Here is a 57,671-nt window from a genome sequence, read left to right on the forward strand (position 1 = left end):
AGCACCATCAGTCAGGGGGGACAGTGCATGCAGCCCGGCCAGAAACGCTGCCAGATCATGCGTGCCTGCCAGCAGCAGAATTGGCACCAACACGGGCAGCAGCAAACCATCACCCAGCAAGGCAATACAGGCCTGACTGGCAGAAAAATGCCCCTGCAAAGCCTGCGGCAAGGACAGCAGCACACTTGCCCCAACCAGCAGCCCACACACCAGCAACAGCCCCGGTGCCGGAAAACCCGCAATGGTCAGCGTAAATACCGGCACCAGCGCACAACACAGCACGCCCAGCACAAAGGCAGAAAAACCAAACAGCGCGTTCAGCCCTTCCCCCTCGCTCCGCAGGCCGGGACGGCGGAACTGGTGCTGAATATCCAGCCAGCGGCCCATGACAGGCAGGCCCGACTGCCCCTCCAGCACGGCGGACACCCAGGCTGTAACGCCTGTAAACAGCGGCGCCACCAGCACCATAAGCGCTGCCTGCACCAGCAGCATGAACGCACAGCCAGCCAACCAGCCCCATGCAGGTCCGTCTATTACTTCCTGTGTCATGTGCCTGCAAAAAGCCCCACGAGCAGCCCCACCCCCAGCAGCAACAGGACCAGCATCATGCCCTGTGTTTCACACCAGACAGCGACACGGAACGCCCCACGCCGCGCATAACGCCGCAAAACCGCACTCCGCCGACTGCGCCACAGCGGCAGCGCCCCACGCCGCCCTGCCACAGCAGGACGGGCCAGCCCCCACAAACGCGCCCAGGCCACAGTCACGGGCAGGAACGCTCCACTTGATTGATCAGGTGCTGGTCCATCCATCAACGGCATACCCTGCCGCCATACAGGGACCTGACGCACAGCCTGCCCAAAAGGCAAAAAGCCAAACAGCCGCACCAGCAGCCCAACCGCACAGAACGCACCCGCAACGGCGAACAAAACCAGCAACGGTGTCAGGCTGCTTTCCCCATCCGGTGCGCTGATGACAAAAATGCTCCCCCAGCCCAGGGGCGAGGCCGCAGGCCCGGCCACCACGGCATTGGCCACAAACAGCCACAGGCCCGGCAGGAGAGAGAAAATACCCGCAGCCCCCGCGCAACACCATACTGGCAGCCAAAACCTACGCTCGCCCCCGCCTGACACACCAGCACAGGCGCGGGGCAGAACAGCACGGATCAACCCCAGCGTTGCACACACCATGACAGCACACTGCACACCCACCAGTAGCAAAACCACCAAAGCGACCGCAGGACGTGCACCGGTGATGGAATCCTCCGCCGCCACAAGCTGGCTCCACAGCACGGCAAACCCGCCAGATGGCGGCAACAGGGACAACTGAAAAACCCCCAACCCGGCCAGGATACGCCCCCGGACAACAGGCAGCGCCCCATCGCCTACTCCCAGCACAGCCAGCAGGCCCAACAGGCACGGCCCCATACCCAGCCTGAAGGCCACTCCAAAGGTGTCGGCCCCATCCAGCGCAGAGACCAGTGCGAGCACAAGGTTGAGAACCAGCCCGCCGTACCAGGCAGCCGCCACCCCGGCCAGCATGGCTTCCACCCGGTCTGCACGAAATGCCTGCACGCACCCCCGCAAAGCTACATAGGCCCCACACCCCAGCAATGCGGCCTGTGCCAGCAATGGCAGGTCCCCCCGCTCGGCCAGAATCCGCCCAAGCAGGAATACCCCCGTGCATGCGGGCACAACCGCGACTGCCCCCCGCTGGACTGACACCGCCCAGCCTGTTTGCACGATGGTCAGGCACAAAAGGGGAACCGACAGGGCGCTGTCAGCCGGAATACAGGCGGGCAGCACTGCAAACGGCAGGCAGAAGGCCCGCCAGCCCCGGCCCGCCAGCAAAGCCAGCGCCGTGCCTGCCAGCAGACCAAAGACCAAGGGGGAAATCGCCAGAAACCCAAAGCCTGACAGCACACAGGCCAGTACCGCCCTGTCAGAACGCGCACAGCCCCCTGCAAAGGCCAGCACCAGCACCATGGGCCACGCGGGGCCATCAACCCCGAAAATGGGCAGCCACGCCAGTTCCCCCTCCAGCCGGAACACAGCACCCACCAAGGCTAGCAGGGCCAGAATACCCCACAACCCGCCCTGAATATCAGTACGCCAATACGCAACGCTGGCTGGCAGTTTGCCCGCCAATACGGACAACAGGCCCAGCGCGCACAGTACAAGCAACAGCGCACAGAGTAGAAGAGACGTAAAAATGGAACCCGGCCCTGTCCTGAGAGTGAATCCGACTTACTGGAATCCGGCGGATAACACCATGCGCGCCGGTTTGTGACAATCTGTTCAGCGTTGGCGCAGCCGTGATGCCCCACCCCGGTTGACCAACCGTGCAGCCCCTGCGACCGGCACGGCCAACCGGGAGAGCCAACGCCGCCGCGCAGTCAGCCCAACCGGCCGGACAGAATACATATCGCGCACAGCCTCTACCAACAGCAGGCTACCACCCCCTGGGCACAGCACCTTGCCGGCAATATCCGCCCGCCTGCCAGCCTGAACGGAACGACAGGACGGCCCCACAGGTAGAAAAAGAGCCTCATCCCACCGTTCCGCCCGCAGCATGGCTGCGGCCAGCAGGCTCCGCAGCCCACGACGTGTAAAGGCGCGGTCTGCTGCAAAAGGGCTCCCCCGCAACCGCCACGGACCAGCCAAACGGTTGGGCACCAGCAACATCAACCTGCCGTCATCTTGCAAAACACGGGCGGCTTCGCGCAGTTGGGGCACAAAATTCTCTGCCCCCCGCAGGGCATGGACCAGCACCACACGGTCAAAAACCGCATCCTGAAACGGCAGGTCACACGGGTTGGACTGGCATGTCACCACGCCAGACAGGGCCTGCCCTGCCCCGGCCAGCAGGAGGGATTTGGGGCAGACTGCCACTTTGTTGGTCTGAGGATCACCCAGCATGGCAAGATAGGGAGCTGCCATGCCAACACCCAGCACAGCCTGCCCCCGCAGATCAGGCCAGAGCCAGCGCATACGCTCGGCCACCAGGGTGGTGCAGACCTGCCCTTTGGGCGTTGTATAAAAATTTTCGCACGCTGGCGTAAAATCCTGCATGATCCCTGCCTATCACAAGGGCTGTCTCCGACGCCATGACCCTGCCCCCTCAAAGCCAGCCGAAGGCCCGACTATGCCCCTGAGTATCCACGCCCTTCCTGTTCTGTCCGACAACTACGCCTGGGTGCTGCGCGACAGTGCCACAGGCACCGTAGCCGTAGTCGACCCCGGCGAGGCAGAACCTGTGCATGCCTACCTGCAAGCACAGGGCAACAGGCTGGACCTGATCCTGCTGACCCACCACCACAATGACCATATTGGCGGGGCGGAAGCCCTGCGCCAGCAATACGGTGCCCGCATTGTAGGCGCGCTGGCCGACCAGCACCGTCTGCCCCCGCTGGATATTGCCGTGCAGGAGGGAGACCACGTGCAGGTCGGGGAAAGCCAGGGGCGGGTTCTGGCTGTACCGGGCCATACGCTGGGGCATATCAGCTACTATTTTTCTGACCCACCGGCCCTGTTTTGTGGAGACACCCTGTTCAGCCTCGGGTGTGGCCGCCTGTTTGAAGGCACCCCCAGCCAGCTTTTTGACAGTTTGCACAAGCTGGCTGCCCTCCCCAGCCAGACATTGGTCTGCTGTGGGCATGAATATACACTCTCCAACGCTGCTTTTGCCCTGCACGCCACACCCGACAATACCGCCCTGCACGAACGGGTGGCCGAAGTCCGCCAGTTGCGCGCCAAGGGGCTGCCCACCGTGCCGTCAACACTGGGGCAGGAACTGGCGACAAACCCGTTCCTGCGTGCGCCTGATGCCCAGAGCCTGGGCCTGCTCCGCGCAGAAAAAGATACTTTCTGACCCGCTACAACGCATCTGCCCCCACACTGTGGGGGCCATCGCGGACCAGACTGGCTTTGAACGACTCAAACCCAACCGGCCGGTCAAAAACCAGCTAGTGAAAGCCCCCAGCGGGCACTGCCATCATGGCATGCAGCACAGGCAGAAGGGTGGTAACGGGCAGCGTGCCAACCTGCATTTTGCTGTCCCGCACCATAATGGGCAGAATAAGCGCGCCCTGGCTCATGCCCTCACGGCTGGCTAGGCGGTCGAATGTGGTTTCCATGGCTTCCACCTGGGCTGCACTCAACACCCCATGCTGGCGCAACTGCTCCACAAAGGGTTTCCATTGCCGCAGGGTCAGCCAGAAATCCCCTGTCGCGGCCCCCTCTCCCCCAGTATTGAGGTGGCCAGACACACCCACTTCCAGCCCATTCCAGTCAGCCGAAAAGCGCTGCACCAGCACATCCGGCCAGCCCGCCAGACCCGTTGCCCCCCAGGAGACTGTGTGCAGGACACTAAACGGCCCCGGCACCGAAAATGCTGCCCTTACGCGCTCAAAACCCTGCCCCAGAGCAGGCACACCCATCTGCCGGGCATAAACCAGCAGACCACCCGCACTGGCCTGCTGAGACGCCCGCGTGTTCCACAAAAACTGGCCCTGGGCATCCACCATGCTAATGCCCAGCGGCTTGAGGGAAACAAAAGGCGACTGAAAGCGCACAAGCCCTGTCTCGGCCGTGCAACAGGCCAATCGGAAGTCGATCGGAGCCCCCTCCACCCGCAGCACTTCATGCTTATCAGCGGCCTGACCGGAGGAGGCTGTCAGACCATGCAGCCGGATGGACACAGCCCTGGGTGACCACACCCGCACCCCCAGTTCCACACGGCTGGAGGCATAGGTCAGGCTGCTCCACCCTGCCCAGTCGCCGCCTCTGGCCCCATTGCAATGGAGGCTGACGTGATCGAGCACCACTGTCAGATTAAGCAGCCCATGCGGCACGTCATGCCCGACATTGACCATCTGGCACGCACCAAAATTGCCGCTGCTAACACCCTCCAACTGCCGTGCAGCCGCCCAGCGCAGCAGGCCAAGACCTCCTGCCCCCAGAGCAACCGCAACAATGCCGATACGACCGAGTGTCTTCACGGCTTCTCCCGTTTTTTCGGCAGCTCAGACGCAGCCGTGTGACTGTTTGCAGCATCCCCTGTCCAGCGGCAGGGCTCCCGCCTGGATATTTCAGCCCCAAGGCTGATACTCCCCAGCAAGAACGACAGAAAAAGCTTAAAATACAACGAACATGCACAGTTTTCAGGCAGCAATACGGTAGCCCCTGCGCCGTATGCATCGCCATCATATTACAGAAAGTTCAGAATACGGCTGTTGCATTCATAGGACCCTCAGCCATGCTGAAAAAACAGGTCCGGACAAAGGTGCAGCCTTATTGTCCGCTCTGGCTGACCCAGCCCTGCTCTAACTGCCGCCAGCTTTGCTCGATCCCGGCCAACAATTGCCCGCGCCTGGCTGGCTCTATGGCCGCCCCTATGGCCACATGCAGCACACCAGGGCGTTTGACAAAAGCATTACGCCCCCAGAACAGGCCGGAATTGGTCGCAACCGGAATAACAGGCAGCCCGGTATGGTTGGACATGGCTGCGATCCCGGGTTTGAGGTCAACATGCTCGCCCGGCAAGGTGCGCGTGCCTTCGGGGAAAATAATAATCTGCCTGCTGTCCTGCACGGCTTTGTCGGTGCCTTGCAGCAGCAGGCGCAGGGCCTTGGCCCCGGCAGCCCGCTCAACCGGCATCATGCCTGTCAGCACCAGCATTGGCCCCAGAAGGGGGATACGCTTGAGTTCCCCTTTCATCACGTAACAGGGCCGGGCCAGCAGCAGCATCCAGACCAGCGTGTCAAAGGCGGATTGATGCTGAGAGGCAATCAGGGCCGGGCCAGAGGCTGGCAGGTTTTCCAGCCCGCTGACCTGCAAGCGCACCCCGCAGATACGCCCGAACAGCCACAACACAAGCCGCGACCACAGCCGTGCGTAGGGCAGCGCCCATTGGTGCAGGAACCAGCGCACGGGAAAAGCCCCAACCCCCATCAGCAGGGTCAGCGCAAACGCCAGCACATTGAACACAATGGAACGCACAACAACCATGACCACCATACCCGCAACCATCAGAGCCAGAGCCAGAGCCAGAGCCAGAGCCAGAGCCAGAGCCAGAGCCAGAGCCAGCAATGCCGGGCTGCACACCAGAAAAAAAGCCCCATGGCAAGGTCAGGCCGCCCAATTGCCTGCCATGCCGCTTTCATCTGGCCTCTCTGCCCGCCAGCCTGTATAGAAACCAACAGTCCGGACAGGAAGACAGGATAACATGACCGACTATAAGGTGAAGGATCTCTCGCTCGCCGAGTGGGGCCGTAAGGAAATTTCCATCGCAGAAGGCGAAATGCCCGGCCTGATGGCCCTGCGTGAGGAATATGGCGCAAGCCAGCCCCTGAAAGGCGCACGCATTGCGGGCTGCCTGCACATGACCATCCAGACCGCAGTGCTGATCGAAACACTGGTGGCCCTTGGCGCCACGGTGCGCTGGTCTTCGTGCAACATCTTCTCCACACAGGATCACGCCGCTGCTGCCATCGCCGCTGCCGGTATTCCCGTGTTTGCCTGGAAAGGCCTGGCGGAAGACGAATTCTGGTGGTGCATCGAGCAGACCATTCAGGGCCCCGATGGCTGGACCCCGAACATGATCCTCGATGACGGCGGTGATCTGACCGTGCTGATGCACGACAAATACCCCGAACTGCTGGCCAACGTCCGCGGCCTGTCCGAGGAAACCACAACAGGCGTGCACCGTCTGTGGGAAATGCAGAAGAAAGGCACACTGAAGGTTCCCGCCATCAACGTGAACGACAGTGTGACCAAGTCGAAGTTCGACAACCTGTATGGCTGCCGCGAAAGCCTGGTGGACGCTATCCGCCGTGGCACCGACGTGATGATGGCCGGCAAGGTTGCCGTTGTCGCCGGGTATGGTGATGTCGGCAAAGGCTCCGCCGCATCGCTGCGTAATGCAGGCTGCCGCGTGCTGGTGACCGAAATCGACCCGATCTGCGCCCTGCAGGCCGCCATGGAAGGCTACGAAGTCGTCACCATGGCTGACGCTGCACCGCGTGGCGATATTTTTGTGACCGCAACGGGCAATGTCGGTGTCATCACCGTTGAGCACATGCGCGCCATGAAAAACCGCGCCATTGTGTGCAACATCGGCCACTTCGATTCTGAAATCCAGATCGATGGGCTGCGCAACTTCACCTGGGACAACGTGAAACCGCAGGTGGACGAAGTTGTCTTCCCCGACGGCAAGCGTCTGATCGTGCTGTCCGAAGGCCGCCTGGTGAACCTTGGCAATGCCACGGGCCACCCGTCCTTTGTGATGTCAGCCTCCTTCACCAACCAGACACTGGCCCAGATCGAACTGTGGACAGCGCCTGAAGGCAAGTACGACGTGAAGGTGTACACCCTGCCCAAGAAGCTGGACGAAAAAGTAGCCGCCCTGCATCTGGCCAAGGTTGGCGCACAGCTGAGCAAGTTGAGCGAAGAGCAGGCCAAATACATTGACGTGCCCGTCAACGGCCCGTTCAAGCACGAAGAATACCGCTACTAAGCACCTCCCCCTCAGGGGATGCTGAACAGGGCCGAGGCGGGATGGTACCATCCTGCCTCGGCCTTTGTGTTTTCAGGCACTTTTTCCGGCCTGCCGCGCCTGCTCCAGTGCCGCAAGAGCCCGCGCCCGCGCCATGGCATGTGGTACAAGAGCGGGCGGATACCCCCCCGGCCCACCGCAGCCATCCTTGAGAATATCCGCCATGACCGCTTGCGAGACCCGGGCAAGCTCTGGCACCCAATGGCGCACGTAGTCGCCCTGGGCATCAAACTTTTCCTGCTGCAAACGCGGGTTCATGATCCGGAAGAACGGTGCGCTCTCCACCCCGCATCCGGCCACCCACTGCCAGTTCATGGCATTGCTGGCGGGGTCATAATCCGTCAGCGTATGGGCAAACCAGCGCTCGCCTTCTCGCCAGTCAATCAGCAGGTGCTTGACCAAAAACGACCCGACAACCATCCGCACCCTGTTATGCATGATGCCCGTCTGCCAAAGCTGACGCATTCCTGCATCCACCAGCGGGTAGCCTGTGCGGCCCAGTTTCCAGGCCTCCAGTCCGGCGGGATCATCCCGCCAGGCCATGTGCTCAAATTCGGGCCGCAGGCAGCGTGTGGCCAGATCAGGGTGATCCCATAGCAGCGACCAGGCAAACTCGCGCCAGCCCAGTTCCGCCAGAAATTTCACACTGGCCTGCGAGGAATCAGCGTCCGTCACAGCCTGCCAGATCTGCCGTGGCGTAATCTGCCCGGTGCGGAGAAAGCACGACAGGGCAGACGTGCCATCGTGCGCGGGGTAGTCACGCTCCTGCACATACTCTGGCAGAGCCTGTTGCAAAAACGTGGCCAGAGCAGCGTGAGCTGCGGCCTCACCCTTCTGGTGTTGGCTGTCCAGCATGGCACACCACGGCGGGCCATCAGCCCCCAGTTGCGGGGCCACCACCCCGGACCAACCGGGCCAGCTTTCTGCCTCCACAGTGGCAAACGCTACATCCTGCACAGCAGGCAAAGGCGGCAAAGGCTCCACCCGGCAGGCCGCACGCCAATATGCGCCACATACCTGAAACGCCTGCCTGGCTTGGGTCCGGATTGTCCATGGCTCATGCAGCACGTTACCGGCAAAACTGCTGACTGCTGTGCCATCCTGCCGTAGCCTGGCTTTCAGCGCTGTATCCGTAGCCCTGCCCGCAGGGTCGTAGCGGCGGTTCCAGAACACGGATGTTGCCCCGGAGCGGCGCACAATCTCTGGCAAAAGATGTTCCGCGTCGCCCTCAAACACATGCAGCCTGCCGCCCTGCCGGGCCAGTTCATCCATGAACACCGACAGACTTTTTTCCCGCCACCAGTCAGCGGCAGAAAACTCCTGCGGCACCGGCTGCCTTATATAAAGGCACAGCATGGGCGCACCGCTCTGCTGGGCGGCTGTCAGGGCGGCATTGTCCGCCAGACGGAAATCGTCACGAAACCAGACAATCGCTGGAGAAACACTCATAAGACCCCCTGCACACAATCCACCGGGCACCTTCTATAGGCAGGATGCCACTTTCCTGCCAGAACAGGAGGGTACAAACCTTGGGTGACGTATTTTCAGACATGAAAGGCCGACTGCCATGAGCATTCTTGGTTCCATTTTTTCCGCCATTTTCCATCACGCCAAGGCCGCAACACCGGCTGCCCAGACGCCAGACGCCCAGACCAACCCGGCAGCCCCCGTACCTGCGGCAACACCCGTAGCCACACCGGCCACGATTGATATTGATTCTGTCCTGACCGATATGGCTGCCCACAACAGCCAGACGCTGAACTGGAAGCAGTCCATTGTGGATCTTCTCAAGCTGCTGGGGCTGGACAGTTCCCTCGATGCCCGCAAGAAGCTGGCAGCAGAACTGGGCTACACCGGCAGCACAGACGACAGCGCTGCGATGAACGTGTGGCTGATCGGCCAGGTCCGCCAGAAGCTGGCCGAAAACGGTGGCAAGGTGCCTGCCGGGCTGTAAGCAGCCATTTACCCTCTGCCAGACTGTACTCCCATGCCTGGCAGAGGGTGCTTACCCGTTGGTCGCGGGCTGATGCCGGGGTGACTGGTCCTTGAGTGCGGCTGTCTTGCCCGCCTCCTGCACCTGCCCTGCGGTATCCACCACCACCACGGCCAAGCCGGAGATAGGCGATGGTGTCCGGTCAGCCCGCAGCAAGGCTTTGAAGCGCCGGTCCACAGCCGCCTTGCGCTCGTATTCCACATCCAGCAGACCATGCCGGTCGATAAAAATATTCAGCGCTGCGGGAATACGGATACACCCGGCAGATGCCATGTGGCCCAGGCGCTGTTCCAGAAAAACAGGGTCCGTGGCGTGCATTTCAAGCCGGATGGGGCCTTTCTCCCGGCTGGGGAGCCAACCTTTTTCGGCTATCTGCCACCCAAAATCCCACACCCGCATGCCTTTGGTACCATTGCCCATGATACCGTTTTCATTCTTGGTGCCCAGGGCGCGGTAGCCCAGCCGGTCGGCTGTATTGGTAAACACCCCTGTCGGCGTAATGTAATAATGCTTATGCCCGGTGCGGCCCGTTGAAATATTGGTGCTGCCTATTACCTGCCACTCCTGCGTATTGGGCAGGGCCAGAATCAGGCAGAGCCGTTGGACGGTCGGATTACGGTCCACCACGACAATCACCTGCGGTCGGTCAATGGTATAACCGGCCTGTTCAATCTGCTGGCGGGCCAGATCCACCCATTCCGCTTTATAGGCGGCGGATACAGTACGGGCCTGTGGCACTTCATGCCGGAAAGCACGGGTCAGTTCCTGCGCGGCCTCACGCGCAGCGTCCTCATCCAGCACGGGGGGCGCTGGCATATCCGATTCGGCTGCCTGGGTTGCGGCTGGGTCGGCAACCGTATGCGCTGCTGGCGGCACGTCAGCCGTAGCCAGCGCATGCTGGGCAGTAGCGGCAGGTAAGTGCGCAGGCGGAGCAACAACTGGCAGTTCCGTTGCCTGCACAGGCACCGGGGCAGTCACTGCGGCCACCATCTGCGGCGCGGGCACTGCTGCCGCAGGCTGGCGCACCCTGTCCAGCCCCGCCTGTCGGGCTACGGGGGCATGGAATGCGACGTCAGGCCGCCCTGCGGTGGCTGAGGCAATCTGCCTTTTACCCTGTGTATTGCCATGGCTTGCTGGCCATTCCTCCCCCACATCACCATCGGGGAAATAGGAACGGGTTGCGGCATCGGCCTGTTTCTCACGCCCATCATGGGCATGCAGGCCGGAAATATCAGACTGGTCGGTCCCGGACGGTTCGGCAGCGGCTGTCACGGCTGACGGGACCAGAAGACCGACAGCCATAGTCCATGCCGTCAGATGTCTTGCTGCAAACATGCCATACCCTCTCCCGTGCTCATGACATGGGAAAGAGTATGGCATTTCTTTAAAAAAGAAGGAAACGATCAGATATTAATCGCGCGGTTGTCAGCGCCCAGCGCGGCTTCCTTCACGGCTTCGCTCAGTGTCGGGTGGGCATGGCAGACGCGGCCAATATCCTCAGCAGAAGCGCCGAACTCGATTGCCATCGTTGCCTCGGCAATCAGTTCGCCAGCGGCCGGGCCAAGAATATGCACACCCAGCACTCGGTCTGTCTGCTTGTCGGCCAGCACCTTGACGAAACCATCGGTCATGCCCAGCGCACGGGCGCGGCCATTGGCCAGGAACGGGAACTTGCCCACCTTGTAGGCCGTGCCCTTTTCCTTCAGCTGGTCTTCCGTAAAGCCAACAGATGCTACTTCCGGCCAGGTGTAGATAACACCGGGGATTGCATCGTAATTGACATGCCCAGCCTGACCCGCCAGCAGTTCGGCCAGGGCAACGCCTTCCTCTTCCGCCTTATGGGCCAGCATCGGGCCAGCAATCACATCGCCAATGGCGTAAACACCGGGCACGCTGGTTGCGTAATGAGCATCGACCTCAATACGGCCACGCTTGTCCAGCGCAATACCAGCTTCTTCCAGCCCCATGTTTTTGCTGGCAGCCGTGCGGCCCACCGCAACCAGAACCACATCGGCTTCCAGCGTTTCGGCCTTGCCACCTGCTGCGGGTTCGATTGTCAGCACAACGCCCGAGGCTGTTTTTTCAGCCTTGGTCACCTTATGACCCAGCTTCATGGCAAAACCCTGCTTGACCAGCAGACGCTGGAACTGGGTTGCCACTTCCGTATCCGTACCCGGCACCAGACGGTCGAGGAATTCCACAACCGTGACGCTGGCACCCAGACGCTGCCACACGCTACCCAGTTCCAGCCCGATCACACCACCGCCGATAACGACAAGGCGCTTGGGCACGGAGGACAGTTCCAGGGCACCCGTGGAGGTGACAATCACCTTTTCGTCCACTTCGATCCCCGGCAGGTTGGCACTATCGCTGCCGCTGGCAATAATAATGTGCTTGGCTGTCACCGGCTTGCCATCAACGCTCAGGCGGCCTGTGCCTTCGACCTTGCCGTGGCCTTTCAGCCAGGTAATGCCGTTCTTTTTGAACAGGAACTCAACGCCCTTCACATTCGCGCCGACAATCTCGGCCTTGCGGGCCTGCATGCGGGCGAGATCGAGCTTGACGCTGTCGATGACCACGCCATGGGCTGCAAAATCATGCCCTGCCGCGTGATAGTTCTCGGACGACTGCAACAGCGCCTTGGAGGGAATGCACCCGACATTCAGACAGGTGCCGCCAAGGGTTGCGCGTTTTTCAACACAGGCAACCTTAAAGCCAAGCTGGGCGGCACGAATGGCGCAGACATAACCGCCGGGACCAGCGCCAATAACCACAACATCGTAGTCAACATCAGCCGCAGGCTGTGCTGCCGGGGCCGCCTTGGGAGCGGCCTCCTTCGCGGGGGCTGCTGCGGCAGCCGGGGCAGCACCTGCTGCACCTTCGGCCAGAATGGCCAGCACCGCGCCGACACCAACCTCGTCCCCTTCCTTCACGGCATGGCTTTCCAGCCTGCCGCTGGCCGGGGCGGGCACTTCAACACTGACCTTGTCGGTTTCAAGCGCGACAAGGGCTTCGTCTTTCTTAACCGCATCGCCGGGCTGCTTGAGCCACTTCCCCACCGTGGCCGTTGTCACGCTTTCACCAAGGGCAGGTACTTTGATTTCAGTCGGCATGAATTTTCTCTCGTTCACGTTGGGGATCACAAACAGTGGGCTGACCAGCGGTTAGGCCAGTCAGCCCCACCGGACCTCAGACGTCAATCAGCAGGCGACGCGGGTCTTCAACGTTCTGCTTCACACGCACAAGGAAGCTGACAGCCTCTTTCCCGTCCACAATGCGGTGGTCATAGGACAGGGCGACATACATCATCGGGCGGATGACAACCTGACCATTGACCGCAATCGGGCGTTCCTGAATGGAGTGCATGCCCAGAATACCAGACTGCGGGGCGTTCAGGATCGGTGTGGACAGCAGCGACCCGTAAATGCCGCCATTGGTGATGGAGAACGTGCCGCCGGACAGGTTTTCCAGCTTCAGCGTGCCTTCACGCGCTGCCTTGCCAAACCCGGCAATGGTTTTTTCGATCTGGGCATAACCCAGAGTATCGGCATCGCGGATAACCGGCACGACCAGACCGTTGGGGCCACCCACGGCAATGCCAAGGTTTACGAAGTCACGGTAGATGACATCTTCCCCGTCGATTTCCGCATTGATGGCGGGAAATTCCTTCAGGGCGGCGATCACCGCGCGGGAGAAAATGGACATGAAGCCCAGCTTCACACCATGCTTTTTAACAAACCCGTCCTGAAATTCGGCTCGCAGGGCCATCGCGCCCGACATGTCGATTTCATTAAAGGTTGTCAGCATTGCAGCCGTGTTCTGTGCCTCTTTCAGGCGGCGGGCCACGGTGCGGCGCAGGCGGGTCATCTTCACGCGTTCTTCACGCGGGTCGTCATTGCGTGCTGCCTTGGGGGCGGCCGCCGGGGCTGCTGCCTGCGGCTGGGACAGAAAGCCCAGCACGTCACCCTTGGTAATACGCCCGCCAAGGCCACTACCCTGACCAACCTGCCCGGCATCCAGACCGTTTTCTGCCATCAGCTTGCGTGCAGCAGGCAGCGCAGCCGCGGCATCCACCGCCGGAGCCGCAGCCGGGGCGGCCTTGGGGGCTGGAGCCTGTGCAGGGGCAGCCTGCGTTTTGGCTTCAGGCGCTGCCGCCTTGGCCGCAGCCGGTGCAGCCCCGGCCTTGCCCGCTTCCAGCGTGGTCAGCAGGGCACCAACTTCAACCTCGTCCCCTTCCTTGACAGCCTGCGGGCCAAGCACGCCGGCCTTGGGTGCAGGAACTTCCACACTCACTTTATCAGTTTCAAGTTCGACAATCGGTTCGTCTTCCTTAACCGCGTCGCCAGGCTGCTTCAGCCACTTGCCGATGGTTGCAGTTGTCACACTTTCACCCAGTGTCGGCACCTTGATCTCGACTGACATCATCTTCCCCATTTCTTTTCAGTCACCCGGAGCACCATGCCCTGACCCATGCTGCTCCGGGTTTTCTCGCCCACGTACCGTAGGCTGCTTTCTAAAATATCGACAGTGTTCAGCTTGCGCTTTTCAGACCAAGGGCTGCCTGCACCAGACCCGCCTGCTCGGCCGCATGGATGCGGGCCAGACCAGTGGCGGGGCTTGCCGCCGCAGCGCGCCCGACATAGCGCGGGCGACCGGCCTTGTGCCCGGCCTTGAGCAGAGCATTCTCGATCCGGCGGTCCACAAAGTGCCACGCCCCGCCATTTTCCGTTTCCTCCTGGCACCAGATAATCTCGGCAGCAGGATAGCGCGCCAGCTCGGTGGCGAGAGCCTCTTCCGGGAAAGGATAGAGTTGCTCCAGACGCACGATGGCAACGTCCTTGAGGTCTTTTTCCCGCCGTTCGGCCAGCAGGTCGTAATAGACTTTGCCCGAGCACAGCACGACACGGCGGATTTTGGCATCCGCATCCAGCGCGTCAACTTCCGGCAGAACCGGGCTGAAACGCGTGCCGGGTCCGAACTCGGCCAGTGTGGACACTGCCAGCTTGTGCCGCAGCAGGGACTTGGGCTCCATCAGCACCAGCGGCTTGCGATAGTCCAGCTTGAGCTGACGGCGCAGGGCATGGAAGTAGTTGGCCGGTGTGGTGATGTTGCAGACAAACATGTTGTTTTCTGCGCAGAGCTGCAAATAGCGCTCAAGCCGGGCGGAGGAATGTTCCGGCCCCTGCCCTTCGTACCCATGGGGCAGCAGCATGACCAGACCGGACATACGCAGCCACTTGGTTTCACCCGAGGCAATGAACTGGTCGATAATGACCTGTGCGCAGTTTGCGAAGTCACCAAACTGGGCTTCCCACAGCACCAGCGTCTGCGGATTGCGGACCGAGTAACCGTATTCAAACCCCAGCACGCCGTATTCAGAAAGCAGGGAGTTCCAGACTTCAAGTTTTGCCTGTTCACCCTGGATCTGGTTCAGCGGTGTGCACTGGGTCTGGTTGACCTGATCGGTCCAGACCGCATGCCGCTGGCTAAAGGTGCCACGCTGGCAGTCTTCCCCCGACAAGCGCACCCGGTGGCCATCAAGCAGCAGTGCACCAAAGCCCAGTGCCTCACCCGTTGCCCAGTCAAAGCCTTCGCCTGTTTCAAACATGGCGGCCTTTGCCTTGAGCTGGCGGGCAATTTTGCTGTTGAGGTTAAAGCCTTCGGGAACAGTGGTGATGGCGTCACCAATTTTACGCAGTGCATCCAGCGCCACACCGGTTTCCGGCACGGCCTGCACATTGGTCCCGCCGGATGCCCGCAGGCCTTTCCAGTCACCTTCCAGCCAGTCGGCCTTGTTGACCTTGTAGGACTGGGCTGCCTTGTAGTCGTCTTCCAGACGGTTCTGGAAAGCATCCCACAGTGCCTGCACCTCATCCTGAGTAGCCGCACCCACCTGTACAATGCGCTTGGCATACAGGGCGTGGGGGGTCTCGTGGCTGGCAATGGCCTTGTACATCACCGGCTGGGTGAACACAGGCTCATCACTCTCATTATGCCCATGGCGGCGGTAGCAGACGATATCGAGCACGATGTCGTTGCCAAATGCCTGCCGGTAATCCGCTGCCAGACGGGAGACATAGACAACGGCTTCAGCGTCATCACCGTTCACATGCAGGATGGGGGCGTTGATCGACTTGGCAATATCCGTGCCATAGACACCGGAATGGCCAAATTCCGGGTTGGTGGTAAAGCCAACCTGATTGTTGACCACCATGTGAATGGAGCCACCCGTGCGGTAGCCCGGCAGCCTGGACATGGACAGTGTTTCGTACACCACGCCCTGCCCGGCAAAGGCTGCATCACCATGGATGACAATGGCCATGCTGGAGCGGCGGCTGTCCGTATCGCCACTGTCGTCCTGAATGGCGCGCACCTTGCCGCAGACCACCGGGTCCACTGCTTCCAGATGCGAAGGGTTGGGCTGGAGGGAGATATGCACATCATGCCCGCCCACCTCGACATCGGTGGAAGAGCCAAGGTGATATTTAACGTCGCCCGAGCCTTCAACATTATCCGGCTTGAAAGAACCGCCTGCGAATTCATTAAAGATCGCGACATACGGCTTGCGGACAACGTTGACCAGCGTGTTCAGGCGGCCACGGTGGGCCATGCCAATGGCGACAGACGTTACGCCCTGCCCCGCCACCTGATCAATAATGGCATGAAGGGAGGGAATGGAAATTTCGCCCCCTTCCAACCCAAAGCGCTTGGCACCCACGTAGCGTTTTTGGCAGAAAGCCTCAAACCCTTCAGCTTCCGTCAGGTTGCGCAGAATGCTTTTGCGTTCTTCAACTGTGACAGCCTGTGTCCAGTTGTCACCTTCCAGCCGCTGGCGGAACCATTCGCGCTCCTCCTGCGTGGCCATGTGCATGTATTCTGCACCAATGCTGGCGCAATACACGGACCGCAGCGCCTGCACCACCTCTGCCACGCGGGCTGTTGTGCGGCCTTTCAGCAGTGGTTCCAGCAGAGTGCCGACAAAAACCTCGCGCTCAAGGCCCTTCTTGTCAAAACCATAGGTCGCGGGGTCAAGCTCGGGCAGAGCTGGTGCCACTTTCAGGCCCAGCGGATCAAGCTGGGCTTCACGATGGCCATGTTCACGGTAGGCGCGGATCAGCCGGGCAATTGCAAGGCTGTCCTGCGCGGCAAGCCCACCGGCGGGGCCACCCTTGGCGGGAGGCGGAGCGTCCTCCCCCGTGATGTTGGACGGGCGGGGCGCCCATGAGGCCCCAACCGCATCCTTCAGCACTGCCGCTTCATCATCCCCCAGGGATTCGAACAGAATGTTGAAGGACGGATCGACGCTTTTCGGATCCTTCGCCCACTGGGCATACAGGTCTGCAAGGTAAGCAATATTGGCACCGTTCAGAGCGGTAGCCAGCATATCCGAAACCGCCATTTCACATTCCTCCCTGCCGTGGGGACAGCATGCACTGCTGGCCTACCAGCGTGACATACCCAGACGTAAGCCGATCCATCTTTCTTTCACTGCGCGCCATAGCGCGCAGTGCCCTCTGAATTCCGTTGCCAGGAGCAGGTCTCCCGGCTGTTGCTTTCAAAGAGCTAGACCGCCCCTGTGGCGGGAACAAGGTCAGGCGATGTCACGCTCTAGAGAGGCTATGGGCCGCCTGTGCTGCCTGCGCCCCGTGTTCGAGCCAGCTCTCACTTCCCATCTCAGCGAGACGTGAGGCCGTACGGGCAAAAGCGTCCGATCCTTCACCCTGTGTAAACAGCGTGTCAGGCGGGGCTTCGGCTGAGGCAAACAGCAGATTTCCGTTGTCGTACAGCGCATCAATCATCGTAATGAAGCGGCGGGCCAGATTGGCTTCGTCCTGGCCCATGCACGGGATTCCTTCAATCAGAACCACGGGAAAACGCCGTGCCAGAGCCAGATAGTCGTTAGGGCCAAGCGGCTTGCCACACAAAGAATTGAAATCAAACCGGCAGACCGGCCCTGCGGCCATATCCACCTCCAGACTGCGGCCGCTGAACTCCAGCACCACGGGGGCTGCTTTTTCACCATTGGCATAGCGGGCGAAGATTTCGTCCAGCCTGCTGCGGGCTGTGGTGTCAGCGGGCACCAGCCATGTTTCATTGTCCTGCTGGCGTCCACGCCGGTAGTCACGCGGCGAATCCAGTTCGATCGTATCAAGCTCCCGCCGGATAATGGCAATAAAGGGCTTGAACGCATCCGCCCCCGGACGGTTCTGGAACAGTTGCGACGGTTCGGTGTTGGATGTGGCCACAATAACCACCCCGCGGGCGAACAGCGCCTCAAACAGGCGGCCCAGGATCATGGCGTCGGCAATGTCGTTGACCTGGAACTCATCAAAACACAGCAGCACAGCGCGGGCGGCTATGGCGTCGGCCAGTGGCGGGATCGGGTCTGCCATGCCGGGGTTAGCCCGTTTGAGATCATGCAGTTTCTGATGCACGTCCTGCATGAAGTGCAAAAAGTGCAGCCGCTCCTTCTGCCTGATCGGGGCACAGCCATAAAACAGGTCCATGACCATAGTCTTGCCGCGCCCGACACGCCCGACAATATAAAGCCCACGCGGACGAGGGACCGAAGCTTCGGTCGTCTGGGGGCGCAGACGGCGCACCAGCCCGGACAGCAGCCCTCGGCCGCCAGCCTCCTTGACCGGGGTGGGTGTCCGGTCTGGCATGGCCGCCAGTTCATGCCACAGCTTGTCCAGACGCTCGACCACACGTTTCTGGTCTGCATCACCATTAAGGTCACCTGCTGCAATACGCTGCTGGTAAACCGCCAGAGGGCCTTGCCGTGTTGCGGCCTGTGGCCCGGTTTTATCCGTATATGTCATATCTGCCCGATACCGGCTGCCTACTGCTTTTCGCAAGCATCGTAACCTCTCCTAACCGTGTCGTGACAGGCCGCCACATCCATGGTGCTGTTCGTATTGTTACTTTCACATTTAATGAAAGCCTAGATCATGACCGACTGGAATGCGTATCGCGCCAATTTACAAAAAAACGTGAAAACCTTTGTCAGCCTTTCTCCCAACACGCTGACCGGCCTTCAAACACTGGAAACGCCACTGCCGGAGAAAAAGCACCTGGATGACAAAACACGCGAGCTGATTGCCCTTGCCGTTGCTGTCACCACCCGGTGCGATGGCTGCATTGCCGTGCACAGTGCCGCCGCCAAACAGGCAGGTGCCAACAAGGAAGAAATTGCCGAAGCCCTGGGCGTTGCCGTAGCACTCAATGCCGGGGCCGCTCTGGTCTATTCCAGCCGTGTCATGGAAGCCTTTGAAAGCGCACAGGACTGACCACCCCGACAGGTCGCGCCATGCATGCACTATTCCGCTGCCGCCAGAGGTAGCAGCGGGGTAGCGTGGCCTCCGGGCCGTAGCACCCATAAACGCGACCGCCGCGCCTGACGGACAGCAGGCACAGACCCACCCAGATAAACCGCCTCGGCCCCATGCCACCAGGCGCTGTGCCGGTCCAGGCGCAGGGGCAGCCTCCGGCAGAGTGGCCCCAGCCCTACGGTTGCGACAACGCCATCCGCCCCGGCACAGAGGTCGCTCACCCCCTCCCCTCCGGTGCGGGCTATCAGCACAATGGCTTTGTCATGCCGGAACAGCAGACACACATCTGGGGGGCCATCTTCCGCACAGGTCATATCGTCCTCAGGCGTTTCAAACGGCTGAGTCGCGTCCACCCGCCTGACGGGCAGGCCAAGCGCCTGTGCCCATGCGGCCTCGACCAGAAAACTGTCCCGCGCCTGCCCGATAACATAGAGCGCCTGCGCACCGCGCACGCCTACAAGCCCGCCGTCCGGCCCCAGCAGAATATCAGGCCGCGCCACAGACCAGGGGGACAACACCCCCACAGCCATGGCAGCAACCCCCATCAGCCGCCACAGGCCCGACCACAGGCACAGCCAGCACAATCCGAGCAGGCAAAGCACCAAGCCCCAGCCCGGCATAACAGGCACCGGCACAATGGCCCCCGGCAAGCAGGCCACCCCATGCGCCAACACAATGATGATGCGGATACCAAGCCCCATGACAAACAGGCAGCCCCCGGCCAGATGCCACGGCATAAGGCACAGGGCGGCAAGCCCGGCAGGCATGACCAGCACGGCCATCAACGGCACCGCAATCAGATTGGCCAGAATGAAATAAGGCTCGATCACACCAAAATGCGCCATGCCAACCGGCAGCGTTGCCAACCCGGCCAGCAGGCTGACACCCGCCAGCCCGGCTACATGCTGCACCAGCCAGCCTACAAACCCCGGCGTGCGTGCCCGCCAGTCCAGCAAGGGCCGATGCAGGATGTCATACCCCGCCACCAACGCCATGACCGCCGCCATGGACATCTGAAACGCAACACCCACCACAGCCTGAGGGGACAGCACCAGCAGCACGCAGGCCGCCAGCGCCAGCCCCCGCATGGAGACACCACGCCGCCCGGCAACAAGTGCCAGCACCACAAGGCCCGCCATCAGCCAGCCACGTTGTGCGGGCAGATGTGCACCAGTCAACAGCACATAAAAGCCACCCGCAGCCAGAGCCACAATCGCGGCCAGCACCTTGCAGGGCCAGTAAAGGGCTGCATAGGGCCATGCAACCAACAGCCGCCGCACCACCCCCATGACAACCAGCATAACCAGCCCTAGGTGCAACCCCGCCACAGCCAGCAGGTGAGCCAGACCAGAAGCAGCAAAGTCCGCCCGCACACTGGCGGGCAGGCTTTCACCCCGGCCTGCCAGCAGGATGGATGCCACAGCACCCACCGGACCGGGCAATGCTGCCTGCACCTGGGTATCCACCCCCGCACGCAGGTTGGTAAACCATGCAGCCATGCTCGCCAGACCCTGCATGCCCCCCGGCCTGACCTGTACCGCCGCTAGCGCCTGCCCTGTGCCCGCATGCCCATCAAACCAGGCGTCAAACTGCCTGTCCCGCCCACCGGGCAGTGCAGGAAATGGCGGGGGGCGCAGAATGGCCCGGACTTTCAACCGGTCTCCCGCCGCAATGGGTGCCTCGTCTCCTCTCTGGAGCCTGACCGTAATCAGGCGGCGCAAGGGTGGCAGGTCGTCTGTCAGATAATCCTCAAATCTGACATCGGCCAATTCCACCCTGCGGGCGAGAAGACGCCCGCCGGACACCGGCTGCGCGGGCAGTACGCTCCGCACCAGTCCCGACAGCACAACAGCACGGGCTGGCAGTTCGGGCATGGGTGGCTGCCTGTGCAGGGCCGCAAAGGCCAAGGCGGCCCCCAGTGCTACCGCCAGACAGCCGCCCCCGATCACTCTGGCCAGCAACCAGCCCCAGCCTATGGCCAGCACCACCACCCCGGCGCACGCGCTGCCCAGCAGCATGCCCAGGCAGGTCCACCATTCTGGCTCCCACGGAAGGGCAAAAAACGCGGCCGCCCCCAGTGCCACGCCAACAGGCACCCACACGACAAGCCGCCGCTGCCGTAACAGGAGCTGATGCTCGACAGCATGGATCATCCCGCGCATATGGTTCCACGCGCCCGCGCGTGATAAGGAGAGACCCCATGACCATCCGCACACGTTTTGCTCCGAGTCCGACAGGCCTGCTGCATATTGGCAACGCCCGCGCAGCCCTGTTCAACTTCCTCTTTGCCCGTCACCATGGCGGCAAATTCCTCCTTCGCATCGAGGATACCGACCGCGAACGCTCCACCCAACAGGCCGTCGATGTTATTTTCGCGGGGTTGGAGTGGATGGGCATCACGCCCGACGAAGCTCCGGTCTTCCAGTCCTCGCGCGAGGCGCGGCACCGCGAAGTCGCCCTTGAACTGCTGGAAAAAGGTCTGGCCTACAAGTGCTTCTGCACGCCAGAGGAACTCAAGGAGATGCGCGAGGACGCCGTTAAAAACGGCAAGCCCCCGCGTTACAATGGCCTGTGGCGCGACCGCGACCCGGCCGAAGCCCCGCCCGGCGCGCCCTATGCGGTCCGTATCAAAGCCCCGCGTGAGGGTGAAACCACCATTACCGATCTGGTGCAGGGCGAAGTCCGCGTGGCCAATGCCGAACTGGATGACATGATCATCCTGCGCTCGGACGGCACCCCCACCTACCAGCACGCCGTGGTGGTGGACGACCACGACATGGCCATCACCCACGTCCTGCGTGGTGACGACCACCTGACCAACACCTTCCGCCAGGCCATGATCTACCGGGCCATGGGCTGGGACCTGCCCCGCTTTGGCCACCTGCCCCTGATCCACGGCCCCGACGGTGCCAAGCTGTCCAAGCGCCACGGCGCGCAGTCCGTGGTGGAATTCCGCGACATGGGCTACCTGCCCGAGGCCCTGTGCAACTACCTGCTGCGCCTTGGCTGGGGCCATGGGGATGCCGAAATCCTGTCGCGGGAAGAGCAGATCAAGCTGTTCGACATCGACGGGGTGGGCCGTGCGGCATCGCGCATGGATTACGCCAAGCTTGAGCACATCAACGCCGTATGGTTGCGTCAGGCAGACGATGAACGCCTGACCGATGACGTGATGGAACGGCTTAAAAGTGTCGAAGGTGTGCGTGTGGATGAGACCACCCGTGCCCGCGTGCTGGCCCTTATGCCTGGGCTGAAGGACCGTGCCCGCACCTTGGTGGAACTGGCTGAAAACGCCGCCTTCCTTGGCCGCAACGTGCCCCTGCCGCTGAACCAGAAGGCCGAAAAACTGCTCACGCCCGAAGCCCGCGCCATGCTGGTGGAACTGGCGCGTGATCTGGCAGCCATCTCCCCCTTCACGCCGGAAAGCATCGACGCAGCCCTGCGCCGCTTTGCCGAAAACGGAGGCTACAAGCTGGGCCAGGTGGCACAGCCTGTCCGTGCAGCGGTTACCGGCTCCAACTCCTCCCCCGGCATCGACGCCACGCTGTTCGCGCTGGGGCGGGACGAAACCCTGGCCCGCCTGGGGGCTGCCCTGCATGGCTAGCCAGCCCGGCCGCCCCTTCCGGCACCTGCTGGGGCTGGAGGGCATGACCCCGGACCAGATTGAGCCCCTGCTCGATCTGGCCGAAAGCTATGCGTTGCTCAACCGATCGCGCAAGGTCCCGCGCGACGTGCTGCGCGGGCGCACGCTGATCAACCTCTTCTTTGAGGACAGCACACGCACGCGCACGTCCTTCGAACTGGCAGGCAAGCGGCTGGGGGCGGATGTGATCAACATGTCGGTCGCCCAATCCTCGGTCAACAAGGGGGAAACCCTGCTGGACACGGCCGCGACCCTCAACGCCATGCGGACCGACCTGCTGGTTGTCCGCCATGCCCAGTCCGGTGCGCCAGCCCTGCTGGCCCGCAAGGTCGAGGCCTCGGTCGTCAACGCCGGGGACGGCCTGCACGAACACCCGACCCAGGCCCTGCTGGACGCGCTGACCATCCGCCGCCACCTGGGCACGCTGGGCGGGCTGACGGTGGCAATCTGCGGGGATGTCGCACATTCCCGCGTGGCGCGCTCCAACATCCACCTGCTGACCACCATGGGCAGCAGCGTGCGTCTGGTCGGCCCCCCGACACTGGTCCCCAGCGGGCTGGGAGAGCTGGGCGTGGACATCCACCACCGGATGGAAGACGGGCTGAAAGACGCCGACGTGGTCATGATGCTGCGCCTGCAGCGCGAGCGCATGTCCTCCGGCCTTGTGCCCAGTGCGCGTGAATATTTCCGCTTTTTCGGCCTAGATCGGCGGCGGCTGGAACTGGCCCGCAAGAACGCGCTGGTCATGCACCCCGGCCCCATGAACCGGGGCGTGGAAATTGAAAGCAGCATTGCCGACTCTGACCAGAGCGTTATCCAGGAACAGGTTGAAATGGGCGTGGCCGTACGCATGGCCGTGCTGGACCGCCTTACCCGCAGCAGGCACACGGCATGACCACTCTCCTTTTTGACAACGTCCGCCTTGTGGACCCCCTTTCCGGCCTGGACCAGCCGGGGCGGCTGCTGGTGCGCGAAGGCCGCATTGCAGGCATAGACACACCCGCAGGTGAAAGCGTGCCCGAAGGGGCAACGGTTGTGAACGGCAACGGCGCAGTCCTCTGCCCCGGCCTTGTGGACATGCGTGTTGAAATTGGTGAGCCGGGCTACGAATACCGCGAGACCATTGCCTCTGCCGCACGCGCGGCCTCTGCCGGGGGCATTACCACCATTGCCGTGCTGCCCACCTGCAAACCTGCCATCGACAATCCCGCCCTTGTGCGCATGCTCCGTGCCAGAGGGGAGGAGACAGAGGCTGTCACCATCCTGCCTTACGGCGCGCTGACCAAAGGCTGCGAAGGCAAGGAACTGGCCGAAATCGGCCTGCTGCATGAAGCCGGAGCCGTCGCCTTTACCGATGGGGCCCGCGCCATTGACCCCGCCCGCCTGATGCGTCTGGCCCTGTCCTACGCCAGTGGTTTTGGGGCCATGGTCATCCAGCACCCGGAGGAACCCTCGCTCGCAGGCAGCGGCTGTGCCACGTCCAGCGCATTGGCTACCCGGCTTGGTCTGCCTGGTATTCCCGCTGCGGCAGAAGCCATCATGATCGCGCGTGATATCCGGCTGGCAGAGCTGACAGGCGGCAGACTGCACTTTGGCCATGTCTCAACGGGTGAAGGGATCAACCTCATCCGTGACGCCAAGGCCCGTGGTCTGGCTGTCACCTGCGACACCGCCCCCCCGTATTTTGACCTGAATGAAAATACGATCGGGGACTTCCGCACCTACGCCAAGTTCTCGCCCCCTCTGCGGAGTGAGGAAGACCGGCTGGCAGTCTGCGCCGCGCTGGCTGATGGTACAATCGACGCCATTGCCTCCGACCACCTCCCGCGTGATGCGGACGACAAGCGTCTGCCCTTTGCCCAGGCCGCCACTGGTGGCACAGGCATGGTCACGCTGCTGGGTGTGACACTGGCACGGGTGCATGACGGCACGCTGACCCTGCCGCAGGCCATAGCCCTGCTGACCCACCGCCCTGCCGCCCTGCTGGGTGTACGCGCGGGTGCTCTGGTCACGGGCGATGCTGCCGACCTGTGCCTGTTTGCCCCCGAGCAGAGCTGGCTGGTCCGGGCCGGGAACCTGCCAGGCCGTGCGCAAAACACCCCATTTGACCGCCGCCCGCTGGAAGGCCGGGTACTGGGCACATGGAAAGCAGGCCGCCAAGTCTACCAGTTGGATGCTCCGGCATGACAGGGGCCCTTCCTTCCTATGCACTCTGGCTGATCGCCGCCACGACCTTTCTGGCCTATGTGCTGGGCAGTGTGCCCTTCGGGTTACTCCTGACCAACCTTGCCGGGGCGGGTGACCTCCGCCAGATTGGGTCGGGCAACATCGGGGCCACCAACGTGTTGCGCACAGGCCGCAAGGACCTTGCTGCGGCGACACTGGGGCTGGATGCTGCCAAAGGGCTTCTGGCGGTTGTGATTGCCTGGGTAATGACCCCGCCCGATTTTTCAGCCCATGCGGCCGCCATCGCCGCTTTTGCCGCTGTGGTGGGGCATTGTTACCCGGTTTTTCTGGGCTTTCGGGGTGGCAAAGGCGTTGCCACCGGGCTTGGGGCCATGCTGGCGCTCTCCCCCCTTACCGGGTTGCTGGGTTGTGCGGCATGGCTGGGCATGGCCCGGTTGAGCCGTATTTCCTCCGTTGGGGCGCTGTCCGCTTTTGTCATCATGCCGCTGGCTGCCCTGGCGCTGCATGGGTTTTCCTTCCAGCATTCTCCCACCCCCATGGCGGCGTTGCTGGTGAGTGTTCTGGTCATTGCCCGGCACCATGAAAACATTGCCCGCATTCTGTCTGGCAAGGAGCCACGCATTGGGGACGGCAAGCGTTAAGCTGCCCCCTGTGGCTGGTACTGGCCAGGCATGACCACGCTGGCCGCCTGCCTGCGTCTGGCCCGGACGGAACAGGTTGGCCCCCGCAGTTGGCGGCGGCTGGTGGATACTTACGGCAGCCCGCCGCGGCGCTGGACGCTCTACCTGGTCTGGCCCGACACGGCAAAGCTCCACTGGCTCCACCACCCTCTGACGTTATCCAGCGCGAAATTGACGCTACATACGCACTGGGCGGCACATTTCTGACCCTGCTGGACCCAGCCTACCCCGCCCTGTTGCGTGCCCTGCCCGACACGCCCCCGGTTTTAAGCGTGCTGGGCGACATCACCTGCCTGCAACGGCCAGCCATCAGCATTGTCGGTGCCCGCAATGCCTCGGCCCATGGGCTGAGACTGGCTGAAAGCCTTGCCACGGAACTGGCCGAACAGGGGGTGCTTGTCGTCTCCGGCCTTGCGCGGGGTATCGATTCTGCCGCCCATTGCGGGGCGCTGCACAGGCAGGGGCTGACAGCCGCCGCCATAGCCGGAGGGCTGGACCGGCCATACCCGCCAGAAAACACCCAACTCCAGGCCCGGATTGCAGCAAACGGGCTGGTCCTGACGGAAGCCCCCTTGGGCACAACCCCGCAGGCCCGTAGTTTCCCGCGCCGTAACAGGATTATTGCCGGGCTTTCTCTGGGCTGTGTCGTGGTGGAAGCCGCCCCCCATTCAGGCACGCTGCTGACAGCACGGATGGCGGTTGATTACGGGCGGGATCTTTTTGCCGTGCCCGGCTCCCCGCTGGACCCGCGTTGCCGGGGCAGCAACAACCTGATCCGCAAAGGCGCGATCCTGACCGAGACTGCGGCCGATATCCTGCCCTATATTCTGGGCAGCACACTCAACCTGGCCACAGCAGCGGCCCCTCCGCCACAAACACCCGACCTGTTTGCCCCCCATAGCCCCCCAGCCATGCAGGAAAGCCCGCCCAGCCCCCAGCCGGGTGAAAACCTGCATGCCAGAATACTTGATCTTCTGTCCTTTACACCCATAGCAGTTGACGTTCTGATACGGCGCTGCCAGTTCTCGGCGTCTGCCGTTCTGATAGCCCTGACCGAACTGGAGCTTTCAGGCCGCGTCACTTCCGGCCTAGATGGCCGCGTGAGCCTGACGGGGAAAGAGGTGGGAAGACGTCGATAAGTACTGCTGCAGGCAGGGTCGGAGAGAGTATGAGTAACGTTGTCGTGGTCGAGTCGCCCGCAAAGGCGAAAACGATCAACAAATATCTGGGTGACAGTTACACGGTGCTGGCATCCTTCGGCCATGTCCGTGACCTGCCCCCCAAGGACGGGTCGGTCCTGCCAGAGGACGGCTTTGCCATGTCCTGGCAGTCGGACGAACGCGGCAGCAAACAGGTTGCAGCCATTGCCAAGGCCCTTAAGGGGGCCACACGCCTCTTTCTCGCCACTGACCCTGACCGCGAGGGGGAGGCCATTTCGTGGCACGTCCGCGCCATGCTGGAAGAACGCAATGCCCTGAAAGGGATTGATGTCCAGCGCGTGACGTTTAACGAAATTACCAAAAGCGCCATCCGCCATGCCATGGAGCATCCGCGTCAACTGGATGTCCCGCTGATTGAGGCCTATCTGGCCCGCCGGGCACTGGACTATCTGGTGGGCTTTACACTGTCCCCTGTGCTGTGGCGCAAGCTGCCGGGGTCGCGCAGTGCCGGGCGCGTGCAGTCGGTTGCCCTGCGCCTGATCTGTGAGCGCGAAGCCGAGATCGAGGTCTTCAAGCCACGGGAATACTGGAGCGTTACCGCAGCCCTGGTCACCCCGGCCGGAGCACCCTTTACCGCCCGCCTGACCCATCTGAACGGCACCAAGCTGGACCAGTTCGACCTGTCCAACGCCGAGCAGGCCGAAGCCGCGCGCAAGGCTGTGGAAGCCGAGCCGCTGTCCGTGCGGACAATCGAGCGCCGCAAGGTGCGCCGCAACCCGCAGCCGCCCTTTACCACCTCCACCTTGCAGCAGGAGGCCTCGCGCAAGCTGGGCATGAGTGCTCAGAACACCATGCGCACCGCCCAGCAGTTGTATGAGGGAATCGAACTGGACGGGGAAACCGTCGGTCTGATCACCTATATGCGAACCGATGGTGTCACTATGGCCATGGAGGCCGTGCAGGCCATCCGCCAGCATATCGGGGCCCGAATCGGCAACGAATATGTGCCCGACAAGCCGCGCATCTATACCTCCAAGGCTAAGAATGCTCAGGAAGCGCATGAGGCTGTGCGCCCGACCGATATTTCCCGCACGCCCGAATCCGTCGCCCGTTACCTGAACCACGATCAGAAGCGCCTGTACGAACTGGTATGGAAGCGCGCCGTGGCCAGCCAGATGGAGTCGGCATCGCTCGATCAGGTAGCGGTCGATATCAGCGGCCCGTCCAACCAGACCGTGCTGCGGGCCAATGGCTCCATCATCACCTTCGACGGCTTCCTGCGCCTTTACCGTGAGGGACAGGACGACACGGAAAAGACGGCAGATGACGAATCGCGCATGCTCCCCCCCATGCGCGAGCAGGACCTGCTGAACCGTGAGGAGGTGCAGGCCGACCAGCACTTCACACAGCCGCCACCGCGTTTTTCCGAGGCCTCACTGGTCAAAAAGATGGAAGAACTAGGGATCGGCCGTCCGTCCACCTACGCGTCCATTCTGACCGTGCTGCAAGACCGCAGCTATGTGCGGCTGGAAAGCCGACGCTTCATCCCCGAAGCGCGCGGGCGACTGGTCACGGCATTTCTGGTGTCCTTCTTCGAACGCTATGTGGATACCGGGTTTACCGCCAACCTTGAGGCACTGCTGGACGATATTTCCGGCGGGCGGGCACAGTGGAAGGAGGTTCTGGCCTCCTTCTGGCAGGACTTCTCCAAGGCGGTCGCAGGCACCAAGGAACTGACGATTACCGATGTCCTCAATGCGCTGGACAAGGACCTCGGGCCCTTCTTCTTCCCACCGCGTCCGGATGGGTCCGACCCCAGACACTGCACGTCATGCGGGTCGGGGCGGCTTGGGCTCAAGCTGGGGCGGTATGGTGCTTTCATCGGCTGCTCCAACTACCCCGAGTGCCAGTACACCCGCCGCCTGACCTCCGACAGTGCCGAGGATGGCGATGGGGAAAGTGCTCTCAAGGACGGCATGCGCCTGCTGGGCCAGCACCCCCAGACGGGAGAGGATATTACAATCCGCCAGGGGCCATGGGGCCTGTACGCCCAGCAGGGCGAACCGGACCCGGCTGACAAGAAGGCCAAACCCCGGCGGGCGTCCCTGCCCAAAGGCATGGATGGTGAGCGCATTACGCTCGAACAGGCTGTGGGACTGCTGTCCCTGCCCCGGCTTGTGGGCCATCACCCGGAAACGGGCGAGGTGATCGAGGCCGGTCTGGGCCGCTTTGGCCCGTATGTAAAAATGGGCGCTGTCTATGGCTCACTCGACAAGGATGATGATGTCCTGACAGTCGGGCTGAACAGAGCGGTGGATGCGCTGGCCAAAAAGCTGGCCTCCATCCGCACACTGGGTAACCACCCGACCGATGCCGAGCCGGTTCTGGTCCGCAAGGGCCGCTTTGGCCCGTATGTGCAGCATGGGTCCATGGTAGCCACCCTGCCGCGCGGCACGGACATGGATGTGGTCACACTGGACGAGGCCGTAGCCCTGCTGGCGGAAAAGGGCAAACCCCTCAAAGCCAAGGCCGGAGCCAAGAAAAAAACGACCACCAAGGCCGCCCCGCGCAAAACAGCGGCCAAAACCACGACCAAGAAGGCCACCACAAAAAGCAAGGCAGTAGCAGACGACGCAGCCGGGGCTGAACCGGCTGCCAAACCTGCGGCAAAGCCCCGCAAGGCTGCTGCCCCCCGTAAAAAGAAAGCCGACTAGGGCCCATGCCCGGCGGCGCCGCCCCCACGGCACCGCCCCTTGCGGCTGCCGTACACGCCCTGCTGTCTATCGGTCAGACCCCACTGGGGCTGGCCGATATTCTGCGCGCCCTGAACCTGCCTACCAGCCGCAAGGCGGAGTTGCGTACCCTGCTGCACGGCATGGCCCTGTCTGGTGCCTTGCTGGACCTGCCCGCACAGCGGCTTAAAACCTCGCTCGGCCTGCCAGACATCCGCCGAGTCCGGGTGACAACAGTGTATGCCGATGGCACGGCGCGCGGCGTACTGGCCGACATGGACGCCTTGCCCCCTGTCGCACTGGCCTCCCCGCCTGCCGATACCCCGATTCTGCTGCCTGATGACCTGCTCCTCGCCCGCCTGCGCCCCAGTGGGTCAGGCCACCGGCGTGAAGCCAAGCCACTGCGCTTACTGGCCCGTGCGAGCTCCCCCATCGCCGTCACCGGGGCCGAGTCTGCGCAGGAGCAAACCACCGCGCTTGTGGTCTGCCACCCTCGGATGCAGGCCACCCTGCCTGTATACCCCGATCAGGCACCCGGCACCCTGCCCAACCCTGGCACCATAGCTCTTGCTGCACTGCACCAGACAGGCAGCAACAGTGCCTGCGCGGCCATCGACAGCACGCTAGGCCGCGCAGATGCCCCCGGCATGAGCGCGCAACTGAGCCTGCTGACCCACCATGCCCCGGTGGACTTTCCTGCCGATGCTATGGCCCAGAGCCTTGATGGGCAGCGCATGGCACAGGCCATGCAGGACCAGCCCCCCGATTCTGGCCGGGATGACCTGCGCGCGCTCCCGTTCATCACAATTGATGAGGCCGATGCCCATGATTTTGATGATGCCCTGTGGGCAGAGCAGGACGAGCAGGGCCTGCGGCTGATTGTCGCCATTGCCGATGTCAGCCATTTTGTACCCGCCGGGTCAGCGCTGGATATGCAGGCACACCTGCGCGGCACATCGCTGTATCTGCCCGGGCAGGTCGTGCCCATGCTGCCCCCGGCCCTGTCGGACGATGCATGCTCCCTCCGCCCCGGTCTGGACCGCGCCTGCCTGTATATGGACATGCGCTTTACCCCCCAGGGCACCCTTGCTTCTGGCAGGATCGGGCGCGGTCTCATCCGCAGTGCCGCCCGCCTGACCTATGAGGACACACAGGCGGCGCTGGAGGGGCAGCCCCTGCCTGCCTGCCACCCCATCCACGCCCTACCCCCTGCCCTGCTGCCTACCCTGCACCATATCTCCACGCTGCTGGACAAAGCCGCCCATGCCCGTGGCGCCTGCACGCGTGATGAAGAGGCATGGCGGATTGGACTGGATGCCACAGGCCAGCCTGTCTCCTTCACGCCCCGCGTGCGCCTGCCTGCCCATACTCTGGTGGCTGCCTGCATGATTGCAGCCAACACTCTGGCCGCGACCATGCTGGCCCGGCTGGGGGCTGGCGGGCTTTACAGGATTCACCCTGTCCCAACACCGGCACTGCCCCGCCCCATGGCACGCTACAGCGCCACACCGGCTTTTCATGACGGGTTGAAACTGCCCCTGTACACCCACTTTACCAGCCCCATCCGCCGTTACGCAGACCTGGTGAACCACAGGGTGCTGGCAACCTGTTGCGAGTCCGGCGGCATGGCCTGCGGGCCGGACACCTTACCCCCGATATCCACAGTGTCGCAGCCGCCACACAGTATGGCCACACTTGTGCCGCATCTGACCTTTACAGAAAGGCGTGCAACCGAAATCGCACAGGACTGCCATAACCGTATGGCGGCGGTTTTCCTTGCCTCGCAGGTCGGTCAAAGGGTGTCGATCCATGTCATGACGACATCACGGCATGGCTTTTGGGTGAGATTGACGAAAACAGGAACTCCGTCTTTCCTGCCGTGGACGTCTTTCGCGAATTCCACAGATGCGTATGACGACTCGCTGCATGATGGCGTCGCGCCGCGCCATTCTACCCGCACGCAGAGCGGGACAGTGCTTTCAGCAATACTGATCGCAACCTGCCCGGCGCGGGGCACTGTAGTTCTGGCTTCTCCCGTTCATGCGTGCTGACCTGTCCGTCCGTTTTGTTCGCGCCATCATGCCCCGTAGCCTGCCTGTGGTGGTGGTTGCGGTGTTGCTGCTGTGCCAGCCTGCACCGCTGTACGCACAGGCCAGGACCGCAGCCCCACAACCCGCGCAGCAGCCCCCGACACCCCCGGCACAGGCCGCAGCAGCCCCTGTAGTGGAAACACCCGCAGCGCCCGTAACCCCGATCGACGCAACCGCCCCCGCAGCAACGCAGGCCGAAACCCCGGTAGCCACGCCGATCGACCAGGCCCTGATCCGCTCTGTCATCGGCACGGCCCTGCAATTTCTTGGCCCGCGCACGCTCGACCCCCACAGTAGCCGTGACTTCACACTCTGGGGGCTGGGCTGCCTGACAGCCCTTGACCCCTCGCTGGCGTTTGACACGCGGGGGGCTGATATCCAGCTTCTGTCAGGGCAGACCCCTCTGCTGTCACGCCCTGCTCCGGCGGCCGACAACACGGACGACTGGGCCCAACTGGCCACGGATTTCCTGGACGCCGCACGCAAACACTCCGCCGCTGTGCGCACAGCCAGCCAGGACGAGCTGCTACAGGCGTTCTTTGACGAGCTGTTCAACCACCTCGACCCCTATTCCCGCTATATCGGCCCCTCCTCCGCCACCACGGACCGGGAAGCCCGTGTCGGTGGTGAGGCCGACGCCGGACTCACGCTGGCCCAGAGCGGCCACCATATTGTGGTGGCGTCCATCAATGCCAATGGGCCTGCCTGGACAACCTCCATTGATACGGGGGATCGGGTTCTGGCAGTCAATGCCCGCTCCACCGCAGGCCAGAGTGCTGCCACAGTCAACGAATGGCTGCGCGGCAAGGAAGACTCGGAACTGGTCCTGCGCCTGCTTTCCCCCGGCAGAAAGCATGCCCATACCGTTGTACTGCACCGGGCACGGGTGCCGCCCGAAACGGTTTTTGCCTTTGCCAGCGGCCCTATTGTGGTGCTGCGTATTACCGCCTTCTCGGCCGATACGGCGGAGGAACTCAGCCAGTATCTGGATCAGGCTACTCAGGACAAGCACCTCAAGGGCCTGATCATCGACCTGCGTGGTAACCGGGGTGGCGTGCTGCAACAGGCCGTCACGGCCGCGGCCCTGCTGCTGGACCACGGGGTGGCAGCCATTACCAGCGGCCGCGACCCAGAAGCCAACCATATCTGGGCTGTTCAGGGCGGAGATATGGTCAAGGGTCTGCCCATTACCATTCTCGTTGATGGCCGCACGGCGAGTGCTGCCGAAATTCTGGCCGCAGCACTGGCCGATCACAGGCGCGCCGTGGTTATCGGCAGTGCAACACTGGGCAAGGGGCTGGTGCAGACCGTGGCCCAGCTACCCGATGGGGGCGAGCTGTTTGTCACCTGGAGCCGGGTCATAGCCCCCCTGCACTGGCCATTGCAGGGGCTTGGCGTCATGCCCCAGATCTGCACCAGCCTGGGCGAAGCCGACCTGAGCAAAAGCCTGCATGAACTGGCCGACGGGCAACTGACAAACCAGCCCGCCATTACAGCCTCCCGCGCGGCGCGCTACCCTGTGCCGGTGGCGCGGATCATGGCAATCCGCAAAGCCTGCCCCGCGGCCCTCGGCAACGAGCAGGACCTGACTGTGGCGCGTGACCTGATCGAACACCCGGCCTGGTACAAAACCGCTATCGACGCCATACCGGACGAGGCCACCGCAGCCCCGCAGCTATCTGCCGCACACTGAATGAGCACCATGCACTCTGCCCCCCGCCTGCGAGCCGATATTGTCGCCCGCGCCATCCTCCGCCAGTCCGGGCAGGATGGGCGTATGGCTGTCATGCTCCGCCGGGGTGACCCCGATGCCGGGGGCATACTGGTTGTGCTGGCCGACCGGCAGGGTAGCGGCGTTGTCCTGCGCCAGACACGCACGCCGGAAGGGGAAGAGGCCTGGCTACGGGCCAGTGGCGACAGCCCGCTGGAGCCGCTGGCCCTGCAGGATTACCTTGACCGGCAGTTAAAATACGACCCCGACCTGTGGGTGCTGGAAATCGATGCACCCGACTTCAGCCCTCCGTTTAACGCGATACTGCTTTGACCCAGGCGGGTACATTGTGTCCTATGTCACACGGCAGCGGTGTTTATTGCATGTAAAACCCGCCGCTTTTGGCAAAGTCAGCCCGGTGCCTGTTGCGCCGGGACCAACTTTACAGCAAAGAAAGCAGGCATGTGTGCCTTTGTAACATCTGATGCTGTATCCGACGCATCACACTGCCACAGCGGGGAGAAGACCATGACGCCGCGCCGGACCCTGATCGCGCAAACGCTGCTCTCCGTGCCTGCGGCTGCCTGGCTTATCATGGCCAGCCCTGTCGCCCATGCCCAGCCGGTGCAGGGGCTGTACATCGCAGGTGAAGGTGGTGCCACCTTCAACCAGGACCAGCGTGTCCGTTCATCCTCCATGTTTCCCGACGGTCGTGACCGCTGGCAGACGGGTGGCGTCGGGCTGGGGTCCGTTGGCTGGGGCCTGGGCAACGGCTTTCGCGTGGAAGTGGAAGGGGACTATCGCAGCATGGCCTATGGCCAGTTTGCGACCGATGCCTTCCATAACCAGCAGGTTGGCGGACGCAGGCAGACTTACGGGGTCATGGCCAACGCCCTGTTTGACATGGACGTGGGCAGCCCCTGGATATTCCCCTACTTCGGCGCCGGTGTCGGCTATGGCTGGACTGCCCTGAACACCTCTGTTCGGGCACCTGGGAACCAGTTCAACCAGCATATTGGCGGCACTTTTAGCAACTTTGCCTATCAGGCCATGTTTGGTCTGGCTTTTCCCGTGCCGTGGGTTGTCGGCCTGTCCGCCACGGCGGAATACCGCTTCTGGACCATGCTTGGCCCGCAGTCGCACAGCGCAAGCTCGTGGGGCACTGTGGGGGGCACCGTCAATGGCGTGACGCAGACGCATGACTATGCGTTCTCGACTGGCAACCATGACACCAAGACCGACTTCAACCACTCCCTGATGCTGGGGCTGCGGTACGAGTTCAACCCCGCCCCGCCGCCGCCGCCAGCACCCGCAGCCCCGCCGGTGCCCGCACCGCAGGCTGCCCGCAGCTATCTGGTCTTTTTTGACTGGGACAAGGCCGACCTGACTGACCGTGCCCGCAGCATTGTCAGCACAGCCGCACAGGCCGCCGCCCATGTGGCCCTGACCCGGATTACGGTGTCGGGCTATACGGACAACTCCTCCGCCCATCCGGGCCAGAAAGCCGGGCTTGAGTATAACCTCAAGCTGTCCCTGCGCCGTGCCGAAGTGGTCAAGGCCGAACTGGTGCGTGATGGCGTGCCCGGCTCCACCATTGATATCCATGGTTATGGCGAGGCCGACCCGCTGGTCAAAACCGGCCCCAACACCAAGGAAGCCCAGAACAGGCGGGTGGAAATTCTTTTCCGCTGAGCCTATCCGGGCATTCTGCCTTTAGGCGGGTTGTCTGGACCCCATAAAAAAACCCGCGCCCTTGAGCGCGGGTTTTTTGTTGGCCACTTGGCCACCTTTTTACAGCCCTGAAAACAGCGCCGTGGACAGATAACGCTCTGCAAAGGACGGAGCGATAGCCACAATGGTCTTGCCTGCGTATTTCTTCTCACTCGCCAGCCTGTGTGCAGCATGCAGCGCAGCGCCGGAAGAAATACCGACAGGAATACCATCCAGCCGCGCACACCGCCGGGCAGCCGCTATGGCCTCCCGCTCGGATACAGTCAGCACGCCGTCCAGCAGGCTGGTATCGAGCGTTGCGGGGCAGAAGCCAGGCCCAATGCCCTGGATCCCATGGGGACCGGGCTCATCCCCGTTCAGCACAGCACTTTCGGAGGGTTCGACAGCAAACACCTGCAAGCCGGGCTTACGGGGCTTGAGCGCCATGGCAATGCCGGTTGCTGTACCACCAGTACCTGCGCCGGAGACAATCACATCCACCTCGCCCGCAGTATCGGTCCAGATTTCCTCTGCCGTGGTAGCGGCGTGGACAGCCGGGTTGGCCGGGTTGTTAAACTGGTCGGGCATCCAGGCATCGGGCGTTTCCGCCAGAATTTCATTCGCACGTGCAATGGCGCCAGCCATGCCAAGCCGTGCGGGTGTCAGTTCCACCTGGGCATCCATCAGCCGCAGCATGCGCCGCCGCTCGATAGAAGCACCCTCCGGCATGGTCACAATCAGCCGGTAGCCACGCGCCGCAGCCACAAAAGCAAGGGAAATACCGGTATTGCCCGATGTCGGCTCGACCAGCAGCGTGCGGCCGGGGGTAATCTGCCCCGCCTGTTCCGCCGCCAGCACCATGGCTGCGCCGATTCTGTCCTTGACCGAGGCGAGTGGATTAAAAAATTCCAGCTTCAACAGCAGGCGGCTTTTCAGCCCATCCTCCTGTGTCAGCCGTGGCAGGGCCACAAGGGGAGTGCCGCCAACCAGGTTAACCACCGAGTCGTAAACACGACCTCTGGGCGCGGCAAAATCGAACTGCTCTTTTTTCTGTGCTTTGCGTGTCATCCATTGCCCCGCTGAACTGTCTTTTACATCATGCACGCTTATAATACGAACTTAGTGCGTAGATAAACAGGCACCTGTCTGCTATACCGTATTCCAGTTGGGAAAACAGCCGTTCAACGGCTTATGGCAGACCACAACCGGAGGGATGAAGCCATGATTCTTCGCAAGGACAGGGTAATGACAGCCGTCCTTATTATGCTGGACGTTGCATTCTATGCTGGTCGTTCGGGCACTGTCAGCGCGGCTGATATTGCAGAACGCTCGGGCCTTGCCCGCCGTGGAATCGAACCTCTGCTCCAGGCATTGTCGCGCTCTGGCATGCTGGACAGCATCCGTGGCCCGCGTGGCGGCTACAAGCTGGGCCGCCCGCGCCGGGATATCTCGCTGGTGGACATTGCCGAGGCCGCGACCAGCAACGACACGGAAGATATGGAAAGCGCGCACAGCACGCTGCTGCGTAAGGTGATCGAACCCTGCTGGGCCGTGTTTGAGAAAGACCTCGTCAAAACCATGCGCCAGATCACGCTTGATGACCTTGTGCGTCAGGCGGAAGAGGCTGGACTGAAACGCCCGCTGAGCGAGCCCATTACATTTTCCATCTGACCATAAAAAAACGGCGTCAGAAGCCTGACGCCGTTTTTAAGACCTGAACTACTCAGGCCTGGCCTTTATGCAGGCTTAGTGCTTGCGGCGTGCCGTTGTGTGCCCACGGCTGCGGGACTTGGCAGGAGCCTTCGATTCGGCAGGCTTGGGGCCCATAATTGCCGGGTGCGGAATAACCACGCCCGTAGCGTCAACCTGCGCGGTCACGTTCAGCACCGTGCGTTCCTGACCCGGACCGGGAATCAGCGTGACGGTAAACTTGTCCTGCCCGGCATAGCCCAGTGTGGGCGTATAGCTGACATGCGTGTCGTCATCGAGGGAATAGAGGAACGCCTTGCCGTGTTCCGGCGCGGGTTCCACCCCGAAGGAGGCATAGGCCTTCCCGTTGGTCTGCGACACCTTGAGTTCGCACAGCCCGTCGTCCGAACGCACAGTCATGGTGGTGGACAACTGGCCGTTAGCGCCCTTCTGAATAGGGTCAACCTTACAGACGGCAGACTTCTTCATATATCCGAACGGATTGGGAGAACCAGTGCGGACAGGGCCGCTTGTAGTTGCACAGGCAGCAAGCAGCCCGCCCGTTAACGCCAGCCCGGCAATTCCTCTTAAGCGCACTCCACTGCTCCGCTTTTTCATAATTCTGTTGGACACTGACAACTCCCGTGCACCGTCTGCGCGCCGGGTCTGGCACATTAGTCCAAACCCGCATCCCGCATTATGGAATGAAACGCACGCCATAGAGCCGTTGCATAGCCTTTAGATCATCCCGCCACGGGAAGAAAGAGGCAGGGCGTCCATGGCCCAATGCAGCCCTGCATTGCCCGGTCTTAACCCCCTTGACACGGGCCTTGTCGCTCACAGGCAGGGGATATGGGAAAAAGACCGCTTTCTTTCCTCGCCAAATGGGCTATTGCCTTCCCCAGCATATGTTGGAGGTCCCTTCATGTTCCTTTCCCGTCTTCTTGCCGCGGGTGTCCTTGCCGCTGGCATTGTACACAGTTCTGTTACATTCGCCGCCAGCCCATGCGGCCATTCTCCCGCGCATGAGGCCTTCAACGTTCAGGGGTTGAAAAGTGAGCTTATGGTCACTGCCCTGTCCTGTAGCGCCCAGAATCGCTACAATGACTTTGTCGCCAAGTTCCGCGGCACGCTGCTGAAGGAAGAGGATAAGCTGAACAGCTATTTCCGCTCCATGTACGGCCGCAGCGCCCAGCGCGAGCACGACGACTACATCACCCAGCTGGCCAATGTGCAGTCGGAAAGAGGGTTGCAGTCCGGCACCATCTTCTGCCAGCAGCGCCTGCCCATGTTTGACGAGATCAACGCCCTGGACAGCGGGGCTGACCTGTCAGCCTATGCCGAGGCCAAGGATGTGGTTCAGCCTGCCTCCTTCGAGACCTGTGCGGCCCCTGCCGCCACATCGCGCCCGACGGCGCGCAAGCGTCCGGCCCGCGCAGCCCGCCACGCCTGAGGTCACGCTGCGGGGCGGCGCACTGCCCGCCCCGCAAGCCGCTTGACGAATCAGGAACAAAGCGGGACAGAGTGTGGCTATGAGCGATCTGTTCTCCGCACAGCCCCCCCGCAAGCCTGCCCCTGCCAGCCCCAAAGAGGCGGCCCTCCAGGCCTATGACGCCAACGCCATTGAGGTGCTTGAAGGACTGGAACCAGTCCGTCGGCGGCCGGGCATGTATATTGGTGGCACGGACGAATCCGCCCTCCACCACCTTGCAGCGGAAATTCTCGATAACGCGATGGACGAGGCCGTAGCCGGTCACGCCAACACGATTGAGGTCCGGCTTGACGCCGAGAACCGCCTGAGCGTGCGCGACAATGGCCGTGGCATACCGGTGGATGCCCACCCGCGCTTTCCCGACCGCTCCGCGCTGGAAGTAATCCTGACCACGCTGCATGCGGGGGGTAAATTCTCCGGCAAGGCATACGCAACGTCGGGCGGCCTGCACGGGGTTGGCTCCTCCGTCGTGAATGCCCTGTCCGCCCGGATGGATGTGGAAATTGCACGTGACCGTGGTGTCTGGCGGCAGTCCTACGAACGCGGCAAGCCGGTCACCCAGTTGGAACGTGTCGGCAGTGCCCAGAATCGGCGCGGCACGCTGATTACCTTCCAGCCGGACCCCGAAATTTTTGGCACCCATGTCTTTATTCCCGCCCGGCTGTACAAGCTATGCCGGTCCAAGGCGTTCCTGTTCCGCGGCGTGACCATCCGCTGGTCATGCGACCCGGCACTGGTCCGCACGGGTGATGACACCCCGACCGAGGCTGTACTGCATTTTCCCGGTGGGCTGGCTGACAGCCTGACGGATGAGCTTGGCCCCAGCGCCCCCCTGTTGGCCCCCCTGTGGGCAGGTGAAGCCCCCTTGCCCCCGGCTGCTGACGGCACCGAGACGGGCAAGGTGGAATGGGCGGTCGCATTTCTGGACAGCGGCACAGCCTCTCTGGTGTCCTACTGCAACACCATCCCGACACCTCAGGGTGGCACGCATGAGACCGGCTTCCGCAATGCGCTGGTCAAAGGCTTCCGGGCATGGGGGGAGCAGCGGTCCATCAAGAAAGCACAGAGCATTACGGCTGATGATGTTCTGGGCATGATTGCCGGGCGGCTTTCCGCTTTTATCCGTGACCCGCAGTTTCAGGGTCAGACCAAGGAAAAACTGACCACGGCAGAAGCCGCCAAGCTGCTGGAAACAGCCCTGCGCGATCGGTTTGACCATTGGCTGGCGCAGAATCCACCCCAGGCGGACGCCCTGCTGGCTTTTGTGATCGAACGGGCGGAAGAACGCCTGCGCCGCAAGGAGCAGAAGGACACCCCGCGCAAAAGTGCCACGCGCCGCCTGCGCCTGCCCGGCAAGCTGACCGACTGCACCAAGGAACACGCCCCCGATACCGAAATCTTTCTGGTCGAGGGCGACTCGGCAGGTGGTTCCGCCAAGCAGGCCCGCAACCGCGAGACACAGGCCGTGCTGCCCCTACGCGGCAAAATCCTGAACGTCGCCAGCGCTACGACAGAAAAGCTACGTGCCAACCAGGAACTGCGCGACCTGATCGAAGCTCTGGGTTGTGGGTCAGGCGACCATTTTGACCTGAGCAAGCTGCGTTACGGTCGTGTCATCATCATGACTGACGCTGACGTGGACGGTGCCCATATTGCCTCCCTGCTCATGACATTTTTCTACCGCGAGCTGCCTGAACTGGTGCGTAACGGCCATCTCTATCTGGCCCAGCCGCCCCTGTACCGCCTGACACAGGGTGCGCACAGCGTTTACGCCATGGATGACGCCGACCGGGACCGCAAGATGAAGTCCGAGTTCAAGAACAAGGGTAAGATTGATGTCTCCCGCTTTAAAGGTCTGGGGGAAATGCCCCCTGCTGACCTGAAGGAGACCACCATGGACCCACGCCGCCGTACACTGTTGCGTGTTGTCACCCCGCAGGAAGACCGCCTGAATACCCGCCAGCGGGTAGAAAGCCTGATGGGCCGCAAGCCGGAACTACGGTTTGCCTTTATTCAGGAACACGCCCGCACGGTTGATGCGCTGCTGGATATCTGAGTCCACCTACCATCAGGCAGGCACAACGCCTGATGGCATGACCCTGCGCAGGGCCGTATTTTCCAAAACCCCATACCAAAAAGGCCGGGCATTGCTGCCCGGCCTTTTTGGTATCAATGCCCCGCAATAGCGGGACTGGTCAGCCCGTATTACCGGCTGGCCAGATGGACGACATCATGGGCAGATGCTGACAGCCTGTCTGCTGCCATACCGTGCACGGCCTGCATGACAACCGGATCAAACAGTCGCGTAAAGCTGGACGGGTGCACGCCCATCCACAGGGTCACGACCGCAAGCGGGATCAGCACCGCCATTTCGCCCGCTGTCAGGTCACGCATAAGGGCAACAGTGCCCTTAACGCCGCCAAACAAGGCCCGACGATACAGCGAGAGCATATAGACAGCCCCCATGATCATGGTGCCACCGGCCAGAAGAGCCACCCAGAAAGAAACCCGCACAGCGCCCATAAGCACCAGCAGTTCACCCACAAACGACCCCGTGCCGGGCAGGCCGACATTGGCCATGGTGAACAGCATGGCCAGCAGCGCCAGAATGGGCATCTGCCGGGCAACACCCCCCAGAGCGTTGATCTCGCGCGTTTCCGCCCGCCAGGTTACAGCCGCAACGCAGAAGAACAGCCCCGCAATAACCACACCGTGCGAGAGCATCTGGAAAATAGCGCCGTCGATCCCTTCCGCCGTGAGCGTAAACAGCCCGACCGCAATCATGCCCATGTGCGAAAAGGAGGAATACGCGACCAGCCGCTTCATATCCGTCTGGGCAAAGGCGACAAAGGCCGCATAGATAATAGCCACCACGCCAAGTGCGAGCAGGTAGGGAGCAAACAGGCGGGCGGCATCAGGGAACATCAGCACGCCAAACCGCAGCAGGCCATAAGCCCCGGTCTTGGACAGCACACCGGACAGCATGGCCGAGGCCGGTGTGGGGGCCTCGGTATAGGCATCGGGCAACCAGGCATGCAGGGGGAACAGCGGCAGCTTGGCACCAAAGGCCAGAATAAAGGCCAGCAGCAGCCAACCCTGCAACGGCTGGGCAAAGCCCGTGTGCATAAGGGTGGGAATATCGGTGGTGCCCGCATAAAGCCACATGGTGATCAACCCGACCAGCATGAACAGCGAACCACCAAAGGTGAACAGGAAGAACTGGAGCGAGGCCCAGGCCCGGCGCGGGCCACCCCACACCCCGATCATCAGGCTACCGGGGATCAAGGTTGCTTCATAAAAGACATAGAACAGCACCAGATCCTGCGCGGAAAACAGGCCGAAGAGTGCTGTCTCCAGCAGGAGCATGGCAACAATAAAGTCCCGCCCCTGTGTCTGCACACTCCGCCAGCCTGCCGCGAGAGCCAGCGGCGTCAGAAAAGCCGTGAGCAGGATAAACACCAGCGAGATGCCATCCACTCCGGTATGATAGGTAATACCGTAGTCGGACAGCCAGCTCAGACGGGTTTCAAACTGCAGGCCGGGCACAGCGGGGTTGAATTCCACCCACAGCAGCACGCTCAGCCCGAAGGTTATCACCGTTGTCCAAAGGCCCAACCAGCGTGCGGAACGGTCCCTGTTTTCGGGGCCACCGGAACACAGAAGGGCACACAGCGCTCCTGCCAGAGGAAGATAGGTTATCAGCGAAAGCAGGATCGGCTGCACGACTTCACCACCCTATGGGTTAGATTGCACGGTCTTGGGGATACTGCGCCTTTTCGGCAGAGGTTTCCAGCGCAGGGCAGTTCACGTTCAGCCGACTATTGCCCTCTTGATCGGCCAGTAAGGACACCTAACGGCGGCCAAACATTTTCTCAAGGTCGCCACGGCTGAGCTTCAGCCATGTCGGACGGCCGTGGGAGCATGTTCCCGCACGGGGGGTGGCCTCCATCTGGCGCAGCAGGGCATTCATTTCCTCGGCTGTCAACCGCCGTCCAGCACGGATACTGCCGTGGCAGGCCATGCGGGCGATAACCGCATCCAGCCGGCCATCAAGGGCTGCCATTTCGTCAGGGGTGCCATGCTCGTCCCCGTCGAGTTCCTCCGCCAGGTCCCGCAGCAGGCCGCGGGCATCGGTCGCACCCAGCAGACCGGGCAAGGCCCTGACCAGTACGGAGTCTCCGCCAAAGGCCTCAATTTCCACGCCGAGTCTTTCCAGCATGTCCTGACTGGCCAGCAGGCGCTCCACCCCTGTACGCGGCAGATCCACCACGTCGGGCACCAGCAGCCTTTGCGCCACAACACGCCCGCCCAGAAACTGCTGGCGCAGGCGCTCGTGGGTCAGGCGTTCATGGGCGGCATGCTGGTCCACCAGCACAAGGCTGCCATCGCCCGTTACAGCCAGTACGTACGTATCGAGCACCTGGGCAATGGCAGCACCCAGCGGGTGCTCGTTCACACCCCCAGCCCCGCCAGCCACGGATTCTAAACTGACAACATGGCCGGGCGGGGTCGCCATAACTGGCGGAGGGGCAACCATGCGGGCGGAAGGAGTGTCGCCAAAATGCAGGCGACCGTCAGAAAAGCCTGGGGGTTGCGGGGCAGGCCCACGTGCAGCATCCGGCACAGGAGCATTGGCCCATGCCGCTGGCTGCGTGGGCAATGCCGCCTGCTCGGGCGGGTACCAGATACGCGCCCCGCGTGACATGGAGGACAGAACAGGCCGTACCCCTATGCCCCCTGCCCCGTTTTCCAACGCCCGCTGGATAGCCCCGATCACCAGAGAGCGCACGGCGGCTTCGTCCGCAAAGCGCAATTCCGTTTTAGCGGGGTGTACGTTCACATCCACCATATCGGGCGGGACAGACAGCATGAGGGCCACGACAGGGTGCCGACCGGGCTCGATCACACGCCGGTAGGCCACCCGCACCGCCGTACGCAGCACCGGGTCCACCACGGGCCGCCCGTTGACCAGCATGAACTGCCCGCTGGCCGTCGCCCGATGGACCGATGGCGGGCAGATAAAACCCGACAGCACCATACCCGTGCGCTCTTCCGACAGGCTGATAAAACCATCGGCCTCATCAGCTTCCAGCAGTGCGGCTGCGCGGGCTTCCATATCCTGCTCTGGCAGGTTGAAAACTTCCCGCCCGTCCATGACAAGCCGCAGCGCGGTATGGGGCATGGCCATAGCTAGGCGACGGACCACCATTTCAGCATGGCGGCCTTCGACCTTGGCACTTTTTAGAAATTTACGGCGGGCTGGGGTGGCAAAAAACAGATCTTCCACCACCACGCTGGTACCCGGAGCCCCGGCAGTTGGTTCCGGCGGGACTGTCTGCCCCCCCTCAACCCGGATACGCCAGGCTTCCTCCGCCCCACGTGGCCGTGACGTAATGCACAACCGAGCTGCCGCCCCGATAGATGGCAGAGCCTCCCCCCGGAAGCCAAGCGTGCTGATCCGCACAAGGGTTTCATCGCTGAGCTTGGAGGTGCAGTGTCGCTCTACCGCAAGGGCTAGGTCCTCGGGCGACATGCCAATGCCGTCATCCGTGACCACAATCCTGTCCACCCCGCCCCCATCAAGGGCGATGTCAAGGCGGCGTGCCCCGGCATCCAGCGCGTTTTCAACCAGTTCCTTCAACGCGGCGGCGGGCCGCTCGATCACCTCACCCGCAGCGATGCGGTTGACAATAACCTCCGGCAGGCGACGCACCCGGGCAGGCATGTCCGGCTGAGGGGCGGCCTCATGCCCGGCAGACAAGTCCGACACCACTAAAAGCCCAGGTTAAAGCAGGCCCGCTTTGGCGGCCTTTTGTGTGGGGGTCACACCCTTTGTCGGCGGGTTGCCCAGGGCTGCATTGGTTTTCAGGCGGCGGTTTTCACCATCCGTATCCACTACGGACCCGGCCTTGGCCCCTTTCCAGAACATGATCTGCTCCACAAAGCCCGCACCTGCGGCCCCCAGTTCACCATTGTCGGGCATATCAGCCGCGGCACTGGCACGGTTGATCAGAATGGTCTGGCCCTCGCTGGTGTCCCCACCCGTGCCGCGCAGTGCAACGTCGGGCGACAGGGTTTCCAGCGCTTGCAGACGTTCATTTTCGTCCTGCCTGTGCTCGTCTTCCTTGCTGGGTTTTACCAGTTCTTCAGACGGCGGCATGGACAGGGGGGAGCGGGTGGTAACCGTATATTCGTCCGGCATGCTGCGTTCGAGGCCGAACGCACGAGCGGCCTCGCTGCCTGAACAGCCGCTGAGCATGAAGCTGCTGCCCAGCAGCAGCACCGGAGAAAGCAGGGTCGAAACACGGCGCACAATCATATGCTTTCCACTTATTCCTGAAAAACCGCAGGGTCTGCCTGCGGGCGGCTTGTTTAATCCGGCGCGGCCTGCCGACCACCAGACAGGCAATTCTGCAATAGCAGCACGCATACCGCGCATACTATAGCGGAATCAGCGATATTGAATACATACCACGACCACCCGAATGCATGTGCGTGCAGAAAATCGACAACAGCGCCGTACCGCGCCCGGTCGATAACATTGCCAATGGCCCCCCCGGCCACAGCTCCCACACACATGGCGGTCAGCTTGCTGGGGGTGCGGTACATCCACACCACCAGCAGGCAGGCCACCGCCAGCGCGACCACGGAAAACACCAGTCGCCCGGCATCTCCCAGCCAGCCAAACATGCCAAATGTGACCGCCCTGTTCCACACCATGGTGAAATTAAGAAACGGCAATACCTGAACAGACCCGCGTGCAGGCAGGTCAAGGCCGTAGAGAATCCAGTATTTGCTCAACTGATCGGCTGACAGGGTCAGCATCAGCACCAGCAGGCCAAGGCCGAAGGGCCGCAGCATGAAAGGTTTTTTCACGCGCCCTCCGGGGTCGCGGCTTCCATCCCCGTCACCACATCGGCGCAGCGCAGGCACAGGCCCGGACGATCAGCGCGGGAGCCGGTTTCGGGCAGCACTTTCCAGCAGCGCACACATTTTTCGCCCTCAGCCACATGCACCACAGGGGCACCGTGCAGCAGACCGCCTTCATCCCCTTCGACGTAAACCGAGGCACTGGTCGGGTCGATCACCACCTCGACATGCGAGACAATGGCCAGTTCGCTCCAGTTGACACCGGCAAACAACGCGGCCTCTTCCTGCGACAAGGTCAGTTCCACATTGGCCTGCAGGGAAGACCCAATGGCTCCACTCCGCCGTGCGCCTTCGATTTCAGTCGTGATGACACGCCGGACAGCACGGATCCGCGTCCAGCGCTCTTCCAGTTCCGGGTCCATCCATTCCAGCGGCATATCCACAAATGCCTGCTCGTGCACGCTATTCTCTGTGCCAAAGCGGGCTGTCCAGGATTCTTCCGCCGTAAACACCAGCACCGGGGCCAGCCAGGTGGTCAGGCAACGATGCAGAATATCCAGCACCGTGCGCACAGCCCGACGTGTGGGGCTGGAGGGTGCGTCGCAGTACAGGGCATCCTTGCGGATATCAAAATAGAACGCCGACAGGTCGGTGGTGCAGAAACCATGCAGCGCAGGGTAAACGCCAACCCATTCATGCGTTTCCACCGCACGGGCAACCAGACCACCCAGTTCTGTCAGGCGGTGCAGGACCCAGCGCTCAAGCTCAGGCAGTTCAGCATAAGGGACGGCTTCGGCCTGGGTAAAACCATCCAGACCACCCAGCAGCCAGCGCAGCGTATTACGCAGCCTGCGATAGAGTTCACCCTGCTGTTTGAGAATTTCCTTCCCAATACGCAGGTCATCATTGGTGTCGGAGTTCATCACCCACAAGCGCAGGACATCTGCCCCCATGGTGTCGTTGACATCCTGCGGCGCAATGACGTTGCCAAGGGACTTGGACATCTTGCGGCCATGCTCATCCAGCACAAAGCCGTTGGTGACCAGTGCGCGGAAAGGCGCAATGCCGCGTGTGCCCACGCTCTCCAGCAAGGAGGACTGGAACCAGCCACGATGCTGGTCCGACCCTTCCAGATACAAATCGGCAGGGAATGTCAGGCCGGGGCGGCCCAGAACAAAAGCGTGGGTGGAGCCGCTTTCAAACCAGACATCGACAATGTCAAAAACCTGCTCGTAGGCATCTGCATCACGGTCGGGACCGAGGAAACGCTCGGGCGGAGAGTTGTACCACGCATCGGCCCCTTCCGTGCGGAAGGCATCGACCACACGCTGCATCACCTGTGCATCACGCAGGACTTCGCCGGTGTGCTTTTCCACAAAGACCGCAATGGGCACACCCCAGGCGCGCTGGCGGCTGATGCACCAGTCCGGGCGCGTCCGCACCATGGAGGTCAGGCGGTTACGGGCCTGTGCAGGCACAAAGGTCACATCGTCCAGCGCAGCCAGAGCATTATCACGCAGCGAGTTCTCGCCATCCATACGGATGAACCACTGCGGTGTGGCCCGGTAGATGACCGGTGCGCGCGAACGCCAGGAATGCGGGTAGGAATGGACAATCTGCCCACGCCCCACAAGCCCTGCGGGAGCGCGGCCTGCGGCGGTGGCTTCCTCCATCACTTCGGACAGGGCCTCGCACACAACGTCGGCGGCCTTGAAGACATGCACACCCGCAAAACGCGGCACCCACGGGGCGTAAGTGCCATCGGCCTGCACAACCTCAGGCACCTCGATGCCGTGGGCGCGGCAGAGCTGGAAGTCGTCCTCACCATGGGCCGGAGCCTGATGCACCAGGCCGGTGCCTGCCTCGGTGGTTACAAAGTCCCCCGCCAGCATGGGCACGTCAAAATCATACCCGGCCCCACGCAGCGGATGGGCGCAGACAACGCCTTCCAGCGCCGTACCCGGCAGGGTGTACAGCACATGATGCGCCGCGACGTGGGCTTCCTTACAGAAGGAATCCACCAGAGCTTCCGCCACAATAACCTTGGCTCCGGGCTCCAGCAGGGCACCCGGCTCGGTCTCGTTTACCTGCAGGACCACGTAGGTGATGTCCGGCCCATATGCCAAGGCGCGGTTACCGGGAATGGTCCATGGCGTTGTGGTCCAGATCACGACCGAAACATCGGCCAATGCCTGGGCAGGCGTGGGGTCCCGCACAATGGGGAAAGCCACCAGAATGGTGGTGGACGTGTGGTCGTGATACTCAATCTCGGCTTCTGCCAAAGCCGTTTTCTCAACCGGGCTCCACATGACCGGACGCAGACCACGATAGAGCTTGCCGTTGAGCAGAAAGCGCCCAATTTCCTCAGCGATGGCCGCTTCGGAGGAAAAATCCATGGTGGCGTAGCGGTTGTGCCATTCGCCCTGCACACCCAGCCTGCGGAATTCCTCCATCTGCACATTCAGCCAGCGGGCGGCATAGGCCCGACATTCGGCGCGGAATTCCAGCACCGGGACGCTGTCCTTGTCGCGCTTGGCCTTGCGGTATTCTTCCTCGACCTTCCACTCAATCGGCAGACCGTGGCAGTCCCAGCCCGGCACATAGCGTACGGCATAGCCGGACATGCGGTGCGCGCGATTGATGACGTCCTTGTTAATCTTGTTCAGCGCATGGCCAATGTGCAGGTTGCCGTTGGCGTAGGGCGGGCCATCATGCAGGGTAAAGGTCGGGCGGCCCTCGGCCTGGGCGACCAGTCGCTCGTCCAGCCCACTTGTGCGCCAGTGCTCCAGCCATTTGGGTTCCTGCACAGGCAGGCCCCCACGCATGGGGAAGGATGTACGCGGAAGAAACACCGTATCGCGATACTGGTCGGCGAGGCTGGTTTTGTCCGGTTCACTGCTGGATGTGGTCATGAGCGGCAGAAGTCACTTCAGGTTCGGGTTCATGGCACGGGCGGGCGTACAGCACATGCAGGCCACCCCGGCGTTTCTTATCAGGGAAGGGAACAGGAAGGGTCAAGGGGGGCAGCCAGCACCTGTCGGGCCAGAGCCGCGTCCTGCGCGATCTGGGCCTTGAGCGCATCCAGCCCGGCAAAGCGCTGTTCGGCCCGTAGCAGGCGGTGCAGAGCAACGGAAATCCGCTGGCCGTACAGATCACCCTCAAAATCAAACAGATGCACTTCCAACCGACTTTCCTTGCCGTCAGCAATCGTCGGGCGCAGGCCGATATTGGCAACACCGGGGTGACGCGTGCCATCCGACAGGCAGACGGTCACGGCATACACACCGCGTGCAGGTTCCAGATGGCGGCCAAGGGGCACATTGGCGGTGGGAAAGCCCAGCAGGCGACCGCGCTTGTCCCCATGCTGCACATCGCCCTGGATACGCCATGGCCGCCCCAGTTCCTCGGCCGCCTTTTCGGGGTAGCCGTCCTGCAACAGCCGCCGAATCCGGGTGGAGGAATACGGCCCGCCCACATCGCTCAGGGTTGGCACCTGGGTAAAGCCTATGCCCAGCGCCTCTGTCCGGGCGGCAAGGAAGGCGGCATCCCCCCCACGTCTGTGGCCAAAGGCAAAATCCTGCCCGCAGCCAACATGCCGCAGGCCAAGAGCCTGATGCAGCACATCGTTGACAAATTCCTCGGCCGACATGCTGGCAAAGGCTGTGTCAAACCGGATCTGGAAAACATGCTGCACGCCCAGAGCCGCCAGAGCCGCCAGCCGCTCCTCCGGCAGGGTCAGGCGGAAGGCCGGGTCCTGCGGGCGGAACAGTTCCCGCGGGTGGGGTTCAAACGTTACGACCGCACGCGGCAGGTCGGGCCGGGCGGCATGCACCGAATGCACCAGATGGGCATGGCCCAGATGCACCCCGTCAAAATTACCAAGAGCTGCGGCACACCCCAGCGCAGCGGTAGGGACAGTTTTCCAATCCGTGTGAAGCTGGGCCTGTGCGCTCACCCTCAACCCTCCCCCGGCAGTCCGAACAGGCGGGCCGCCTCGGGTAGGGATGTCGTAACCGGGTGGCGGGTGCCCGCAACCGTGCCATCCTCTGGCCGGGCAATCTGACAGACCCGCAGGCCTGCCTGCGCGGCGGCATCCAGTTCCGCCTCGATATCGGACAGAAACAGCACATCCGCAGCGTGCCAGCCTGCCTGCGCCACAATGGCGCTGTAGCTTGCCGCGTCCTTTTTACCGCCCATCCGCAGGTCGTAAAAACCGCTGAACAGGGCTTTCACATCCCCCTGCGCCGTATAGCCATACACAAGGCGCTGTGCCGCTTCCGAACCGGAGGAATACACTGCCAGCGCAACACCTGCGGCATGCAGGGCCCGCAGGCAGGGCAGCACATCGGGGTAGAGTGCGGCCACCAGTTCGCCCCTGGCGTAGCCTTTTTCCCAGCACAGCCCTTGCAGGGTTTTCAGCGGGGCTACTTTTGCGTCCTCATCCATCCAGCGTTCAAGCTGTTCCAGCGGGGGCACACCGGGCGCCAGTTCCGCCGTCTGTGCCAGCGCGGCCTGCACTGTGGCATCCCCACCGTGCTGGACCAGAAACAGCGCCAGATGAGTGCGGGCGTAAGGGAACAGCACGTCATGCACAAAGGATACCGGCAGGGTTGTGCCTTCGATATCAAGCAAGACCACGCGCGGCGCGCCCTGGGGGAGTGTCTGCATCAGGCGGGCCTCAGTTGGCGAAGGAGGGAAACTGCCGGGCAATATCGCTGCCCGTATAATGGGCAACCCATCCTTCCTTGTGTGTGAAAATACGGAGTGTGACCATATCGGGTTCCGGCCCGGCATCAAACCAGTGGCGTATCCCTTCCGGCACGGAAATCAGGTCGCTCTGGGTGCAATGGATGTCATACACCCGCCCATCCAGATGGATGACAAAATGCCCCCCACCGTGGACGAAAAACCTGACCTCGTCCTCACTATGGGTATGCTCGCTCAGAAACTTCTCACGCAGGGCTGGCAGGCCCGGAGTGGCCGGAGTAATGCGAAGCACATCGGCCGAGCCAGCCCCCGTCTCCCCCATCAACTGGTCCAGAAACGGACGATAGGCCGCCAGCACCGTGGCCTCATCCGCATCACGCGGCGGGATCTGCGGGCCTTCCCAGCGTTCAAAACGGATGCCCTTGGCACCCAGCACGCTGGCAATCTCAGTTGCATCGGTTGTACGCAGCACGGGGTGGCCCGGCGTGCTGTCGTCATAAATGCTCAGTTCGCTCATGCTCGTGCCCTCCGCCGTTCCAGTTCGCAGGCCAGAAGGAACTCCAGCCCTTCCAGCCGGGCCAGCGCCATGTCCATGTCGCGGCCCCACACATACACACCATGCCCACGGATAATGTAGCCTGCGGGCATACGACCAAAAAACGGCTCCACCACAGTGGCAAGGCGCGCAATGTCCTGGTCGTTGTCAAACAGGGGGATGGCAATGCTGGCGTCGTGGGTGGTCTGCCCTTCAAACACCTTTTGCACTTCGTAATCACGCAGGATCAGGGCAGGTTCACGCACATCCATGGACAGCACGGTGGAGGCGACGGAATGCCCGTGCAGCACCGCGCCAACCTGGGGCATCAGCCTGTATGCCTGACAGTGCAGCAAAGTTTCGGCACTGGGCTTGTTGGCGGGGTCATGGGGGTGGCCAGCCTCGTCAACGGTAATGACGTCATCTGTCCGCAGAAAACCCTTGTGACAGCCCGAGCGGGTAATGGCGATACGCCCATCCGCCAGGCGGCAGCTGATGTTGCCAGCCGTGGCTGGCACCCACCCGCGCAGGTCCATTCTCTGACCCGCCCGCACGATATCCTGTGCGCCACGGTTTTTTTCCGCGACAGTCTTGTCCATGATTATTCCAGTGCGATTATTGGGAAAGAGGGCGCCTTACTTGCGAACCGTCTGATCCACCGTAGCGCCAGCCTGCTGTGTGGAGGCAACACCCGCGGGCGGCGGGGGGATCTGCCCACCCTGCTGCGGGGCGGAAGAACCCTCCATCGGCTCATCATCAGCCATATGCTTCTTGAAGGACTTGATGCCCTTGGCCATGTCCCCCATCAGCGTGCTGATCTTGCCGCCGCCCCCAAAGAGAACCAGCACGACCGCAAGCACGATCAGCCAATGCCAGATGCTCAAGCTACCCATATCCCATCATTCCTTACCCTGGGCCGCGCCTGTGCGCCCCCAATCTTCCACCCATGCCAGAGTGTTTGTACATGAGGGCGAACACGCCTGCATGCAAGCCTCATTTACCGCTGCCCGCGCCAAAGCTGTCAGCTCCCCCTGTCGGGCCGGGGCTCTACAAACCCGTACGCAGGATACACTGTCTTGCCCATAGCATGAACAGGCGACCACCACACCCGCACGCGTGACCAGTCATTACCTGGTGAGACATCAACCACCGGCGCATGCCGTGTCACGCTGCCCGGTTCCCAGTTGGCATGGTCAACCAGCACCAGTCGGGAACTGCTGACCTGCCGCACCACGGACACATGCCCCAGCGGCAGCTGCCGCGTAGAGCGAAAAACCAGAACATCCCCCTCATGCGGGACGGAGGAACGCGCATACTGGCCCGCAGCCCCACCCCACCAGGACGCCGCAGACCCAGACAGCTTGATATCGGAATGGGAGCGCGCATACGGCACGCACTGGACAGACCCGTTCCACCCCCCATGGCCTGACGACCCACAGGCCGCCAGCAGCAGGGTGGGCAGCAGCACAAGGCCCCGCCTCACGATTCGGCTTTCATGCGTTCCAGCCACTGCCATGCCTCATCCCCATCCATCTCAAGGGCACGCTGGGCTGTGTCACGCCCAAAGCCTGCCCGCGCCAGCACGCCCAGCGCGCGGGCTGCCTGTGTCGGATCAGCTTCGGTCGAGGCCTCACCCGGCACCGCAAACGGGCCGAGCTTGCGCCTACGGGCCAGAACCAGTGCCGCGCAAAGGTCGCGCTCGGCCCGGTCCAGTCCGCCACCCTCCTCCTGCGCATCAACCACGGCAGCCCGGACCGAGGCATCCACCCCACGGGCAGCCAGATGGGCCTGCACAGCCTGCACCGACCGGCCTGACCGCATGAGCCTGCCTGCGCGTGAACGGGCAAAAGCGTGGTCATCCACAGCGCCCAGCCCCGCCATTTCCTGCACAATCTCCTCCACAACCGCGCCTAAGGCGCGGGCTGTCTGCGCGACCTCCTGCGCGTCGGCCCCAGCAGCCTCTGCCAGATGTTGCCAGCGGGCAATCCGGCGCAAAAGCACACGCCCCAGCCCGTGCCGGGTTGTGCCAAAACGGGCCAGGTGCGCCAAAGCCGCAGCCCGCAGCGCGGCACGGTCAGGCGGCACCACTGCGCCAGATGGGGAGGAAGAACTGTCCATGGCGGTTATCTTACGCATCCTCCCACACGACGGAAACACCCTTTGCGGGCGCAGTGGACAGCCATACCCTTTAGCATACAGCCATGCCGGAAACGCACGGTTTACATGCCTTATTTTCATGACAGATATTTGACTCGACCGCGCGGATCACGTCATGATGGAAAACAGAAACGGACCGCCCGCTCCATTCTAGGCAGCGGGCGCTTTTCGTTTTGCATCCGCAGCAACCGCATTTCACCATTCAGGTTCAACAACCGCCAGCACAAAGACGAAACCCATGATCTCTCCCCTTATGCCGACCTACAAGCGCGCTGATCTCGCTTTCGAGCGGGGCGACGGCGTATGGCTGCAAACATCGGATGGGCGACGATTCCTGGATTTCGCCTCAGGCATTGCCACGTGCTCGCTGGGCCATGCACACCCCCACCTTGTCGAAAGCATTCGTACACAGGCAGGCCTGGTCATGCATGTGTCCAACCTGTTCCGCGTGCCCCAGGCCGAGCGGCTGGCTGAACGGCTGGTGGCCAATACCTTTGCCGACAGTGTCTTCTTCTGCAATTCCGGCGCGGAAGCCAATGAAGGTATGGTGAAGATGGCCCGCCGCGCGCAGATGCTGGCAGGCCACCCCGAGCGGACCGACATTCTCTGCATGGATGGGGCCTTCCATGGCCGTACACTGGCCATGCTGGCAGCCACCGGCAACCCCAAGTATCTGGAAGGATATGGTGAGACCGTATCGGGTTTCCCCCATGTCCCTTACAACGATATTGAAGCCGTGCGGGCCGCCATTACGCCCAATACAGCCGCCATTATGCTCGAACCCATTCAGGGCGAAAGCGGCATCAAGGTCGCCAGTGTCGAGTATCTGCGCGCCCTGCGTGCTCTGTGTGATGAGACGGGGATTTTCCTCGCACTGGATGAAGTGCAGTCAGGTGTAGGCCGCACGGGCTATCTGTTTGCCCATGAGCGTGCAGGCATTACCCCCGATATCATGAGCAGCGCCAAAGGTCTGGGCGGGGGCTTTCCCATCGGGGCCATCCTCGCGCGGGAAGGGCTGGCTCAGGGCATGACACCGGGCACCCATGGCACCACCTTTGGCGGCAACCCGCTGGCCTGCGCGGCCGCCAACGCCGTGCTGGATGTGCTGCTGGCCCCCGGCTTTATGGAACAGATACGCGCACGCGGCACTTTTCTGGCCGGGCTGCTGGACAAGCTGATGGCCGACAGGCCCGGCATTTTTGCCCAACGCCGTGGCCTTGGCCTGCTGGTCGGGCTGCGATGCATCCCCCCTGTGGGTGATGTGCAGGACGCAGCGCAGGAGGCCGGTCTGCTGTGCGTGACCGCGGGCGACAACGTACTGCGTCTGGTCCCGCCCCTGACCGTGTCGGAAGATGAATGCCGCCAGGCCGTTGCCCGCCTGAACCAGGCCATAGACAGCCTGAAAGCCACCAACACACCCTCGCCTGTTCTGGAGCCCGCACCGTGAGCGCTGTCGTTTCCACCGTTTCCCCGTCCCTTACCCCGATGGAACCGCGCCATTTCCTTGACATCAAGGACCTGGACAGCGCGACACTGCGGCAGATTCTTGATGTCGCACGCGGTATCAAACGCATGCAAAAGGGCCGCCGCTTTCCCCTGCACCCGCGCCAGCCTCTGGCCGGGCGGCAGGTCGGGCTTATGTTCTCACGCCCGTCCACCCGCACCCGTATCTCGTTTGAGGTCGGGGTGCGCCAGCTTGGGGGGGATGCGGTTGTCCTGTCCTCGCAGGACATGCAGCTTGGCCGGGGGGAAAGCATTGCCGATACCGCCCGCGTGCTGTCCCGCTTTGTGGACGCCATCATGCTGCGTACGGGTAATACCAACGCCCTGCATGAGCTGGCCCGCTGGAGCACTGTGCCCGTCATCAACGGCCTTACCCCCAATTCCCACCCCGCGCAGATCATGGCCGATATCATGACCTACGAGGAGCACCGGGGCCCCATCCGTGGCCGCACCTTTGCCTGGGCTGGGGACGGCAACAATGTGCTGGTCTCGCTGATCGAGGGGGCTGTGCGCTTTGGCTTTAACCTGCATGCGGCCACCCCGCCGGATATGAAACCCCCGCAGGAGGTGCTTGACTGGGCCAGGAACGAAGGCGGCACTGTGGAATGGACAGCCGACCCGCGTGAAGCTGCCCGAGGGGCCGACTGTATTGTCACAGATACATGGGTCAGCATGTCTGACTCACCGACCGAAGCCGCGTCCCGCATAGCGCGGCTGGAGGCTTATCAGGTCAATGCAGCGCTGATGGCACTTGCCGCCCCCGATGCCCTGTTCATGCACTGCCTGCCTGCCCATATTGGTGAGGAAGTTACGGACGAGGTTTTTGAAGGCCGTCAGTCCATTGTTTTCGACGAGGCGGAAAACCGCCTGCATGCCCAAAAGGGTATTCTGGCCTGGGCGCTTGGCGGTGCCCACTGGACAGCCTGGGGCAAGGAGTAAACGCCATGACCAGTCAAACCCCCACCAGCACCGAAGACACCCCCTCCGTCCCCGGCTGGGTGGAAGGGAGCCTGGATACCATTCTGTCCAGCCTGCCTTTCGCCGCCGACACGCTGGCCCCGCTGCGCGCACGTTATCTGGACTGTCTGGCCACTTGCGGCCGCGTTGCCGACCTGGACAGTGAGCACGATGCCTGCCGCAAAACCCTGCTGACAGCCCTGCGCAACACCCTGGGGCTGGATGAAGATGCCCTGCGTGACCTGGAGCGCAAGCTGGAAAAGCTGGAATTGGATATTTCCGCCGATATCTGATACCCGCCGCCCAGCTCCCTCCCCTACCAGCAGCGCAGGATAGACCCCATGGAAACACCGGCTTTTCTTGACCGTGACCGCCCGGATGTGCCCGACCTTGTCATTCCCGGTGGCATCACCCCCTTCCATCTGGATGGGCGGCCTGTCCGGGGCAGGCTGGTGCGCCTTGGGGTTCTGGCCGACACATTACTGACCCGCCATGACAACCCTGCCCCTGTGTCCTGCCTTGCAGGCAAGGCGCTGGCTCTGGTGGCGGCACTGTCCTCCGCGCTGAAGTTTGACGGCTCCTTTTCCCTTCAGGTCAAAGGGGATGGGCCGGTGTCCATGCTGGTGGCCGACTGCACCAGCACCGGAGCACTGCGCTTTTATGCCCGCATTGATGCCGAGGCGCTGGACACCCTGCTGGCTGCCAACCCGACCCCAACCGACCATGAACTGCTGGGCAACGGTTATCTGGCCCTGACCGTGGATCAGGGGCCGGACATGGAACGCCACCAGGGCATTGTGGACATAGCAGGTGATGACCTTGCCGCCATGGCCATGCACTACTTTGCCACCAGCGAGCAGCATGCCTGCTGGCTTATGCTGACCTGCGCCATGACCGATACCGGCTGGCAGGCGGGCGGGCTTGTGCTGGAACGCATCGCCGGGGAAGGTGGTGTTGACCCCGTCGGCACTGCGGACGCCAATGCCGAGTGGGAAACGGCCACCATCCTGGCCATGACCCTGACCGCGCGCGAACTGTTTGACGACAGCCTGTCCTCTCCCCAGTTGCTGCACCGCCTGTTCCACGAGCAGGACCTGCATGTTGGTCAGGCCCGCGCTCTGGCGTTTGGCTGCCGCTGCTCCCGCGCACGACTGGTTGATATGCTGTCGACCTTCCCCGATGATGATCTTGACCACATGAGTCAGGACAACGGCACGATCGTGATGACATGCGAGTTCTGTAACAAGGACTTCCATTTCCAGCGCAAGGATGTTGCCGCCAGCGCCTGAGGCTGTTGACCACCCGGCCCACGCAGCGCACACTGGACAGCAGGGTTACCATGCGTGGCCCTGCCCATCCGGCCCGGTCATGACGGATGGATGTGACAACCTCCACCCGTCTGCCTGATAGAGTGTGCCATGATGCTGTTTTTCCGCCCCCGACGCTTCCACCTGGTTGCCGCCATGGCGCTGCCTGCCCTGTTGGCCGGGTGCGCGGACAACAAGCCCCCCGCAAGCTACCCCCCGCTGCGGTATGATTATCTGGGGCAACTCAACCTCAACACGTCTTCCCTGACCATTGAGGATAAAACACAGTCCCACCCGGTGGACGGCAACATCGGCTATAAATCCCCTGTGCCCCCCATTCAGGCCGTGCGCCAGATGGCCGAGGACAGGCTGGTGGCCCGTGGGGCCGCAGGGTCAGGCACCGTAGCCCGCTTTGTCATCGACCGTGCCTATATCCTGCATGAACCCGGCGGCGATCTGAACGGACAGGTGGCCGTACATCTGGACATTATCGGCCCCGGTGGTGAGCGCGTGGGCTATGCCTCGGCACAGGCCGGGCAGACACTCCACCCCGACCCGTCGCAAGATACCGAAAGCCCTGGCAACCTGTACAATGTCACCCGTGACATGATGCAGACCCTGAATGTTGAATTTGAATATCAGGTCCGCCACGCGCTTGGAAAATGGCTGGTTGATGCCGGGGGCACCCCGGTGGGTGACGCAATCCAGACCCAGAACCTGACTGGCAAGGAAAGTGCCTCGACCCTGGCGGGTGTCAACCCGGATGCCGACCCGGCCACGACTGTCCCCGCCAATGCGCCCACCACGCCTACGGCCCCTGCGGCAGCAGCAACCACACCGTCAGAACCCAACCCCATCTTCCCCGCGGGTGAGGACAGCGGTCAGGCCTCCAGCAGCACAGCCAGCAAAGCACATACCATGTCCCCGCCCAGCAGCTTTCTCAAACTGCCGGGCAGCAGCAAGTAAGACGTCACCGCAGGCCACACAGGTGGCCTGCCCCCTTGGCAACCGGCCTGTCATCGGCCCGTTGCGTGGGCCGCGCCGGGGCGTCATAACTCCACCATGACCCAGCCTCTGCCTGACCTGACCGCACTGCCTCTGGCCGATGGCCTGCCCGTAAGCGAAATCCTGCCCGCACTGTGCGCGCAGCTTGCTACGTTTTCTGCCGAAAAACCTGCCAGCGCCATTCTTGTGGCCCCACCGGGGGCGGGCAAGACAACCTCTGTCCCGCCTGTGCTGGCGGCAGCGCCGTGGCGCGCCGAGTCACAGAAAATCATCATGCTGGAACCGCGCAGGCTGGCCGCACGGGCGGCAGCCCAACGCATTGCCGCGCTGCGGGGAGAGGAAGCCGGAGGGTTTGTCGGCTTTCGCACCCGGATCGAGGCCGCCGTTTCCGAGCAGACACGGATTGAGGTGCTGACAGAGGGGCTTTTTCTGCGCCGTATGCTGTCAGACCCGATGCTCGAAGATGTCGCCTGCGTTATTCTGGACGAAGTGCACGAACGCTCGCTGGATGCTGATCTGGCACTGGCATTCTGTCTGGACCTGCAACGCAGCCTGCGACCAGACCTGCGGCTTGTTGCCATGTCCGCCACTGCGGAAACCGAACGACTGGCCGCCCTGATGGAAGCCCCGGTGCTGACCAGCGCAGGGCGGATGTTT

Annotated in this window: 48 protein-coding genes and 1 pseudogene (2 of these 49 cut by a window edge); 23 read left to right on the top strand and 26 right to left on the bottom strand. The window is 62.5% G+C overall.

Annotated elements, in window-relative coordinates; genetic code table 11:
- From FLP30_RS01255 to FLP30_RS01265, 3 genes are all read right to left on the bottom strand, one after another.
- Nucleotides 1-549: the 5' portion of a hypothetical protein gene (locus FLP30_RS01255; RefSeq protein WP_149277997.1), read on the bottom strand. The gene continues 471 nt to the left of window position 1, outside the view; the window shows 549 of its 1,020 coding nt (coding positions 1-549); its start codon is at nucleotides 547-549; its stop codon lies beyond the left edge, outside the window.
- Entirely contained in the window at nucleotides 546-2,147 is a 1,602-nt protein-coding gene (locus tag FLP30_RS01260; RefSeq protein ID WP_246856549.1) for a hypothetical protein, read from the bottom strand. Before FLP30_RS01260 ends, FLP30_RS01255 begins: the two co-directional genes overlap by 4 nt.
- 150 nt (nucleotides 2,148-2,297) lie before the next feature.
- Nucleotides 2,298-3,071, bottom strand: a complete 774-nt coding sequence (locus FLP30_RS01265) for a methyltransferase domain-containing protein (protein WP_149277998.1) — start codon at nucleotides 3,069-3,071, stop codon at nucleotides 2,298-2,300.
- Between the two features lie 73 nt (nucleotides 3,072-3,144).
- On the opposite strand from FLP30_RS01265, the gene gloB reads away from it, so the two are divergent.
- Nucleotides 3,145-3,870 carry a hydroxyacylglutathione hydrolase gene (gene gloB, locus FLP30_RS01270; RefSeq protein WP_149277999.1) on the top strand — a complete coding sequence of 242 codons (726 nt, stop codon included), beginning with the start codon at nucleotides 3,145-3,147 and terminating at the stop codon, nucleotides 3,868-3,870.
- Between the two features lie 94 nt (nucleotides 3,871-3,964).
- Here the strand turns inward: gloB and FLP30_RS01275 are convergent, their stop codons facing one another.
- Both FLP30_RS01275 and FLP30_RS01280 read right to left on the bottom strand, forming a co-directional pair.
- Entirely contained in the window at nucleotides 3,965-4,999 is a 1,035-nt protein-coding gene (locus FLP30_RS01275) for a DUF2125 domain-containing protein (protein WP_149278000.1), read from the bottom strand.
- Nucleotides 5,000-5,291: 292 nt separating this feature from the next.
- Nucleotides 5,292-6,008: a lysophospholipid acyltransferase family protein gene (locus FLP30_RS01280; RefSeq protein WP_149280141.1), complete on the bottom strand. Its 717-nt coding sequence runs from the start codon at nucleotides 6,006-6,008 to the stop codon at nucleotides 5,292-5,294.
- A gap of 217 nt (nucleotides 6,009-6,225) precedes the next feature.
- On the opposite strand from FLP30_RS01280, the gene ahcY reads away from it, so the two are divergent.
- Nucleotides 6,226-7,515: an adenosylhomocysteinase gene (ahcY, locus tag FLP30_RS01285; protein ID WP_149278001.1), complete on the top strand. Its 1,290-nt coding sequence runs from the start codon at nucleotides 6,226-6,228 to the stop codon at nucleotides 7,513-7,515.
- A 72-nt stretch (nucleotides 7,516-7,587) separates the two neighbouring features.
- On the opposite strand, the gene FLP30_RS01290 is transcribed toward ahcY, so the two are convergent.
- The gene (locus FLP30_RS01290) at nucleotides 7,588-9,003 is read right to left on the bottom strand and encodes a cryptochrome/photolyase family protein (RefSeq protein WP_149278002.1); all 1,416 of its coding nucleotides are present in this window, start codon (nucleotides 9,001-9,003) and stop codon (nucleotides 7,588-7,590) included.
- Nucleotides 9,004-9,121: 118 nt separating this feature from the next.
- On the opposite strand from FLP30_RS01290, the gene FLP30_RS01295 reads away from it, so the two are divergent.
- Nucleotides 9,122-9,508 (top strand): DUF3597 domain-containing protein, encoded by a 387-nt coding sequence (locus tag FLP30_RS01295; protein ID WP_149278003.1) that lies wholly within the window; start codon nucleotides 9,122-9,124, stop codon nucleotides 9,506-9,508.
- Between the two features lie 51 nt (nucleotides 9,509-9,559).
- Here FLP30_RS01295 and FLP30_RS14370 read toward each other — a convergent pair whose 3' ends face one another.
- The 5 genes from FLP30_RS14370 to zapE form a co-directional block, all read right to left on the bottom strand.
- Nucleotides 9,560-10,882 carry a L,D-transpeptidase gene (locus FLP30_RS14370; protein ID WP_246856550.1) on the bottom strand — a complete coding sequence of 441 codons (1,323 nt, stop codon included), beginning with the start codon at nucleotides 10,880-10,882 and terminating at the stop codon, nucleotides 9,560-9,562.
- A gap of 68 nt (nucleotides 10,883-10,950) precedes the next feature.
- Nucleotides 10,951-12,660 carry a dihydrolipoyl dehydrogenase gene (gene lpdA, locus FLP30_RS01305; RefSeq protein WP_149278004.1) on the bottom strand — a complete coding sequence of 570 codons (1,710 nt, stop codon included), beginning with the start codon at nucleotides 12,658-12,660 and terminating at the stop codon, nucleotides 10,951-10,953.
- Between the two features lie 76 nt (nucleotides 12,661-12,736).
- The gene (odhB, locus tag FLP30_RS01310; protein WP_149280142.1) at nucleotides 12,737-13,969 is read right to left on the bottom strand and encodes a 2-oxoglutarate dehydrogenase complex dihydrolipoyllysine-residue succinyltransferase; all 1,233 of its coding nucleotides are present in this window, start codon (nucleotides 13,967-13,969) and stop codon (nucleotides 12,737-12,739) included.
- A 109-nt stretch (nucleotides 13,970-14,078) separates the two neighbouring features.
- Entirely contained in the window at nucleotides 14,079-16,946 is a 2,868-nt protein-coding gene (locus FLP30_RS01315; RefSeq protein WP_149278005.1) for a 2-oxoglutarate dehydrogenase E1 component, read from the bottom strand.
- A 202-nt stretch (nucleotides 16,947-17,148) separates the two neighbouring features.
- Nucleotides 17,149-18,369, bottom strand: coding sequence for a cell division protein ZapE (gene zapE, locus FLP30_RS01320; RefSeq protein WP_149278006.1), 1,221 nt, complete (start codon nucleotides 18,367-18,369; stop codon nucleotides 17,149-17,151).
- A gap of 129 nt (nucleotides 18,370-18,498) precedes the next feature.
- Between zapE and FLP30_RS01325 the strand changes: the two genes are divergently transcribed.
- Nucleotides 18,499-18,837 (top strand): carboxymuconolactone decarboxylase family protein, encoded by a 339-nt coding sequence (locus FLP30_RS01325; RefSeq protein ID WP_149278007.1) that lies wholly within the window; start codon nucleotides 18,499-18,501, stop codon nucleotides 18,835-18,837.
- A 29-nt stretch (nucleotides 18,838-18,866) separates the two neighbouring features.
- On the opposite strand, the gene FLP30_RS01330 is transcribed toward FLP30_RS01325, so the two are convergent.
- Nucleotides 18,867-21,041: a ComEC/Rec2 family competence protein gene (locus FLP30_RS01330; protein WP_149278008.1), complete on the bottom strand. Its 2,175-nt coding sequence runs from the start codon at nucleotides 21,039-21,041 to the stop codon at nucleotides 18,867-18,869.
- 38 nt (nucleotides 21,042-21,079) lie between these two features.
- Here FLP30_RS01330 and gltX point away from each other — a divergent pair, with 38 nt between their 5' ends.
- The 10 genes and pseudogenes from gltX to FLP30_RS01380 all read left to right on the top strand — a co-directional run bounded on the left by gltX (nucleotide 21,080) and on the right by FLP30_RS01380 (nucleotide 34,774).
- Nucleotides 21,080-22,483, top strand: a complete 1,404-nt coding sequence (gene gltX, locus FLP30_RS01335) for a glutamate--tRNA ligase (RefSeq protein WP_149278009.1) — start codon at nucleotides 21,080-21,082, stop codon at nucleotides 22,481-22,483.
- The gene (locus FLP30_RS01340; protein ID WP_149278010.1) at nucleotides 22,476-23,417 is read left to right on the top strand and encodes an aspartate carbamoyltransferase catalytic subunit; all 942 of its coding nucleotides are present in this window, start codon (nucleotides 22,476-22,478) and stop codon (nucleotides 23,415-23,417) included. Before gltX ends, FLP30_RS01340 begins: the two co-directional genes overlap by 8 nt.
- Nucleotides 23,414-24,709, top strand: a complete 1,296-nt coding sequence (locus FLP30_RS01345) for a dihydroorotase (protein WP_149278011.1) — start codon at nucleotides 23,414-23,416, stop codon at nucleotides 24,707-24,709. Before FLP30_RS01340 ends, FLP30_RS01345 begins: the two co-directional genes overlap by 4 nt.
- Nucleotides 24,706-25,350: a glycerol-3-phosphate 1-O-acyltransferase PlsY gene (plsY, locus tag FLP30_RS01350; protein WP_149278012.1), complete on the top strand. Its 645-nt coding sequence runs from the start codon at nucleotides 24,706-24,708 to the stop codon at nucleotides 25,348-25,350. Before FLP30_RS01345 ends, plsY begins: the two co-directional genes overlap by 4 nt.
- A gap of 30 nt (nucleotides 25,351-25,380) precedes the next feature.
- Nucleotides 25,381-26,528: pseudogene (gene dprA / locus FLP30_RS01355) on the top strand (DNA-processing protein DprA).
- A 29-nt stretch (nucleotides 26,529-26,557) separates the two neighbouring features.
- Nucleotides 26,558-29,263, top strand: coding sequence for a type I DNA topoisomerase (gene topA / locus FLP30_RS01360; RefSeq protein ID WP_149278013.1), 2,706 nt, complete (start codon nucleotides 26,558-26,560; stop codon nucleotides 29,261-29,263).
- 5 nt (nucleotides 29,264-29,268) lie between these two features.
- The gene (locus tag FLP30_RS01365; RefSeq protein WP_149278014.1) at nucleotides 29,269-31,332 is read left to right on the top strand and encodes an RNB domain-containing ribonuclease; all 2,064 of its coding nucleotides are present in this window, start codon (nucleotides 29,269-29,271) and stop codon (nucleotides 31,330-31,332) included.
- Complete coding sequence (locus tag FLP30_RS01370) at nucleotides 31,322-33,064, top strand: S41 family peptidase (protein WP_149278015.1); 1,743 nt, start codon at nucleotides 31,322-31,324, stop codon at nucleotides 33,062-33,064. The genes FLP30_RS01365 and FLP30_RS01370 overlap by 11 nt, the downstream gene beginning before the upstream one ends.
- Nucleotides 33,065-33,073: 9 nt before the next feature.
- Entirely contained in the window at nucleotides 33,074-33,415 is a 342-nt protein-coding gene (locus FLP30_RS01375) for a DUF1491 family protein (protein ID WP_149280143.1), read from the top strand.
- Nucleotides 33,416-33,544: 129 nt separating this feature from the next.
- Entirely contained in the window at nucleotides 33,545-34,774 is a 1,230-nt protein-coding gene (locus FLP30_RS01380; RefSeq protein ID WP_210419292.1) for an OmpA family protein, read from the top strand.
- 99 nt (nucleotides 34,775-34,873) lie between these two features.
- Here FLP30_RS01380 and cysK read toward each other — a convergent pair whose 3' ends face one another.
- A complete protein-coding gene (gene cysK / locus FLP30_RS01385; protein ID WP_149278017.1) occupies nucleotides 34,874-35,860 on the bottom strand; it encodes a cysteine synthase A in 987 nt (328 codons plus the stop codon).
- A 153-nt stretch (nucleotides 35,861-36,013) separates the two neighbouring features.
- Between cysK and FLP30_RS01390 the strand changes: the two genes are divergently transcribed.
- Nucleotides 36,014-36,463, top strand: a complete 450-nt coding sequence (locus tag FLP30_RS01390; RefSeq protein ID WP_149278018.1) for an RrF2 family transcriptional regulator — start codon at nucleotides 36,014-36,016, stop codon at nucleotides 36,461-36,463.
- Between the two features lie 75 nt (nucleotides 36,464-36,538).
- Here FLP30_RS01390 and FLP30_RS01395 read toward each other — a convergent pair whose 3' ends face one another.
- Complete coding sequence (locus FLP30_RS01395) at nucleotides 36,539-37,078, bottom strand: Ig-like domain-containing protein (RefSeq protein ID WP_338028484.1); 540 nt, start codon at nucleotides 37,076-37,078, stop codon at nucleotides 36,539-36,541.
- A gap of 328 nt (nucleotides 37,079-37,406) precedes the next feature.
- On the opposite strand from FLP30_RS01395, the gene FLP30_RS01400 reads away from it, so the two are divergent.
- Both FLP30_RS01400 and parE read left to right on the top strand, forming a co-directional pair.
- Entirely contained in the window at nucleotides 37,407-37,934 is a 528-nt protein-coding gene (locus tag FLP30_RS01400; protein WP_149278019.1) for a hypothetical protein, read from the top strand.
- 79 nt (nucleotides 37,935-38,013) lie between these two features.
- Nucleotides 38,014-40,029: a DNA topoisomerase IV subunit B gene (gene parE, locus FLP30_RS01405; RefSeq protein WP_149278020.1), complete on the top strand. Its 2,016-nt coding sequence runs from the start codon at nucleotides 38,014-38,016 to the stop codon at nucleotides 40,027-40,029.
- A gap of 149 nt (nucleotides 40,030-40,178) precedes the next feature.
- On the opposite strand, the gene FLP30_RS01410 is transcribed toward parE, so the two are convergent.
- The 12 genes from FLP30_RS01410 to FLP30_RS01465 all read right to left on the bottom strand — a co-directional run bounded on the left by FLP30_RS01410 (nucleotide 40,179) and on the right by FLP30_RS01465 (nucleotide 52,203).
- A complete protein-coding gene (locus tag FLP30_RS01410) occupies nucleotides 40,179-41,696 on the bottom strand; it encodes a complex I subunit 4 family protein (RefSeq protein WP_149278021.1) in 1,518 nt (505 codons plus the stop codon).
- 127 nt (nucleotides 41,697-41,823) lie between these two features.
- On the bottom strand, nucleotides 41,824-43,698 hold the full coding sequence (gene mutL / locus FLP30_RS01415) for a DNA mismatch repair endonuclease MutL (protein ID WP_149280144.1): 1,875 nt from the start codon (nucleotides 43,696-43,698) through the stop codon (nucleotides 41,824-41,826).
- Nucleotides 43,699-43,758: 60 nt separating this feature from the next.
- Nucleotides 43,759-44,289, bottom strand: a complete 531-nt coding sequence (locus FLP30_RS01420; protein WP_149280145.1) for a DUF3035 domain-containing protein — start codon at nucleotides 44,287-44,289, stop codon at nucleotides 43,759-43,761.
- Between the two features lie 56 nt (nucleotides 44,290-44,345).
- Entirely contained in the window at nucleotides 44,346-44,834 is a 489-nt protein-coding gene (lspA, locus tag FLP30_RS01425; protein ID WP_149280146.1) for a signal peptidase II, read from the bottom strand.
- Between the two features lie 11 nt (nucleotides 44,835-44,845).
- Entirely contained in the window at nucleotides 44,846-47,755 is a 2,910-nt protein-coding gene (gene ileS, locus FLP30_RS01430; protein ID WP_149278022.1) for an isoleucine--tRNA ligase, read from the bottom strand.
- A gap of 80 nt (nucleotides 47,756-47,835) precedes the next feature.
- A complete protein-coding gene (locus tag FLP30_RS01435) occupies nucleotides 47,836-48,798 on the bottom strand; it encodes a bifunctional riboflavin kinase/FAD synthetase (RefSeq protein ID WP_149278023.1) in 963 nt (320 codons plus the stop codon).
- Nucleotides 48,799-48,800: 2 nt separating this feature from the next.
- Nucleotides 48,801-49,511: an acireductone synthase gene (gene mtnC, locus FLP30_RS01440; protein WP_149278024.1), complete on the bottom strand. Its 711-nt coding sequence runs from the start codon at nucleotides 49,509-49,511 to the stop codon at nucleotides 48,801-48,803.
- A gap of 10 nt (nucleotides 49,512-49,521) precedes the next feature.
- Nucleotides 49,522-50,067, bottom strand: coding sequence for a 1,2-dihydroxy-3-keto-5-methylthiopentene dioxygenase (locus FLP30_RS01445; protein ID WP_149278025.1), 546 nt, complete (start codon nucleotides 50,065-50,067; stop codon nucleotides 49,522-49,524).
- Entirely contained in the window at nucleotides 50,064-50,684 is a 621-nt protein-coding gene (locus FLP30_RS01450) for a methylthioribulose 1-phosphate dehydratase (protein WP_149278026.1), read from the bottom strand. Before FLP30_RS01450 ends, FLP30_RS01445 begins: the two co-directional genes overlap by 4 nt.
- 36 nt (nucleotides 50,685-50,720) lie before the next feature.
- Nucleotides 50,721-50,978: a twin-arginine translocase TatA/TatE family subunit gene (locus FLP30_RS01455; protein ID WP_149278027.1), complete on the bottom strand. Its 258-nt coding sequence runs from the start codon at nucleotides 50,976-50,978 to the stop codon at nucleotides 50,721-50,723.
- A gap of 128 nt (nucleotides 50,979-51,106) precedes the next feature.
- A complete protein-coding gene (locus tag FLP30_RS01460) occupies nucleotides 51,107-51,568 on the bottom strand; it encodes a CHAP domain-containing protein (protein WP_149280147.1) in 462 nt (153 codons plus the stop codon).
- Entirely contained in the window at nucleotides 51,565-52,203 is a 639-nt protein-coding gene (locus FLP30_RS01465; RefSeq protein WP_149278028.1) for a regulatory protein RecX, read from the bottom strand. The genes FLP30_RS01460 and FLP30_RS01465 overlap by 4 nt, the downstream gene beginning before the upstream one ends.
- 277 nt (nucleotides 52,204-52,480) lie before the next feature.
- On the opposite strand from FLP30_RS01465, the gene FLP30_RS01470 reads away from it, so the two are divergent.
- From FLP30_RS01470 to hrpB, 6 genes are all read left to right on the top strand, one after another.
- Nucleotides 52,481-53,689, top strand: a complete 1,209-nt coding sequence (locus tag FLP30_RS01470; RefSeq protein WP_149278029.1) for an aspartate aminotransferase family protein — start codon at nucleotides 52,481-52,483, stop codon at nucleotides 53,687-53,689.
- Nucleotides 53,690-53,727: 38 nt separating this feature from the next.
- Nucleotides 53,728-54,684 carry an ornithine carbamoyltransferase gene (argF, locus tag FLP30_RS01475; RefSeq protein ID WP_149280148.1) on the top strand — a complete coding sequence of 319 codons (957 nt, stop codon included), beginning with the start codon at nucleotides 53,728-53,730 and terminating at the stop codon, nucleotides 54,682-54,684.
- Between the two features lie 5 nt (nucleotides 54,685-54,689).
- Nucleotides 54,690-54,995, top strand: coding sequence for a hypothetical protein (locus FLP30_RS01480; protein ID WP_149278030.1), 306 nt, complete (start codon nucleotides 54,690-54,692; stop codon nucleotides 54,993-54,995).
- Between the two features lie 48 nt (nucleotides 54,996-55,043).
- Nucleotides 55,044-55,991 carry an Hsp33 family molecular chaperone HslO gene (gene hslO, locus FLP30_RS01485; protein ID WP_149278031.1) on the top strand — a complete coding sequence of 316 codons (948 nt, stop codon included), beginning with the start codon at nucleotides 55,044-55,046 and terminating at the stop codon, nucleotides 55,989-55,991.
- 129 nt (nucleotides 55,992-56,120) lie between these two features.
- Nucleotides 56,121-56,975, top strand: coding sequence for a hypothetical protein (locus FLP30_RS01490; protein ID WP_149278032.1), 855 nt, complete (start codon nucleotides 56,121-56,123; stop codon nucleotides 56,973-56,975).
- A 96-nt stretch (nucleotides 56,976-57,071) separates the two neighbouring features.
- Nucleotides 57,072-57,671 carry the 5' end (the start) of an ATP-dependent helicase HrpB gene (gene hrpB, locus FLP30_RS01495; RefSeq protein WP_149278033.1) on the top strand. It continues 1,965 nt past the right edge of the window, so 600 of the gene's 2,565 nt are visible here — the first part of the coding sequence; the start codon lies at nucleotides 57,072-57,074; its stop codon lies beyond the right edge, outside the window.

The sequence above is a fragment of the Acetobacter vaccinii genome, from assembly GCF_008365315.1.
In the GTDB taxonomy this organism is placed as follows: Bacteria; Pseudomonadota; Alphaproteobacteria; order Acetobacterales; family Acetobacteraceae; genus Acetobacter; species Acetobacter vaccinii.

Bases quoted from the DNA above. Each gene is read 5' to 3' on its own strand.
- FLP30_RS01370 (WP_149278015.1), top strand. From the start codon at position 31,322: ATGCGTGCTGACCTGTCCGTCCGTTTTGTTCGCGCCATCATGCCCCGT.
- FLP30_RS01390 (WP_149278018.1), top strand. From the start codon at position 36,014: ATGATTCTTCGCAAGGACAGGGTAATGACAGCCGTCCTTATTATGCTG.
- FLP30_RS01365 (WP_149278014.1), top strand. From the start codon at position 29,269: ATGCCCGGCGGCGCCGCCCCCACGGCACCGCCCCTTGCGGCTGCCGTA.
- FLP30_RS01325 (WP_149278007.1), top strand. From the start codon at position 18,499: ATGACCGACTGGAATGCGTATCGCGCCAATTTACAAAAAAACGTGAAA.
- FLP30_RS01280 (WP_149280141.1), bottom strand. From the start codon at position 6,008: ATGGTTGTTGTGCGTTCCATTGTGTTCAATGTGCTGGCGTTTGCGCTG.
- zapE (WP_149278006.1), bottom strand. From the start codon at position 18,369: ATGACATATACGGATAAAACCGGGCCACAGGCCGCAACACGGCAAGGC.
- FLP30_RS01375 (WP_149280143.1), top strand. From the start codon at position 33,074: ATGCACTCTGCCCCCCGCCTGCGAGCCGATATTGTCGCCCGCGCCATC.
- FLP30_RS01490 (WP_149278032.1), top strand. From the start codon at position 56,121: ATGATGCTGTTTTTCCGCCCCCGACGCTTCCACCTGGTTGCCGCCATG.
- parE (WP_149278020.1), top strand. From the start codon at position 38,014: ATGAGCGATCTGTTCTCCGCACAGCCCCCCCGCAAGCCTGCCCCTGCC.
- cysK (WP_149278017.1), bottom strand. From the start codon at position 35,860: ATGACACGCAAAGCACAGAAAAAAGAGCAGTTCGATTTTGCCGCGCCC.
- odhB (WP_149280142.1), bottom strand. From the start codon at position 13,969: ATGTCAGTCGAGATCAAGGTGCCGACACTGGGTGAAAGTGTGACAACT.
- argF (WP_149280148.1), top strand. From the start codon at position 53,728: ATGGAACCGCGCCATTTCCTTGACATCAAGGACCTGGACAGCGCGACA.
- FLP30_RS01450 (WP_149278026.1), bottom strand. From the start codon at position 50,684: ATGGACAAGACTGTCGCGGAAAAAAACCGTGGCGCACAGGATATCGTG.
- FLP30_RS01400 (WP_149278019.1), top strand. From the start codon at position 37,407: ATGTTCCTTTCCCGTCTTCTTGCCGCGGGTGTCCTTGCCGCTGGCATT.
- FLP30_RS01265 (WP_149277998.1), bottom strand. From the start codon at position 3,071: ATGCAGGATTTTACGCCAGCGTGCGAAAATTTTTATACAACGCCCAAA.
- FLP30_RS01290 (WP_149278002.1), bottom strand. From the start codon at position 9,003: ATGAGTGTTTCTCCAGCGATTGTCTGGTTTCGTGACGATTTCCGTCTG.
- lpdA (WP_149278004.1), bottom strand. From the start codon at position 12,660: ATGCCGACTGAAATCAAAGTACCTGCCCTTGGTGAAAGCGTGACAACG.
- FLP30_RS01340 (WP_149278010.1), top strand. From the start codon at position 22,476: ATGGCTAGCCAGCCCGGCCGCCCCTTCCGGCACCTGCTGGGGCTGGAG.
- hslO (WP_149278031.1), top strand. From the start codon at position 55,044: ATGGAAACACCGGCTTTTCTTGACCGTGACCGCCCGGATGTGCCCGAC.
- FLP30_RS01465 (WP_149278028.1), bottom strand. From the start codon at position 52,203: ATGGACAGTTCTTCCTCCCCATCTGGCGCAGTGGTGCCGCCTGACCGT.
- FLP30_RS01345 (WP_149278011.1), top strand. From the start codon at position 23,414: ATGACCACTCTCCTTTTTGACAACGTCCGCCTTGTGGACCCCCTTTCC.
- FLP30_RS01470 (WP_149278029.1), top strand. From the start codon at position 52,481: ATGATCTCTCCCCTTATGCCGACCTACAAGCGCGCTGATCTCGCTTTC.
- mtnC (WP_149278024.1), bottom strand. From the start codon at position 49,511: ATGCAGACACTCCCCCAGGGCGCGCCGCGCGTGGTCTTGCTTGATATC.
- FLP30_RS01480 (WP_149278030.1), top strand. From the start codon at position 54,690: ATGACCAGTCAAACCCCCACCAGCACCGAAGACACCCCCTCCGTCCCC.
- mutL (WP_149280144.1), bottom strand. From the start codon at position 43,698: ATGCCTGCCCGGGTGCGTCGCCTGCCGGAGGTTATTGTCAACCGCATC.
- FLP30_RS14370 (WP_246856550.1), bottom strand. From the start codon at position 10,882: ATGTTTGCAGCAAGACATCTGACGGCATGGACTATGGCTGTCGGTCTT.
- FLP30_RS01315 (WP_149278005.1), bottom strand. From the start codon at position 16,946: ATGGCGGTTTCGGATATGCTGGCTACCGCTCTGAACGGTGCCAATATT.
- plsY (WP_149278012.1), top strand. From the start codon at position 24,706: ATGACAGGGGCCCTTCCTTCCTATGCACTCTGGCTGATCGCCGCCACG.
- ileS (WP_149278022.1), bottom strand. From the start codon at position 47,755: ATGACCACATCCAGCAGTGAACCGGACAAAACCAGCCTCGCCGACCAG.
- FLP30_RS01380 (WP_210419292.1), top strand. From the start codon at position 33,545: ATGTGTGCCTTTGTAACATCTGATGCTGTATCCGACGCATCACACTGC.
- FLP30_RS01455 (WP_149278027.1), bottom strand. From the start codon at position 50,978: ATGGGTAGCTTGAGCATCTGGCATTGGCTGATCGTGCTTGCGGTCGTG.
- gloB (WP_149277999.1), top strand. From the start codon at position 3,145: ATGCCCCTGAGTATCCACGCCCTTCCTGTTCTGTCCGACAACTACGCC.
- FLP30_RS01445 (WP_149278025.1), bottom strand. From the start codon at position 50,067: ATGAGCGAACTGAGCATTTATGACGACAGCACGCCGGGCCACCCCGTG.
- topA (WP_149278013.1), top strand. From the start codon at position 26,558: ATGAGTAACGTTGTCGTGGTCGAGTCGCCCGCAAAGGCGAAAACGATC.
- FLP30_RS01295 (WP_149278003.1), top strand. From the start codon at position 9,122: ATGAGCATTCTTGGTTCCATTTTTTCCGCCATTTTCCATCACGCCAAG.
- gltX (WP_149278009.1), top strand. From the start codon at position 21,080: ATGACCATCCGCACACGTTTTGCTCCGAGTCCGACAGGCCTGCTGCAT.
- ahcY (WP_149278001.1), top strand. From the start codon at position 6,226: ATGACCGACTATAAGGTGAAGGATCTCTCGCTCGCCGAGTGGGGCCGT.
- lspA (WP_149280146.1), bottom strand. From the start codon at position 44,834: ATGCTGCGGCCCTTCGGCCTTGGCCTGCTGGTGCTGATGCTGACCCTG.
- FLP30_RS01330 (WP_149278008.1), bottom strand. From the start codon at position 21,041: ATGCGCGGGATGATCCATGCTGTCGAGCATCAGCTCCTGTTACGGCAG.